Below are 57671 nucleotides of genomic sequence, written 5' to 3' on the forward strand. Positions count from 1 at the left end.
GGCAGCGAGGGCGGCCAGCGCGGCGCGCGCTTCGGCCACGGGCGCCGCCAGCGCAGCGGGCAGGTCTTCAAGGCGACCCGTGGCCAGCGCATCGGCCAGCACAGCATGCAGGGGCGCCACCAGCGCCGGCACGGGCGAGGCAGGATCGGCCCGGTGCAGCAGGCGGTGCAGGGTGTGGAAGGTGGTCAGCGCCGTCATGAAGGCGCCGTTGAAGGCGTGCAACTGGCGGCTGTGGCCGCGCGCATGGCCCGTCTCGAAGAAGGCGGCGACGCGGCCCGATTCCAGCGCGGCGATATCGGCGGCGAAGCGCAGGTGGGTCAACTCGGCCTGCTGCGGCGGCAGGCGCTGCTCCAGCACCTGGCGGCAGAACGCGAGGAAGCTTTCATAGCGGGCCTGCACGGTGCGCCGCACGTTGCGGCTGTGGGGACGGGGGAACAGCACGTCGTGCACGACGGCGGCCACGATGACGCCCAGGCCCACTTCCGTGGCGCGCGTCACGGCGGACGCGAACACGCCGGCCGGATGCTCCAGCGCGGGCACGGCGATCATGCAGGCCGTGTAACCGGCCAGCACGAAACTGTAGGATTGCTGGTTGCGGTGCATCGCCGCGCCGGCCGTGCACAGGCCGACCCACAGGGCCAGCCCCGCCAGCAGCACGGGCGCCTGCTGGGGAAACAGGGCGATCAGCAGCAGCGCGGCGGCGCAGCCGACGGCGGTGCCGAGCAGGCGGTAGAAGGCTTTTTCCAGCACCATCCCGGACGAGGGCAGGGCCAGGATGAAGGTAGTGGTCATCGCCGTGCCGGGCGAATCGAGGCCGAGGCGAAAGGCGATCCACAGGGCCAGGAAGGCGGCGAAGGCGCTGCGGGCAACGAAGACCAGGCGTTCGCCGTCGCTGCGGGCCCACAGGTGGAACTGCTGGCGCAGCCAGGGCGCGCCGGGTGCGTCGGATGATACGGTGCTGTGTGGGGCCATGTCGTTCGGCCCCCAAGGGAGCCGCGTTAAGTGTTGTCCAGGTTTTCCAGCTGCCGCAGGAACAGGTTCTCCAGCAGGCGGATGTCTTCGGCCGAGAAGCCGTCGTAGGCGCGGGTGGTGCGCTGCCACACCTCCGGCATCACCTGTTCGATCAGGGCGCGGCCGGCGTCGGTCAGCGAGATCATCACGCAGCGGCGGTCGCCCGGGCGGTTGCCCCGCACGACCAGGCCCTGCGATTCGAGGTCATTGCAGACCCGCGTCAGGTTGGCCGGTTTTTCCATGCACGCCTCGCCCAGGGTCGATGCCGTCGACGTCTCGTTGTCCGAGCCGTACAGCACGGCCAGCACCATGTAGCTGGCGTCGACCAGGTCGTATTTGCGCAGCGCCGCGTTCGACAGGTCCTTCATCCGTTTCTGCACGTGATACGTCATGCGCATCAGCCGCATCAAATCTTCCGGGAACGCCGGAATGCGGGATCGGATGTTTTTCAGGCGCTTGTTGGTCGCGTCAAAACTGCTCATCTACGCACTCCTGTGCAAGGGAATCGAAAAATCCGATTGTACTAGGGGGTTGCACTAGGGGAAATGAATTTCCATTCCTCCCCCTAGTGCCGTCATCAGGCTGGCATGGTTTTCCAGCCGCTCGCTGACCACCCGCAACAGTTGATCCTGTTCGTTCTGCAACACCAGTTTCGCCTGCAATACCCCGAGATAGTCCGTCATTCCTGCCTTGTAGGCCTGGTCGGCCAGCGTTTCGGCGCGGCGCGCCGTCGCCAAAGCCTGCTCGGCAAGCACTTGCTGCTGTTGCGCAGACTGTATCTTTGCTACCACATTGGCAACATCGGCCAGGGCCTGGACGACGGTGGCGTTGTACTGTTCCACCGCTGCGTCGTAGGCCGCCGTGCGTGCGCCCAGCTGGCCGCGCAGCCGGCCGCCGTCGAAAATGGGCAGGCTCAAGGCCGGCGTCACCCCCATCGTCCGCGCCGAACCCTCGAGCAGGCGGGAAAAGCCGAACGACTGCAGGCCCGCGAAAGCGACGATGTTGATATTCGGGTAGAACGCGGCATGGGCTGCATCGATATCCTTGCCGGCCGCCTCGACGCGCCAGCGCTGGGCGGCGATATCCGGGCGGCGTCCCACCAGCTCGGCGGGCAGCGCGCTCGGCAGGGCGCCCATGGTCCGTAGTGCCGGCGCTGGCCGGGCGATCGCATCGCCGTCGCCCGGTCCCTTGCCGATCAGTGCCGCCAGCTGGTTGCGCAGCAGTGCGATCGATTCGCCGATCTGCTCGTGCTCGCGCCGTCCCGCCGGCAGTGTCGTTTCAATGGCCGCCACGTCGATCTCGTTGACGAGGCCCGCTTGACGCTTCTTGCGGGCGATCGCCAGGATCTGCTGGCGCCGTGCCAGGTTCTCGGCCACGCTGTCCTGCAAGGCGTGGCGGTACCACAGCTGTACGTAATTGCGCACGATGGCCGCCTGCAGCGCCAGCCGGGCCATCTGCGCTTCCGCTGCCGCCACATGGGCTTCGTCGATGGCGGCGGCCAGCACGTCATGCTGGCGGCCCCACAGGTCCAGGTCGTAGGAGCCCGTCATCGTGGCAGAGTTGTACCACTGCCAGCTGCCCGCCAGCGGGGCGGGCGCGCTGCCGTGGGTGGGAAACAGCTCGCGCGTGCCGGACACGGTCCCATTCACCTGGGGCAGGGTGCCGGCACGGGCGACGCCGGCCAGCGCCTCGGCCTGGCGCACCCGCGCCTGGGCCACCTTCAAGGTCGGATTGTCCGCCAGCGCCGCAGCCATCAGGCGGTCCAGCTGGGGGTCGCCAAAGGCCTGCCACCACGTGTCGCGGGGCCATTCGGCGGCGGGGTCGACAGCCGCCGTCACCGCCTTGCCCGCCGCCAGCGTGGACGGCGGCACGGGGTGCGACCGGGGCGCGATATGGCCCATGTCGGCACAGCCGGCCAGCGCCAGCGCGGCGGCCAGCACCGTCAGCGGAAGGCGCAGGCCCGGCATGGTTTAGCGGGCTACCTGGTTGCGGGTACGGGCCACGTCCATGTCCGCTTCCGTTTCGATCATCGTGCCGTTCCTGCGGGCTTCGATGGCCTGGGCGCGCACTTCGGCACGGGTCAGCGGACGGGCGACCTGCACGGCCTTGACAGTCGCGGCAGCAGCGGCCACAGGGGCGGCCGAAGCTGCGGCGGTGGTGCTGCTGTCTTCGGCGCCGAAGGCGGCACCGGCGGTGGCAAGGGCGAGGGCGGCAACGAGGTAGGAAGCGGTTTTCATGGTGAACTCCTTGAGTGGTATGCAAGAAGTATATCCATGAATAGTACATTTATGAAATAGAATTTGCCAATGAAGCCGATAGGCATGCGTGATGAGTTGCCGGAAAAATGGGGTCTGTCCCCATTTTTCAGGCAACACGTGGGGTGCGACGTGTTACGGGGGCTTTTGTTAGAGTAATTGCAATGCCGCAGCCGCGGCGATGCAATCAGGAGGCAATCATGAGCGGTACCAGCACACTCGATCCAGACAATTTCCCCACCGCGCCAGACCGCGTGCTCGGCCGTGGCCACGGCACCGGTGCCCTGGGGCCCAGCGACACGTCCGACTCGGGCAGCGACGTGCAGGGCGGCTCCGGCCTGGCCCAGCAGGTCGAGGATACCAACCTGGACTTGGGCACGAATGAAGATGACGACCTGGGCACGGCCAACGGCACGGCCGGCCCGGACCTGGGGGATGCCGACCTGGACAGCGATTCCGACGCGGGCGGCACGGGCGAACGGGCTGCCGCCGGGCGCGACACGACGGCGCCGGACGGGGCCGACATCAATGTCGACCATATCGAAACCATCCCCTTCACGGGCGAGGATGGCGACCTGCTGGATGACGACGTCGAACGCGGCGTCTGACAGGCCGGCTCGATAAAAAAGCCGCGGCCCTTGACGGGGCCGCGGCTTTTTTCATGCCCGCGCCGGGTATCAGTTGCGCGGTGCGTCGGCGTCGGCGCCGTCGCCCGTGCGGCTGGCGGACTTCGACAGCATCCACGCGGCCATCAGCGCGCCGCCGCCCAGCAGGGCAATGCTGAGCGGTTTATAGCGCAGGCTGGCCTGGGTGTACGGCGAGGTTTCGTGGACGCCGTTCATGCCCTGGCGCTGGCGCAGTTCCTTGCTGGTGTCGGGCGAATACAGCGCATCCTTGCGGTTCGCGCGCTTGGGCTGATCGCTGCGCTGCTGGTTCCACAGCAGGGTCTCGCCCAGCTTGTCGAACAGGCGCGGGAAGTGGAAGCCGCCGACGGCGGAAACCTTCGACGCGGCGCCCACGGCCACGTCGCGCTTCTGGTGCTGGGCCGCGTACAGGATGGCCTCCGCCACCAGTTCGGGCGCGTAGATGGGCGCCGGCAGGCTGGGCTCCACGTCCATGTAATTCTTCGCGTGCTGGGCGAACATCGTGTCGATGCCGGCCGGCTTGATCAGGGTGACGGCAATGGGCAGCCCGTCCTTTTCCAGTTCCATCCGCAGCGAGTCCGTAAAGCCCTTGACGGCGTGCTTCGACGCCGCATACATGCCCTGCAGGGGCACGGAGACGTCGGACAGTTCGCTGCCCAGGTTGATCAGCGCGCCGCCTTGCTCCTTCAGGTGCTTGACCGCTTCCATCGAGCCGTTGACGACGCCCCAGAAATTGGTCTGGAACAGGCGGTGGTTATCCTCGTCGGACACTTCCTGCAGGCGGCCGTAGATCGAGATGCCGGCATTATTGACCCACGTGTCGATGCGACCGAAGCGGGCAATGGCCGCCTTGGCCAGCGCCGCCACGTCGCTCTTGTCGCCCACGTCGGTGGGCACGACCAGCGCTTCCGTGCCGAACGATTGCAGTTCCTTTTCGAGCTGGTGCAGCGCATCCTCGGCGCGTGCCGCCAGCACCAGTTTCGCGCCCTGCGCGGCCGCCATGCGTGCCGTGGTCAGGCCGATGCCGCTGGTGGCGCCGGTAATGACGATGACCTGGTCCGATAGTTTTTTCAAGCGCATGCTGGACTCCTCTATGGTGGCAAATGTGCGCTGTATCGTACAGGCAGGGGCCGCGCGGCGTCGTACGCTTCCACCCGTCAACAGATTGGCGGCGGCTCGCCGGCGCCGGCCTGCGCCATCACTTCGGCCAGCCAGTCGGCCAGCACGCGCACGCGGGGCGACAGCTGCCGCTGGTGCGGGTACAGCACCGTCACGGGCAGCGCCGCCGGCGGCCATGCGGGCAGCACTTCGCGCAAGGTGCCGGCCGCCAGCAGCGCGGCGACCCGGTAACGGGGCATCTGTACCAGCCCTGCGCTGCCCAGGCAGCAGGCCAGGTAGGCCTCGCCCTCGCTGACGCTGACCTTGCCCGGCAGGGGCACGCTGCGCACGGTGCCATCGACGAGGAACTCGAAGGGCAGCATGCGGCCGCTGGCGGCGGCATACCAGTTGACGGCCTGGTGCCCATGCAAGTCCTCCAGCGTGGCCGGCGTACCGTGGCGGTCAAGGTAGGCGGCGCTGGCGCACGTTACTTGGGGCAAGGTGGCGACGCGGCGCCCGACCATGCTGGAGTCGCGCAGCGCGCCCACCCGCATGACGCAGTCGACACCTTCGGCCACCAGGTCGACAAAACGGTCGCCCAGGCCGATTTCCAGTTCGATGTCGGGATAGCGGGCAAAGAACTCGTGCAGCCGGGGCAGCACGAACACCCTGCCGGCCGTGGAGAGATCCACGCGCAGCTTGCCGCGCGGCGCCGCGCCGCCATGCCCGAAGGCGTTTTCCGTTTCGTCCACATCGGCCAGGATGCGCAGGCAGCGCTGGTAGTAGGCCTCGCCGTCCGACGTCGGCGTCACCTTGCGCGTGGTCCGGTGCAGCAAGCGCACGCCCAGCCGGGCTTCGAGCTGGCGGATCGCATGCGTGGCCGTGGCCGCCGGCAGTTTCAGGTCGTCGGCAGCGCGGGTAAACGCGCCCAGCTCGACGATCCGGGTGAACAGGCGCATGGCATCGAGTCGATCCATATTATTGAGATTTATTGAATAGTAAGGCTAACTCTACCCTGTTTATCCCAATCCATGCCGGTGCCATACTGCCTTATCGACAAACCACCGGAGAACACCATGCGCACTAACGAACAACCAGTCGCCATCGTCACGGGCGCTTCGCGCGGCATCGGCGCCGCCATCGCACGGCGCCTGGCCGCCGACGGTCATGCCGTCGTTGTCAATTACGCGGGGCGCGCGGCCGATGCGCAGGCCGTCGTCGCCGCCATCGAAGGGGCGGGCGGCAGCGCCATCGCCGTGCAGGCCGACGTTGCCGACAGCGCTGCCGTCACGCGCCTGTTCGACGCCGCCATCGACCGCTTCGGCCGGATCGACGTTCTGGTCAATAACGCCGGCGTGACGCCGGCCGCCTTGCCTCACGTGGCCGACACGAGCGACGCCGACTTCGAACGGATGGTGGCGATCAATTTGAAGGGCACGTTCCACACCCTGCGCGCCGCCGCCACGCGAATGGCGCCTGGCGGGCGCATCGTCAACCTGTCCACCAGCGTCATCGGAATGGCGCTGCCGGGCTATGCCGTGTACGCGGCCACCAAGGCGGCGGTGGAGACCTTGACCAATATCGTCGCCAAGGAGTTGCGCGGCAAGGACATCCGCGTCAATGCCGTGGCGCCGGGACCGACGGCCACGGAGCTGTTCCTGGATGGAAAAACGCCCGAGCAGGTCGGGCGCCTGGCGCAGATGGCGCCATTGGAGCGGCTGGGCGAGCCGGAAGATATCGCCGCCGCCGTCGCGTTCCTGGCGCAGGCGGACGGCTGGGTCAACGGACAGACCTTGCGGGCCAACGGCGGGATTGTCTGACTGGGCTCAGGCCTTGCTGCCCGACGACCCGGCCCACAGGTTCAAATGCCCCTCCTGCGCCTGGGCGTCGATGGCGCGCAGTTCGTCGGCAGTGAACGCCAGGTTCTTCAGCGCGCCCACGTTCTCGCGGATCTGCGCGCTCGACGAGGCGCCGATCAGGGTGGACGTGATGCGCGGGTCGCGCAGCACCCAGGCCAGCGCCATCTGCGCCAGCGACTGGCCGCGCGCGGCGGCGATGTCGTTCAGCGCCCGCACCCGCGCCAGGTTTTCGTCCGACAGGTGCGAAGCCAGCAGCGAGCCGCCGCCGGGGCGGTTGACGCGGGCATCCTGCGGGATGCCGTTCAGGTACTTGTCCGACAGGATGCCTTGGGCAAGCGCCGTGAAGGTGATGCAGCCGATGCCTTCCTGGCCCAGGGTGTCGAGCAGGCCTTCCGTCTCGATCCACCGGTTCAGCATATTGTAGGAAGGCTGGTGGATCAGCAGCGGCACCTTCCACTCGGCCAGCAAGCGCTTGGCCTCGGCCGCTTTCTCGGCGGAGTAGGACGAGATGCCCACGTACAGGGCCTTGCCCTGCTGGACGGCGTGGGCCAGCGCGCCCATGGTTTCTTCCAGTGGCGTGTCCGGATCGAAGCGGTGCGAGTAGAAGATGTCGACGTACTCCAGGCCCATGCGCTTCAGGCTCTGGTCCAGGCTGGCCAGCACGTACTTGCGCGAGCCGCCGCCCTGGCCGTAGGGGCCGGGCCACATGTCCCAGCCGGCCTTGGTCGAGACGATCAGTTCGTCGCGGTAGGGACGGAAATCGTCCTTGAACAGGCGGCCGAAATTGGTCTCCGCGCTGCCGTAGGGCGGGCCGTAGTTGTTGGCCAGGTCGAAGTGGGTAATGCCGTGGTCGAACGCCGTACGCAGCATGTCGCGCTGGGTGGCCAGCGACGTCGTGTCGCCGAAGTTGTGCCACAGCCCCAATGACATCAGGGGCAGTTTCAGGCCGCTGTGGCCGCAGGCGCGGTAGGGCATGTCGTCGTAGCGGTGGCGTGAGGCGGTATAGGTCATGGCGTCGTACGTGGTGGGGAAGGGCTGATTATCGGACAAATAAAAAAAGCCCGCCGGGGCGAGCTTTTCAGGCGAACGGCAGGCGCTTTACGCGAACTGCTTGTTCACGAATTCCCAGTTGACCAGGTTCCAGAACGTCTCGACGTATTTCGGACGGGCGTTGCGGTAGTCGACGTAGTACGCGTGTTCCCACACGTCGCAGGTCAGCAGCGGGGTGTCGGGGGTGGTCAGCGGCGTCTGGGCGTTCGACGTGTTGACGATGTCGACGGTGCCGTCGGCCTTCTTCACCAGCCAGGTCCAGCCGGAACCGAAGTTGCCGACGCAGGACTTGCTGAACTCTTCCTTGAACTTGTCGAACGAGCCCCACTTGGCGTTGATCGCATCGGCGACGGCGCCGGTGGCCGGGCCGCCGGCGTTCGGTGCCATGCAGTTCCAGTAGAAGGTGTGGTTCCACACCTGGGCCGAGTTGTTGAACACGCCTCCGGAGGATTTCTTGATGATCTCTTCCAGGGACAGGTTCTCGTACTCGGTGCCCTTGATCAGGTTGTTCAGGTTCGTCACATAGGCCTGGTGATGCTTGCCGTAGTGGTATTCCAGGGTTTCCTGGGAGATGTGCGGCTGCAGGGCGTCCATCGCGTACGGCAGTGGCGGCAGGGTATGTTCCATATTTGTTTCCTTTTGGTTTGTACAGAAGATTATTCTTGCGCAATCGTCCACTATTGTAATGCGTCGGCCGGGCGGGTGCTGAAAGCCCCTGCAAAACGTGCGGTCAAGCCGCCGATGGCCTAATCCAGGGCCGGCTGCACGGAAGCGATCTCGACCTGGGCACTGCCTTCGGCAAGCCGCAGCGTCACGGCCTCGCGCGGGTGCAGTTGGCGGGGCGAGCGCAGGATGGCACCCTTGCTGTCCGTGACGATGGCATAGCCCCGCTCCAGCGTGCGCTGCGGATTGAGCAGTTCCAGCTGCGCCGACAGGGCAGCCAGCGCCTCGCGTCGCTGGCGCAGGCCCGCGTCCATGCGCGCCGCGCAGCGGTGTTGCAGTGCCGCCAGGTGGGCCCGCACCGGCCGCGTGTCGGGGCGGCGCGCGCCCAGGCGGCCGGCCAGTTTTTCCAGTGTGTGGCGCGCCAGGTTCAGCGGCGCGCGGTTGGCGTGCATCATCGCCGTCGACAACGCCAGCAGCTTCAGGCGCTGCTGGCGGATCTGGGCGGACGGACTGAGCAAGCGCCGCGACGCGTGGTCCAGGCTTTGCGCGGCGTCGTCCAGGCTGCGGCGCATGGCCCGGCGCAGGTCGTTGGCATCGGCGCGCAGCGAGGCCAGCCAGTCGCCCCGGGGCGTGACGGCCAGTTCGGCCGCGGCCGTCGGCGTGGCTGCACGCAGGTCGGCGGCGAAGTCGGCGATGGTGAAATCCGTCTCGTGGCCGACGCCGGAAATGACGGGCATGCTGCAGTTGGCGATGGCATATGCCACCGCTTCCTCGTTGAAGCTCCACAGGTCCTCGATGCTGCCGCCGCCCCGGCAGACGATCAGCACGTCCACTTCGGCCCGGTTCGATGCCGTGTCGATGGCTTCGGCGATGCGGTCGGCCGCCAGCTGGCCCTGCACCAGGGTCGGATACAGCACCACCCGCACGTGGGGGGCGCGACGGCGCAGGGCCGTCAGCACGTCACGCAGCGCGGCCGCCTGCGGGCTCGTGACGATGCCGACGGTGCGGGCGAACAGGGGGAGTGGGCGCTTGCGTTCCTCGTCGAACAGGCCGGCGGCCGTCAGCTTGTCCTTCAGGCGCAGGAAGGCTTCGAACAGGGCGCCCACGCCGGCGCGGCGGATCGCCTCCACGTTGATCTGGTAGTCGCCGCGGGGACCGTACAGGGTGACGAGGGCGCGCACCTCCACCTTGTCGCCTTCGCGGGGCGTGAAGCCGGCATACTGGGCGCGGCCCCGGAACATCACGGCGCGCACCTGGGCGCCGTCGTCCTTCAACGTGAAATACCAGTGGCCGGAACTGGCACGGGTGAAGTTCGAGATCTCGCCGGCGATCCACGTCAGCGGGAACGAGCGTTCCAGCAGGCGGCCGACGGCCTGGTTCAGCGCGCTGACCGTGATGACGGCGGGTTGTTCGAAAGCGGGGTCGGGTGGGGTCATGGGGGCGTTTTCTTTCAGGCTATCCACACTGTCATGGAGCGGTCATGCTTATGTCATATCTCTCGTTTTGCTGCAAGGTGTTTTTGTAAACATCTGATTTTTAAAGGTAAACCTGTTTGCTGCATTAGCGTGCACTGTAAGAATACTCTTACATATCAAGGACTTTGCCGAGAGCGCCCCCTGTTACGCACAAAGATATCCACAGAATTTGTGAGCAAGTTGGGATAACTTGGGAACAGGTGCCGAAAAATGCCGCAAGGATACTTTAGTGTTGCAAATCAAAGGCTTGGCCTGGTCGTCATGCCTTTCCCCACAATTTTATCCACAGAAGTTGTGCAGAACGCCTGTAAGTACGGCGGGCCGCAGGGGCGTGGGTGCGAGCGAAGGGGCTGCCTAAAAACCGGGCGGTAACAAATTATCCTTATAAATCAAGGTACTTGGACCTTCCCAGTGGGCTTGCGCACAGTATTGTCCACAGTTTGTGTGCAGAAGGGCCCTACCGCCTGTGGACAAGCACCGTTTCGGCCAGTTTCGGCACTGTTTGCCCACAATGCCCAAGTTTTGAGCGGATCGATTTTCATTAATGTAATCAGAGACTTATCGAGAGGCCAGCAGCATTGCCAACAGTCTTATCAACAATTTATGTGCAGAACCGAACACAAGCAGACATGTGCTCATCCGTCCGCTGCGAGTATTTTGTGCATCTCAACAATTTTGAATCAAATCAATCACTTGTATGCTGCATGCTGCCATTGCTCACAATATTGTCCACAGAAAATGTGAAGAAGCGCACAGACGCGGGCTAGGCAGGGCCTGCCGTAAATTTATGCAGTTTTGTAAATATCAATCAAATCAATAGCTTGCGCAGATTCCTTGCGGTTCCTCACAATCTTTTCCACAGAAACTGTGAAGAAGAGGGCGCTTCTGGGCGATCCGAGGCGAGGCGAAGTTTCTTGAAAACAGGGGACTGCTCCTGGTTTGGACGCACTTGCCGAGCGCGGCCCAACAGGCTACATTGCGCGTCTGATCCCGCTTTATCACGCCGTTGCCTCTTCAAGGAGCCTGTCTTGCTGTCCATCTTCCAAGCCGCGGGTTGGCCGATCTGGTTGCTGCTGATCGCATCCATCGTCGCCACCGCCCTGATCGTCGAGCGCCTGCTGTCGCTGCGCCGCGCGCGCATCCTGCCGCCCAGCACCCTGGACGAAGTGGTGCGCATCTACCGCAGCGGCACCGTCACGCCGGACATCATCGACAAGCTGGAAAGCAGCTCGCCGCTGGGTGTCGTGCTGTCGGCCGCGTTGCGCAACATCGACGCGCCGCGCGACGTGATGAAGGAATCGATCGAGGAGGCCGGCAACGGCGTGGCCCACACCCTGGAGCGCTTCCTGACGACCCTGGGCACCATCGCCACCCTGGCGCCGCTGATGGGCCTGTTCGGCACCGTGGTCGGCATGATCGAGATCTTCGGCGCCCAGGACGCCACCGGCACCAACCCGGCCCAGCTGGCCCACGGCATTTCCGTGGCGCTGTACAACACGGGCTTCGGCCTGGCCATCGCCATGCCCACCCTCGTGTTCTACCGCCACTTCCGCGCGCTGGTGGACAGCTTCGTCATCCAGATGGAGCAGCAGGCCGTGCGCTTCGTCGACGTCGTGCACAACTCCCGCAAATGACGACGGACGCGAAAGGCAAGCCATGAACTTCCGCAAAGGACAGCGCCGCGAGGACCCGGAGATCAACCTGATTCCGTTCATCGACGTGCTGCTGGTGATCCTGATCTTCCTGATGGTGACGACGACCTACAGCAAGTTCACGGAACTGCAGATCACGCTGCCAACGGCCGACGCGGAGAAGGCGGTGGAGCAGCCTGACCAGATCGACGTCACCGTCGACGCCAAGGGCAACTACACGGTCAACAAGGTGCCCGTATCGTTCCGCGACGTGAACGGCCTAGCGCAGGCGCTGCGCAGTGCCGCCAAGGCCGGCGCCAATCCGGTCGTGGTGGTCAATGCCGACCAGTTCGCGATGCACCAGATGGTCGTCAACGTGATGGAGGCGGCCCGCATCGCCGGTTTCGATCGCCTGACATTCGCCGCGCAGTCGGGCGTGGCCAAGTAAGGCCGCCCGTACTGCCCCCGTATTGCGCCCGCACTGCGCCCCTACTGCGCCGCGTCATCCACCTGAATCCCATGTCCCTCGAAACCACCATCACCCGCGCCTGGCTGCGGCGCGGCCCGCTGGCCTGCGCGCTGTATCCCGTGTCGCTGCTGTTTCGCGCGCTCACGGCCCTGCGCCGCCTGCTGTACCGGGCGGGCGTGCTCCGTGCGGCGGGCCTGCCCGTGCCTGTTGTCGTCGTCGGTAATATCTTTATCGGCGGGACCGGCAAGACGCCGCTGACGATCTGGCTGGTGCAGCAGTTGCAGGCGGCCGGACTGACGCCGGGTGTCGTCTCGCGCGGGCATGGGGCAAAAAGCGGCGGCAAGGGCAGCGCACCCCGGCCCGTGACGGCCCTGTCCACCCCTGCCGAGGTGGGCGATGAGCCCGTGCTGATCGCCACGCGGGCCGGCTGCCCCGTCGTCGTGGGACGCGACAGGGTCGAGGCGGGCAGGGCGCTGCTGGCGGCCCATCCGCAGGTGGACGTCATCGTCACCGACGACGGCCTGCAGCACTACGCCTTGCGGCGCGATGTCGAGATCGTGCTGTTCGACGGGCGCGGCACGGGCAACGGCTGGACCCTGCCGGCCGGCCCCCTGCGCGAGCCGCCGTCGCGCCGGCGCGATGTCACGGTGGTCAACACGCCCCAGCTGACGGCCCGGCTGGCCGGGCGCACGGCCAACGGCGGCCCCGTATTCCAGATGACCTTGCAGGGCGACGTGGCCGAGCGGCTGGCCAACCGGCACGAGCGCGTGAGCCTGGCGGCGCTGGCGGCCCGGCCCGGCAAGTTCGTCGCGGCGGCCGGCATCGGCAACCCGGCGCGCTTCTTCGGCATGCTGGCCGCGGCCGGCCTGCGCTGCACCGAGCTGGCCCTGCCGGACCACCACGACTTCCTCGACAATCCCTTCGGCGCGCTGGACGCGGACGTGATCTTGATGACGGAGAAGGATGCAGTAAAATGTGCGCAAATTGAAGAACTGAGAAACGATCCCCGGCTGTGGGTCGTTCCGGTCGCGGCGCGCATCGATGGCGCGCTGGCCGAACACATTGTGGAGAAATGCCGTGGACGCACGTTTGCTTGATATCCTGGTCTGCCCTGTCTGCAAGGGCCCGTTGGTGCACGATAAAAAGGCCCAGGAACTGATTTGCCGCGGCGACCGCCTGGCCTTCCCGATCCGTGACGGCATCCCCATCATGTGGGCCGACGAGGCCCGCACCTTGCAGGACACGGTCGAATAAGGCCGGCCGTGTCGTTCACCGTCATCATTCCCGCCCGCCTGGCCTCGACCCGGCTACCGAACAAACCCCTGGCCGACCTTGGCGGCAAGCCGATGATCGTGCGCGTGGCCGAGCGCGCGCGCGCGGCGGGCGCCGAACGCATCATCGTCGCCACCGACCATGAATCGATCCGCGCCGCCTGCGAGGCCCACGGCATCGACGTGGGCATGACGCGCGCCGACCATCCATCCGGCACCGACCGTATCGCCGAAGTGGCGCGCGCGCTGGCGCTGCCGGCCGATGCGGTGGTGGTCAACCTGCAGGGCGACGAACCGCTGATCGACCCGGCCCTGCTGGCCGCCTGCGCGGCGCGCATCGGCGCCGACGTGCCGATGGCCACCTGCGCCCACCCGATCGACACGGCGGCCGACGCCTTCAACCCGAATGTGGTGAAGGTGGTGCTGGACCGCCATGGCCGCGCGCTGTATTTCAGCCGCGCCACCATCCCCTGGGCGCGCGACGCCTTTGCCGTCAGCCGCGACACGCTGCCGGCCGGGTACCGGCCGCTGCGCCATATCGGCCTGTACGCCTACCGCAACGACTTTCTGCAGGCCTACCCCGGGCTGGAACAGTCGCCGCTGGAGGGCATCGAGGCGCTGGAACAGCTGCGCGTGCTGTGGCACGGCCATCCTATTGCCGTGCACGTCACTGACGCAGCTCCGGCCGCCGGCGTCGACACGCCGGAAGACCTGGAACGGGTGCGACGTCACTTCGCCTGAGCTTCGATCATTTTGCGTGGCAAATGCGCTCCCAAGGTGGCGTTGGGGCGGCGTTTTGTGGTAAGTTTCGTCACAACCCTGACACACTTTCCATATTATTAAAAACGTTCTAGGAATTTTCATGCGTCTCATTCTGTTAGGAGCTCCCGGCGCCGGCAAGGGCACCCAGGCCAACTTCATCAAGGAAAAGTACAACATTCCTCAGATTTCGACTGGCGACATGCTGCGTGCCGCCATCGCGGCCGGAAGCGAACTGGGCATCGCCGCCAAGAAGGTCATGGACGCTGGCCAGCTGGTGTCCGACGACATCATCATCGGCCTGGTGAAGGATCGCCTGAAGGAGGCCGACTGCGCCAACGGCTACCTGTTCGACGGCTTCCCCCGCACCATCGCCCAGGCCGACGCCATGAAGGATGCCGGCGTGAAGATCGACTACGTGCTGGAGATCGCCGTGCCGGACGAATCGATCGTCGAGCGCATGGACGGCCGCCGCTGCCACCCAGGCTCGGGCCGCGTCTACCACGTCAAGTTCAACCCGCCGAAAGTGGACGGTGTCGACGACGTGACGGGCGAGCCGCTGGTGCAGCGCGACGACGACCGCGCCGAAACGGTCAAGAAGCGCCTGGACGTGTATCACAACCAGACCGAAGTCCTGCTGGGCTACTACAACGAGTGGGCCCGGTCGGGCGACCCGATGGCACCGCAATACCGCCGCATCGAAGGTGTCGGACCCGTCGAGGAAATCCGCGACCGCGCGTTCACGGCGCTGGCGCAGTAACACCGGGCGGGCCTTGCGGGCCCGCTTTTTTTTCGTGCCCCCCGCGCGGCACGAGGCCCCCGTTGGCCGAATCTCAGGTTTCGCAGTGCGTAGTTTGGTTGGCCGTTCCCGGCGTTGCCGGGGCGGTTTTCTGAAGTTCGTTTTGTTTGCTTGGATTTGACACCAACAGGGGGACATATGGCAGCTGGTCTGTGGTTTGCTGTGGCGTGCGGCGTCATCGCCGTCGTGTACGGGCTGTGGTCGCGCAGCTGGATACTGGGGCAGGATGCGGGCAATGCGCGCATGCAGGAAATCGCCACGGCGATCCAGCAGGGGGCGGGGGCTTACCTGGCCAGGCAATACCGGACCATCGGCATCGTCGGCGTCATCCTGCTCCTTGCCATCTTCTTCCTGCTGGGCGTCCAGACGGCGCTGGGCTTCCTGATCGGCGCCGTGCTGTCCGGGGCCTGCGGCTTCATCGGCATGAACGTGTCGGTGCGGGCCAATGTACGCACGGCGCAGGCCGCGTCGGTCGGCATGAACGAGGCCCTGAACGTCGCCTTCCGGGGCGGCGCCATCACGGGCCTTCTGGTCGTCGGCCTTGGCCTGCTTGGCGTGGCGCTGTTCTACTGGCTCCTCACCAGCTTCGCCGTCGGCGGCTACCCGGCGCCGGCAACCACCCCGCATGACGTCATCAAGCCCCTGATCGGCCTGGCCTTCGGCGCCTCGCTTATTTCCATCTTCGCGCGCCTGGGCGGCGGCATCTTCACGAAGGGCGCCGATGTCGGCGCCGACCTGGTCGGCAAGGTCGAGGCGGGCATTCCCGAGGACGACCCGCGCAACCCGGCCGTCATCGCCGACAACGTGGGCGACAACGTGGGCGACTGCGCCGGCATGGCGGCCGACCTGTTCGAGACCTATGTCGTCACGCTGATCGCGACGATGCTGCTGGGCGCCCTGATGATCTCCGACGCGCCGCAGGAAGCCATCCTGTATCCGATGCTGCTGGGCGCCGTGTCGATCCTGGCCTCCATCGTCGGCTGCCTGTTCGTCAAGGCCAAGCCTGGCAAGAAGATCATGTCGGCCCTGTACACGGGGCTGTGGTGGGCCGCGATACTGTCCCTGATCGGCTTTGCCGTCGTCACGTGGCTGTTGTGGACGGACGACACGATGCGCTGGAAGATGATGGGCGCCACCGTCGTCGGCATCGTGCTGACGGGGCTGATGGTCTACATCACGGAGTTCTACACGGGTACCGACTTCAAGCCCGTGCGCCATATCGCCGACGCCTCCACGACGGGCCACGGCACCAATATCATCGCCGGCCTGGGCGTGTCGATGAAGTCCACCGCCTGGCCCGTGCTGGCCGTGTGCGTGGCCATCCTCGTGTCGTTCAAGCTGGCCGGCCTGTATGGCATCGCCATCGCCGCCACGTCGATGCTGTCGATGGCCGGCATCATCGTCGCGCTGGACGCCTACGGCCCCATCACCGATAACGCCGGCGGTATCGCCGAGATGTCCGGCATGCCCGACTCGGTGCGCGCCATCACCGACCCGCTCGACGCCGTCGGCAACACCACCAAGGCCGTCACGAAGGGCTATGCCATCGGTTCGGCCGGCCTGGCCGCGCTGGTGCTGTTCGCGGACTACACGCACGCGCTGGAATCGGTCGGCAAGAGCATGACCTTCGACCTGTCCAACCCGATGGTGATCGTGGGCCTGTTCATCGGCGGGCTGATTCCCTACCTGTTCGGCGCGATGGCGATGGAGGCCGTCGGGCGCGCGGCCGGCGCCGTCGTCGTCGAGGTGCGGCGCCAGTTCCGCGACATCAAGGGCATCATGGACGGCAGCGGCCGGCCCGAATACGACAAGGCCGTGGACATGCTGACGGCGTCGGCGATCCGCGAGATGATCATTCCGTCGCTGCTGCCGGTGGTCGTGCCGGTTCTGGTCGGGATGCTGCTGGGGCCCGCCGCGCTGGGCGGCATGCTGATGGGGACAATCGTCACGGGCCTGTTCGTCGCCATCTCGATGACCACCGGCGGCGGCGCCTGGGACAACGCCAAGAAGTATATCGAGGACGGCAACCATGGCGGCAAGGGCTCGGACGCGCACAAGGCCGCCGTCACGGGCGATACGGTGGGCGACCCGTACAAGGACACGGCCGGGCCGGCCGTCAACCCCCTGATCAAGATCATCAATATCGTCGCGCTGCTGCTGGTACCGCTCCTGCCCACCACCGGCTGGCTGGCCGTGACGGCCGAACCGCTGCTGGCGCACGGCCCGGCCAAGGCGCAGGTGGAGAAGGTGGCGGCCGTGCCGGGGCAGGTGCCCGCGCCGGCCGCGCAGCGCTGACATACGTCGCGAACGGCGGTCGGCGAACGGCGGTTGGCGAACGGTGGTTGGCGAACGGCGGGCGGCGCGGCCGGCAACGGTGCGGCGCCCGCCGGATGCGGCGGCTATCATCGGCCTACCGAGCCTTTGCTGGAGCCGCCGTGTACCGCCCCACCTGCCATCCCATCCGTCGCGGCTTGGGCGCCGCCATGCTGGCGGCGCTGCTGCCGTGCTTGCCCATCGTCCACGCCGCACCGGCCGGGCCGGAAGCGCTTGACCGCGCTGCCTACGCCCGCCTGCCCGTCTGCAAACTGCGTCCGGACGGGCGTGCGCTGGCCGTCGAACCGTGCCGCACGGCGCCGACGCGCCGGCCCATCCCGCGCCGCCCGGTGCCGCAGGAGGTCACACCCACGCCCCGCATGGCCGCGCCGGCCGTGACACGGGACGAAACCGCGGCCGAAACGATGGCGCAAACGCCCGCGTCCCCGCCCGCACCCCTTTTTCAGCTGGCCCCCAGGCCCGGCCCCGTCGGCACCGTACCGGCCACGCCACCCACACCGCCCGGCACCTATGCCCCGGGCGCCTTCGGCACGCCGCCACCGGGCGCGCCACGCCCCGTCAACTGCGGCGCAACCGGCTGCCGGGACGCGGCCGGCACGCCATACAACGGCTCGAAGGTACTGATCAGCCCCACGGGGCGCCTGTGCAACAGCAGCGGCGGCTTCGTCACCTGCATGTGAGGGTTCGCACGGCTCCCGCCGCGCGCTACAATAGTCGTGAGTTGACGTTTACGTAAACGTCACAACCCACACAGACGAAGGAGACGAACCCTATGCAGATCAGCGATAACGTATTCATCATCACGGGCGGCGCGTCCGGACTGGGCGCGGCGACGGCGCGCATGCTGGCCGGTGCCGGCGGCAAGGTGGTACTGGCCGACGTGCAGGTGGAGGCGGGCGAGGCCCTCGCGCGCGAACTGAACGGCACGTTCGTGCGCTGCGACGTGACGTCCGAGGCCGATGGTCAGGCCGTTGTCGCCGCCGCCGTCGCGCTGGGCACCCTGCGCGGCCTGGTCAACTGCGCCGGCGTCGCACCGGCGGTGAAAACGGTGGGCAAGGACGGCCCGCATCCGCTCGACGTGTTCCAGCGCGCCGTCAACATCAACCTGGTCGGCACCTTCAATATGTGCCGCCTGGCGGCCGATGCAATGGGCCGCACGGCGGCGGCGGAACAGGGCGAGCGGGGCGTCATCATCAACACGGCATCCGTCGCGGCCTTCGACGGCCAGATCGGCCAGGCCGCCTATGCCGCATCCAAGGCGGCCGTGGCGGGCATGACCCTGCCGATGGCGCGCGACCTGTCCCGCAGCGGCATCCGCGTGATGACGATCGCTCCCGGCATTTTTGAAACGCCGATGCTGCTGGGGATGCCGGCCGAGGTGCAGGACGCGCTGGGCAAGATGGTGCCGTTCCCGCCGCGGCTGGGCAAACCGGACGAATACGCCCAGCTGGCGCGGGCCATCATCGAGAACGTCATGCTCAACGGCGAGACCATCCGCCTGGACGGTGCCATCCGCATGCAGCCGAAATAGAGTAGCATTCCGCTGTCGAGGAGCGCGCCCACCGCCTGCGGTCGGCGCGCTCGTTTTTTTCGCGGAGTGAAGATGAAAAGTTCGAAATCGCCGGCCCTGCTGGCAGCCCTGTGGTGCGCCTTGCCGCTCGCCGTCTCCCTTGCCGCCCCGGCGTGGGCCCAGGAGACGCGCCAGGCCGCGCCCGAAATCGCCACCGGCTACGCCGAAAAATCCGGCTGGACGGCCGAAAAATTCATGGTGGCGGCGGCCAATCCCCTGGCCACCGAAGCGGGCTACCGGATGTTGAAGCAGGGCGGCAGCGCCGTGGACGCGGCCGTGGCCACGCAGATGGTATTGACCCTGGTGGAGCCGCAATCGTCCGGCATCGGCGGCGGCGCCTTCCTGATGCTCTTCGACGGCAAGACCGTGCGCTCGTACGACGGGCGCGAGACGGCGCCGATGGCCGCCACCGAGCGGCTGTTCCTGGGCGAGGACGGCAGGCCCGTGTCGCGCGAGACGGGCATCGTCGGCGGGCGCTCCACCGGCGCGCCGGGCGTGCTGCGCATGCTGGAGATGGCGCACCGCCAGCACGGCAAGCTGCCGTGGGCCACCCTGTTCGGCCCCGCCATCGAGCTGGCCGAGGGCGGCTTCAAGGTCAGCCCGCGCCTGAACGCGCTGCTGCGCTACGACCAGAAGCGCCTGACGCGCGACAGCGTGGCGGCAGCCTATTTCTACGACGCGGCGGGCCAGCCACGCCCGGTCGGCTACCTGCTGAAGAACCCCGCGCTGGCCCAGGTGCTGCGCGAGGTGGCGCGCGGCGGGGCGGATGCCTTCTACAAGGGGCGCATCGCGCGCGACATCGCCGCCAAGGTTGCCAATCACCCTACCAACCCGGGCCTGCTGACGGCCCGCGATATCGCCGGCTACCAGGCCAAGGAGCGCGATCCCGTCTGCAGCGACTACCGCAAGTGGAAGGTGTGCGGCGCGCCGCCGCCATCCTCGGGCGGCATCGCCATCGCCGAAATGCTGGGCATCCTGGAGAGCACCGCCATCGGCGCCCACCCGCCCGTGGCCGGCGTGCCCGACGCCCAGGCCGTGCACCTGTTCACGGAAGCGGGCCGGCTGGCCTATGCGGACCGCAACCGCTACGTGGCCGACACGGACTTCGTGCCCCTGCCCGGACGCGGCGTGGCCGCGCTGATCGACAAGCGCTACCTGGCGCAGCGCGCCGCCCTGATCGGCACCCAGTCGATGGGCAGCGCGCGGGCCGGCACGCCGCAGGGCATGCAGGTGGCCTGGGGGCGCGATACGGCGCTGGACAAGCCTTCCACGTCGCACCTGGTGGCGGTCGACCAGTACGGCAACGGCCTGTCGATGACGACCTCCGTCGAGGATGCCTTCGGCTCGCGCCAGATGGTGGACGGCTTCATGCTGAACAACCAGCTGACGGACTTCTCCTTCGATGCGGCCGACGAGAACGGCCCGATCGCCAACCGCGTCCAGCCGGGCAAGCGCCCGCGCAGCGCCATGTCGCCCACGCTGGTATTCGACAAGGCCAGCGGCAAGCTGGTGCTGGCCACGGGCTCGCCGGGCGGCTCGGCCATCATCAACTACGTGGCCAAGGTGCTGGTCGGCACCCTGGACTGGAACCTGGACGTGCAGCAGGCCATCAGCCTGCCCAATTTCGGCAGCCGCAACGGCCCCACGGAACTGGAAGCGGGGCGCTTTCCCGAGGCCGTCGTGCAGCAGCTGAGGGCGCGCGGCCACGAAGTGCGCCAGTTCGACCAGAACTCCGGCCTGCAGGGCATCCAGCGCATCGTCCGCAATGGCCGCGATGCCTGGTTCGGCGGCGCCGACCCGCGCCGCGAAGGCATCGTGCGCGGTGAATGAGGGCGGGCTGACGGCGCGCGCGGCACCGTGTTGCGCCGCCACGCCACCGGGGCGAAAGGGCGGGGCCGGGAGGCTCCCGGCGGCACCGCTCCGTGTTACCCTTGGTAAATGGGAATGAAAAAGAAGACCGGTTTGATCCTGACCGGCGGCGGCGCCCGTGCCGCCTACCAGGCCGGCGTCCTGCAGGCCATCTCCGAGATCCTGTGCGATGCCGGCTGGCCGCCCGCCCGCAATCCGTTCCAGATCATCTGCGGCACGTCCGCCGGCGCCATCAATGCCGCGGCGCTGGCCTGCCGCGCCGACAATTTCGGCGAAAGCGTGCACAAGCTCTTCGACGTATGGTCCCATATCGCCGTCGAGCAGGTCTACCGGGCCGACTCGCTGGGCGTGCTGCGTTCCGGCGCGCGCTGGCTCTCCCTGCTGTCGTTCGGCTGGCTGCTGCGCAAATGGCGCGCCGCGCCGCCCAGCTCCCTGCTGGACAACACGCCGCTGGCCGACCTGCTGCACCGCATGCTGGACCTGCCGCGCCTGGACAGCGTGCTGCAGGAAGGCCTGCTGCACGCGCTGGCCGTCACGGCCTCGTCGTACACGGGCGGCCAGCACCTGACCTTCTACCAGACCGCCGCCGAGATCGCGCCGTGGGTACGCATGCAGCGCGTGGCGCTGCAGGACCAGATCGGCGTCGAGCACCTGCTGGCGTCGTCCGCCATTCCCTTCATCTTCCCGGCCACGCCCCTGTACCTGGGCGGGCGCCGCGAATACTGCGGCGACGGCTCGATGCGCCAGCTCGCGCCCATCTCGCCGGCCATCCACCTGGGCGCGACAAAGGTGCTGGTGGTGGGGGCCGGGCGGCTCACCGAGTCGCCGCGCCAGGTGACGGAATCGGCGCGCTACCCCAGCGTGGCGCAGATCGCCGGCCACGCCATGTCGTCGATCTTCCTGGACAGCCTGGCCGTCGACATCGAGCGGCTGAACCGCATCAACAAGACCTTGTCCGTGCTGCCGCCCGAGCTGTTGGAGAACACCCCCCTCAGGCCCGTGGAACTGCTGGTGATCGCGCCGTCCGAACGGCTCGACGACCTGGCCACGCGCCATATCGGCAGCCTGCCGGCGCCCGTGCGCACGCTGCTCTCGGGGATCGGCGCGACCGAGGCACGGGGCGCCGCGCTGGCCTCCTACCTGCTGTTCGAGGCCAGCTACACCAATGAGCTGATCCGCCTGGGCCAGCACGACACCCATGCGCGCCGCGCCGACGTGCTGGCCTTCTTCGGCTCATGAACATGCTGTCGCGCCGCCTGCTGGTGTGGTTCGTGGCCGCCGCGCTGCTGCTGGCGGCCGCGCTGGCTTCGGCCGCGCCGGCGCGCACCCTGCGCTTCGAGCAGCTCAACGTGGCCGACGGCCTGGCCCAGGAATCGGTGCTCTCCATCGCCCAGGACCGCCAGGGCTTCATGTGGTTCGGCAGCCAGGGCGGCCTGTCGCGCTTCGACGGCTACCGCACCGTGGTTTACCGGCATTCGCTGTCCGATCCCCACAGCCTGGCCGAGAACTGGGTGCGGGTGGTGCATATCGATCCGGTCGGGCGCATGTGGGTCGGCACCGATAATGGCCTGGACCGCTTCGACCCGCTGACGCAGCGCTTCACGCACTACCGGCCGGACGAGCCGGAGCAGCGCGGCAACGGCAATCGCCATGTGCGCGCCATCATCGACGACGGCACCGGCGGCCTGTGGGTCGGCACGGCCGACGGCCTGCAGCGCTTCGATCCCGCCACGGGCACCTTCACCGTCTGGCATAACGAGGTGGCCAATCCGCACAGCCTGCGGCACGACCAGGTCAATGCGCTGGCGCGCGACCGTGCCGGCCGGCTGTGGATCGGCACTCCGGCCGGCGTCAGCCTGCTGGTGCCGGGCGCCCAGGGCTTCCGCCACTACGCGGTGGCGTCGCCGTCGGGCCGGCCCCTGGCAGCGCAGGCATTGCTGGTGGACCGCGACGGCGCCTTGTGGGTCGGCACCCACGAGGGGCTGGAGCGCTGGCAGCCGGGCCCGGGCAATATCGAGCCGCGCCGCCAGCGCCTTGACGAAAGCCACGGCGTGCAGCCGGGCAGCGTGGCGGCCATCTTCCAGGACGGCGACGGCACCGTGTGGGTCGGCATGCGCAACCAGGGCCTGCTGCGCTGGCAGGGCGACACGGCGCGCTTCGTGCAGTACCGGCACCAGGTGTCGGACCCGCACAGCCTGGCCGACGATTTCGTCTCGGCCCTGTTCCGCGACCGGGTCGGCACCTTGTGGGTGGGCACCTGGTACAACGGCGTGAGCCGGGTCGACCTGGCCAGCGGCGGCTTTGCCCGGCTCGTCAAGCAGCCCGACCAGGCCCGCTCGCTCACCGACAACCGCGTGCTGGCCATTGCCGAAGCGGGCGACGGCCGGCTGTGGATCGGCAATAACGAGGGCCTGAGCCTGCACGACCCCGTCAGCGGCGAGAACACGGCCTGGCAGCTGCCCCGCGGCGAAGGCCGTATCGGCTCGCGCCAGGTCACGGCCTTGTGGCGCGGCGCCGGCAGCACGCTGTGGGTCGGCTCGCGCATGGGCGTGCACCGCTTCGATACGGAAACGCGCAGCTTCGGCCCCCTGCAGCTCTCGCGCGGCGACGCCGACACCGATGTCGTGCGCTACCTGCACCAGGACCGTGCCGGCATGCTGTGGGTGGCCAGCAGGGCGGGTCTGGTGCGGCTCGACCCGGCCAGCGGCGGCGTGCTGGTGTTCCGCCACGACCCGGCCGATCCGCACAGCCTGTCGGACAACGTGGTACGCCCGTTGCTGGAGGACCGCGCCGGCAACCTGTGGGTGGGCACCTTCAACGGCCTGGACATGCTGGACCACCGCACTGGCCAGTTCCGCCATTACCGTCACGACCCGGACGAACCGACCAGCCTCAGTCACAATGAAGTGCACTACCTGCACCAGGATGCCAAGGGCGTGCTGTGGGTCGGCACCGCCTCTGGCCTGAACCGGATGGAGCGCCAGGCCGACGGCAGCGTGCGTTTCACGCGCTACCTGCGCAAGGACGGCCTGGCCGACGACGCCATCGCCGCCATCCTGCCCGACCGGAGCGGCAAGCTGTGGCTGTCCACCAATACCGGCGTGTCCAGCCTGGACCCGGCCACGGGGCGCATCAACAACTACTCCGGCGTGGACGGCACCATCGAAGGCGCCTACTTCGACGGCTCGGCGCTGGCTGCGCAGGACGGCACCCTGTACTTCGGCGGCTTCAACGGCATCACGGCCTTCGACCCGGCCGCGATCCGCTCGAACACGATGGCGCCGCCCGTCGTCATCACGGACTTCCAGATCTTCAACCGCTCGCTGCGCCCGGGCCAGGAAGACGACGCCGGGCGGGTCGTGCTGCCACGGGCGATCGAGTACACCCGCTCGCTGGCGCTGGGCCAGGACGATTCCGTGTTTTCGCTCGAATTCGCCGCGCTGCACTATGCAGCGCCGCAGCGCAACCGCTTCGCCTACCAGCTGATCGGCTTCGACCGCGACTGGGTCAGCACGGACGCCGACAAGCGCTTCGCCACCTACACCAACCTCGATCCGGGCCAGTATGTGTTCCGCGTCAAGGCGGCCAACAAGGACGGCGTGTGGAGCGAGCCGGTGACCTTGTCGATCACCATCCTCCCGCCCGTGTGGAAAACCTGGTGGTTCCGCGCCCTGTGCGTGCTGTCGGTACTGGGCGCGGGGCTGGCACTGTACCGCGCGCGCGTGCGCGTGCTGAGCCGCCAGCACACGCGGCTGGAACAGCAGGTCAGCCTGCGCACGGCCGAAGTGGAAATGAAGAACCGCATGCTGCTTGAGCAGAAGCGCGAGCTGGAGCAGCGCGACGAGCGCCTCAGCCACGCGGCCCAGAAGGCCGAGGACGCGACGCGCCAGAAGTCCGAGTTCCTGGCCAATATGAGCCACGAGATGCGTACGCCGCTGGCCGGCGTGATCGGCATGCTGGGCTTCGCGCTGCGCGACGACAAGCTGGCCAGCAGCACGCGCGAGCAGATCGAGCGGGGCCAGGCCAATGCCCAGGCCCTGCTGTCGATCATCAACGACCTGCTGGACTTCTCGAAGATCGAGGCGGGCAAGCTGACGGTGGAACGGATCGATTTCGCGCTGGCGGCGGCGGTGGAAAACGTCGTCAGCCTGTTCGAGGAGCAGGCCGCCGCGCACAGCATCGACTTCCGCGTCGAATTCGGCCACGACCTGCCGCCCTTTGTCGTGGGCGACCCGACCCGGCTGCGCCAGGTGCTGGTCAACCTGGTCGGCAATGCCTTCAAGTTCACCCAGCGCGGCCAGGTCACGCTGCGGGTCGAGCACCTGGGCCTGGACGACGCCGGCTGCAGCAGGATCCGCTTCACCGTCGAGGACACCGGCATCGGCATCCCCGAGGAGGAGCTGCCACGCCTGTTCGAGAAGTTCGAACAGGCCGACGCCACCACCACGCGCCGCTATGGCGGCACGGGCCTGGGCCTGGCCATCTGCCGCCAGCTGGTGGAGCTGATGGGCGGGGTCATCGGCGCGGTCAGCACGCCCGGCGTGGGCAGCGTGTTCAGCTTCACCTTGCCCCTGTGCCGGGGCATCGCGCCGCCGCTGGTGCCGCACGTGCCGCGCGAGCCGCACAGCCACCAGCTGCAGGTGCTGTGCGCCGAGGATTTCCCCACCAACCAGATCATCATCCGCATGATGCTGGAGGAACTGGGCCACAAGGTCGACATCGCCGGCAACGGCGCGCTGGCCGTCGCCGCCTGCGCCCACACGCGCTACGACCTGATTCTGATGGACGGGCGCATGCCGGAAATGGACGGCCCCGCCGCCACGCGCCTGATCCGCGCCGGCGGCCCGCCCGAGGCGCCCGTGCGCGACCAGGGCCTGATGATCGTCGCGCTGACGGCCAATGTCAGCGAGGAGGACCGCAGCCGCTACCTGGCCGCCGGCATGGACGACTTCCTCACCAAGCCGATCGACGAACGGGCGCTGCACTTCCAGCTGGCGCGCGCCATCGAGCGCCAGCTGGCCCGGGGTGTGCCGCTGTCGCCCATGCCGGGGCGGATACAGGCGAATCCGCCGACGGTGGCCGAACTCGATGCGATGTTCGGCGTCGACACGCTGGGCATCAACCCCGCGGCCGACACGCCGCCCGGCCTGGCCGCTGCTTCCGCGCCGGCCGAGGCCCCCGCCGATGCCGGCCGCGCGGCCGCCGAAGCCTTGCGCCTGCGCCTGCGCGACGCCTTCATCGCCGATTTGCCGGGACGCCTGGACGAACTTGATGCGGCCCTGGCGGCGCTCGATGCCGACGCGGCCGGCCGCCTGTTCCACGGCATGAAGGGCAGCGCCGCCTACCTGCAGGACCAGGAGCTGCACAGCCTGTGCTCGGAACTGGAACGGGCCGCCGACCGCGCCCTGTGGCCGGCGATCCGGCACAAGCTGCCGCGCCTGCACCAGGTGCTGGGCCGGATCGTCGTGCCCTAATGTGTGCGCATTTACAGGCAGGCCGGGAGCGGGCATGATGGTGGATCAATTATTAGTGGCGTACGAAAAGTGTTGACGAAAGTTCTGGTGGTAGACGACGACGTCGTGTCGCGCATGATGCTGATGCACCTGATCGACAGCAGTGGCAAATTCGACATCACGGAGGCGGAAGACGGTTTCGATGCGTGGGGCCGCCTGCAGGCGGGCCTGCGCCCGGCCATCTGTTTCTGCGACCTGCGCATGCCGCGCCTGTCCGGCATGGAGCTGCTGCAGCGGGTGCGGGCCGATCCCGCCCTGGCGGGCCTGCCGCTGGTGCTGGTGTCGTCGGCCAGCGACCGCGCCACGGTGCAGCAGGCCACGCTGGCCGGCGCGTCCGGCTATGTCGTCAAGCCCTTCGAAGCCGATCATGTACGGGCCCACCTGGCCAGCCTGCTGGGCGGCGCCGTGCGCGACCTGCCGGCCGAGGCGCCAGCCGCCACCCAGGCCCGCCTGGGCATCGACGCACCGCGCCTGCAGGCCTACCTGGCCGGTTTCGAGCAGCAGCTGGCCATGGCCCCCTCCGATATCGCCGCCCTGATCGAGCGGGGCGACCAGCAGGGCGCCCGCGCCAGGCTGGAACGCATCGGCGCCGGCTGCGCCACGCTCGGCCTGCACGGCGCCCTGGCTGTCGTGCGCGGCCTGGAAGCGGCCCACTTGAGCAGCGCCGCCGTGCGCGCCGCGCTCGACGAGGTGCTCGATGCGCTCCAGCGCCAGGCCGCGCTGGTTCGTTGACCCGGTGCCGGGCCGCGCCGGTTCGTAGACCTTGCGCCAGGCCGCGCCGGTGCGTAGACCTTGCGCCAGGCCGCGTCGGTGCGTAGGCCTTGCGCCGGGCCGCGCCGGTGCGCCAGGCATTCGGCAAACCCCGGTTCGGCGCAGGTTTGCCTTGCAGTCAATATAGTTCAAGTTTAAAGTAAATGCTTCGCAGTCCAACCCATGCCGACCAGGGGGGATTCATGACCGGAGCAGCATCCACCGCCAGCGCACACACCGATCCGTTCGCGCGCGAACATCTGCCGCCGCGCGAGGAGTGGCCCGAGCTGCTGTTCGAACTGCCGGAACTGCAGTACCCCCCACGCCTGAACTGCGCCGTCGAACTGCTCGACCGGGCCGTCGCCGCCGGTCACGGCGCGCGGCCGGCGTTGACCGGCGCCAGGGCGGGTGCCAACGCCGGTGCCGACACCACCTGGACCTACGCCCAGCTGCTGGACCAGGTCGACCGCATCGCCCATGTACTGCGCGGACCCCTGGGCCTGGTGCCCGGCAACCGCGTGCTGCTGCGCGGGGCCAACACGCCGCTGCTGGCGGCCGCCATCCTGGCCGTGTTCAAGGCCGGCCTGGTCGCGGTGCCGACCATGCCGCTGCTGCGCGCGCGCGAGCTGGCCGTCATCGCCGAACGGGCCCGGGTCGACGCCGTGCTGTGCGCGGCCAGCCTGTGCGGAGAACTGGACAACGTGCCCGGCGTGCCCCGCCCGGTGTGCTTCGGCGCGCCCGAGCCGGGGCAGGAATCGCTGGAAGCGCTGATGGCGTGCCACGACGCCCCCTTCGCCGCCTGCGACACGGCCGCCATTGACGTCTGCCTGATCGCCTTCACCTCCGGCACCACTGGCGTGCCGAAAGGAACGATGCACTTCCACCGCGACGTGCTGGCCATCTGCGACTGCTTTCCCCGCCATACCTTGCGCGCAGGACCGGACGACCTGTTCATCGGCACGCCGCCGCTGGCCTTCACCTTCGGCCTGGGCGGGCTGCTGCTGTTCCCGCTGCGGGTCGGCGCGGCCGCCGTGCTGCTGGAAAAGCCCACGCCGGAGTTGCTGCTGGCGGCCATCGAGCGCCACCGGGCCACGGTCTGCTTCACGGCGCCCACCTTCTATCGCCAGATGGCGGCGCTGGCGCCCCGCTTCGACCTTTCCAGCCTGGCCAGGACGGTATCGGCCGGCGAGGCCCTGCCGCTGGCGACGCGCCAGGCCTGGCAGGATGCGACGGGACTGCGCATGATCGACGGCATCGGCGCGACCGAGATGCTGCATATCTTTATCGCCGCGGCCGGCGACGACATCCGCCCCGGCGCCACCGGCAAGCCCGTGCCGGGCTACCGTGCCTGCATCCTCGATGGCGCCGGCAAGCCCGTCGGTCCGGGCGTGGTGGGGCGCCTGGCGGTCAAGGGGCCGACCGGCTGCCGCTACCTGGCCGACGAGCGCCAGCGGGACTACGTGGTGGACGGCTGGAACCTGACGGGCGACGCCTACGAGATGGATGCGGACGGCTACTTCATCTACCGCTCGCGCACGGATGACATGATCATCTCGGCCGGCTACAACATCGCCGGTCCGGAAGTGGAGGACGCGCTGCTGCGCCACCCGGCCGTGGCCGAATGCGGCGTGATCGGCCGGCCCGACGCGGAGCGGGGCCAGGTGGTCGAGGCCCACGTGGTGCTGCAGCCGGGCCACGCGCCGTCGCCCGAACTGGCCTGCCAGCTGCAGGAATTCGTCAAGGCGCAGATCGCGCCGTACAAATACCCCCGTTCGGTCGTGTTCGCGCAGTCGCTGCCGCGCACGCAGACGGGCAAGCTGCAGCGCTTCCGGCTGCGCGAACAGGGAGGGGCGGCATGAATATCGTCTGCATCGGCGGCGGTCCGGCCGGCCTGTATTTCGCGCTGCTGATGAAGCGCCAGCAGCCATCGCACCGCGTCGTCGTCGTCGAGCGCAACCGGCCCTACGACACGTTCGGCTGGGGCGTCGTGTTTTCCGACCAGACCCTGGCCAACCTGGTGGCCGCGGACGAGGTGACGGCGCGGCAGATCCTGCAGGCCTTCAACCACTGGGACGATATCGAGGTGTTCTTCAAGGACGAGGTGGTGCGCTCGGGCGGGCACGGCTTCTGCGGCATCGGCCGCAAGCGCCTGCTGAACATCCTGCAGCAGCGCTGCGAGGAACTGGGCGTGGAACTGGTGTTCGAGACGGACGTGCTGGAGGACGAGCCGCTGGCCCGGCGCTACGAAGCGGACCTGGTGATCGCCGCCGACGGCCTGAACAGCCGCATCCGCACGCGCTACGCCCACACCTACCAGCCCCAGGTCGAGGCGCGCCAGTGCCGCTTCGTGTGGCTGGGCACGACGAAGAAATTCGATGCCTTCACCTTCGACTTCCGCGCCACGAAACATGGCTGGTTCCAGGCCCATATCTACCAGTTCGATGGTGCAACCTCCACCTTCATCATCGAAACGCCGGAAGAAGTGTGGCGCGCATCCGGTCTCGAGGCAATGGGCCAGGACGAAGCCATCGCCTTCTGCGAGCGCCTGTTCGCCGACCGGCTCGACGGCCACCGGTTGCTGTCGAATGCCGCGCACCTGCGCGGCTCGGCCATGTGGATCCGGTTCCCCCGGATCGTCTGCGAGCGCTGGGTGCACTGGCACGGCGGCGTGCCCGTCGTGCTGATGGGCGACGCCGCCCACACGGCGCACTTCTCGATCGGCTCGGGCACCAAGCTGGCGCTGGAGGACGCGATCGAGCTGGCGCGCGCCATCGGCGAGGCCGGCGGCGGCGTGGCGGCCTTGCCGGCGGCGCTGGCGGCCTATGAACAGGCGCGTTCGGTGGAGGTTCTGAAGATCCAGAGCGCGGCGCGCAACTCGATGGAATGGTTCGAGAACGTGCAGCGCTACACGGCGCTGGAGGCGCCGCAGTTCGCCTATTCGATGCTCACGCGCAGCCAGCGCCTGTCGCACGAGAACCTGCGCCTGCGCGACGCGCACTACGTGGCCGGCTACGAACAGTGGTTCGCCGCGCGCGCTTTCGCGCAGGCCGGCCTGCCGGCGCCGGACGACGCCGGCGGTCGCACCATCCCGCCCATGTTCACGCCGCTGCGGGTCAGGGAAGTGGTGCTGAAGAACCGCATCGTCGTCTCGCCGATGGCCCAGTACAGCGCCGTGGACGGCATCGTGGGCGACTGGCACATGGTGCACCTGGGTGCCCGCGCTCTGGGCGGCGCCGCGCTCGTGATGGCCGAGATGACGTGCGTGTCGGCGGACGGGCGCATCACGCCGGCCTGCCCCGGCCTGTACGCGCCGGAACATACGGCGGCGTGGCGGCGCATCGTCGAGTGCGTGCATGCCATCTCGGACGCGAAGATCGGCATCCAGCTGGGCCATGCGGGCGCAAAGGGCTCCACGCGCGCCATGTGGGACGGCATCGACCAGCCGCTCGATGCGGGTAACTGGCCGCTGCTGTCGGCCTCGCCCCAGCAGTACCTGGAAGGCGTGTCGCAAGTGGCGCGCGAGGTCTCCCATGACGACATGGCCCGCATCGAGGCCGATTTCGTGCGCGCCACCCTGGCCGCGCGCGATGCCGGCTTCGACTGGCTGGAACTGCACTGTGCCCACGGCTACCTGCTGTCCTCGTTCATCTCGCCATTGACGAACCAGCGCACGGACGCATTTGGCGGCAGCCTGGAAAACCGCTGCCGCTTCCCGCTGCGGGTGTTTGCCGCCATGCGCGCGGCGTGGCCGGCCCACCTGCCGATGAGCGTGCGCATCTCGGCCCACGACTGGGTCGAAGGAGGCATCACGCCGGACGACGCGGTGGCCATCGCGCGCCTGTTCAAGGCCACCGGCGCGGACATCATCGATTGCTCGTCCGGCCAGGTCAGCAAGCGCGAACGGCCGGCCTACGGGCGCATGTTCCAGGCGCCGTTCGCCGACCGCGTGCGCAACGAGGCGGGCATCGCGACGATGGCGGTCGGTTCGATCTTCGAGGCCGACCATGCCAACGGCATCATCGCGGCCGGTCGCGCCGACCTGTGCGCCGTGGGCCGGCCGCACCTGGCCAACCCGGCCTGGACCCTGGCCGAGGCGGCGCGCATCGGCTACACACCCGTGCCGTGGCCGCGCCAGTACCTGCCCGGCAAGCAGCAGATGGAACGCAACCTGGCGCGGCAGCAGGGGCAATTGAACGAGGGAAGAACGTGAGCGAAGATCAAGCGTGGGGCAAGCCCGACCTGGCCAGCCGGCTGACCGAGGACCATCACCAGTCCTTGCGGCTGTGGTTACGCATGCTGTCGTGCAGCATGAAGATCGAGAACGAAATCCGTTCGCGGCTGCGGGCCCGCTTTGGCATCACGCTGCCCCGCTTCGACCTGATGGCGCAGCTGGAGCGCCATCCGCAGGGGTTGCGCATGGGCGAGCTGTCGAAGCGCATGATGGTCACGGGCGGCAACGTCACCGGCATCGCCAGCCAGTTGGAACGGGAGGGCCTGGTGCGCCGCACGGCCGATCCGCGCGACGGCAGGGCCTTCGGCATCAGCCTGACGCCGGCCGGGCGGCGTGCCTTCGGCGACATGGCGCGGGTGCACGAACAGTGGGTCATTGAGCTGCTGCAGGATGTGCCGGACGAGGACAAGGCCGACCTGATGGCGCTGCTCACGCGCATGAAGGGCCACCTCGACGCGCGCCAGGAGGCGGTGCCGGACGGGGCGGACCAATCGCCGATTTGACAAAAATGAAATACAATGGCTGCCCTATCGCTGAGCTGCAACCGACCCGACATGACACCACTGCAAGCGGACACTTATCGCCAATTCGGCCGCCATGGTACCGGCCTGACACTCAAGGGCGCGCTGACCAGCCGCACGTTTCGTCCCGTTGTGACGATGCGCCTGTGCCAGGCCGTCCATCACCGGGGCGGCGCCGCCCGCGTGCTGCTGCCGGCCTGCAAACTGCTGCACAAATTCGCCACCCACCTGGCCGGCATGGACTTTCCATGGTCGACCCGGATCGGGCCGGGCCTGGCGTTGACGCACGGCTGGTCGCTGGTCGTCAACGGCGGCGCCGACATCGGTGCCAACGTCACACTGTTCCATGGCGTGACATTGGGCCGGCGCGACCGCATCGGCGCCGACGGCGCGCGTCACACGAGCTACCCGGTGATCGAGGATGAGGTGTGGATCGGGCCGCACGCCACCATCGTCGGCGGCGTGCGCATCGGTCGCGGCAGCCGGATCGGCGCCGGCGCGCTCGTCACCGAGGACGTGCCGCCCCATTCGGTGGTGACGGGCAATCCGGCGCAGGTGGTCAAAAGCGGCTGCACGCCGGACGTGTTCAACCGGGTGCCGCTGGGCGCAAACGAGGAATAGAACGCCGGTGCCGTGCCGGTAACGAGGGGGAAGCATGAACTACCTGCAGGGACAAGCACATGCGCTGCCCGGCCACGGGGCGCAACTGGCCGCCTACGCCGCGCGGCACTTCCTGTTCACCGTGGACGCCGGCGTGGCCACCTTGACCTTGAACCGGCCGGAGCGCAAGAATCCGCTGACCTTCGATTCGTATGCGGAGCTGCGCGACCTGTTCCGCGCGCTGGCCACGGCCGCCGACGTCAAGGCCGTCGTGATCGCCGGCGCCGGCGAGAACTTCTGTTCCGGTGGCGACGTGCACGAGATCATCGGCCCCCTGACGAAGCTGGACATGCCGGGCCTGCTGGCCTTCACGCGCCTGACGGGCGACGTCGTCAAGGCCATGCGGGCCTGTCCGCAGCCGGTGGTTGCCGCCATCGACGGCATCTGCGCCGGCGCGGGCGCGATGCTGGCGCTGGCTTCGGACATTCGCTTCGGCACGGAGCGCAGCAAGACGGCCTTCCTGTTTACCCGCGTCGGCCTGGCCGGCTGCGACATGGGCGCCTGCGCGCTGCTGCCGCGCGTGATCGGGCAGGGCAGGGCGTCCGAGCTGCTGTACACGGGGCGCGCCATGTCCGGCACCGAAGGCGAACGGTGGGGCTTCTTCAACAGCCTGCACCCGCCCGAGGGACTGCTGGCGGCAGCGCGAGGCCTGGCCCTGGAGCTGGCGCGGGGACCCACCTTCGCCCATGGCATGACGAAGAACATGCTGCAGCAGGAATGGAACATGGGCATGGACGAAGCCATCGAGGCCGAAGCGCAGGCGCAGGCCATCTGCATGGCCACCAACGACTTTCACCGGGCCTACCACGCGTTCGTGGCGAAACAGAAGCCCGTCTTCGAAGGGGACTGACATGGCGGACAAGGACTACCTGGATTGGCCCTTCTTCGAGCCGCGCCATGCCGCGCTGGCGCGCGAGCTCGACGCCTGGGCCGCAAGCGACGTGGCGCACGTGCATGAACGGCATGGCAAGGATGTCGATGGCGCCTGCCGCGATCTGGTGCGCCGCCTGGGTGAGGGCGGCTGGCTGCGCCACGCCGTCGGCGGCAGCGACGTGGGCGGGGCCGGCGATGCCATCGATACCCGCGCCATCTGCCTGATCCGCGAAACGCTGGCGCGCCATGAGGGCCTGGCCGATTTCGCCTTCGCCATGCAGGGACTGGGTTCGGGGGCCATCAGCCTGTTCGGCACGCCGGAGCAGCGCGAAAGCTACCTGCCCCGGGTGGCACGCGGTGAAGCCATTGCCGCCTTTGCGCTGTCCGAACCGGACGCCGGTTCCGACGTGGCCGCGCTGGCCTGCGCGGCCGTGGCGGACGGCGAGCATTACGTGCTCGATGGCGAGAAGACGTGGATTTCGAACGGCGGCATCGCCGACTTCTACGTGGTGTTCGCGCGCACTGGCGAGGCGCTGGGGTCGCGCGGCATCAGCGCCTTTGTCGTCGACGGCAATACACCCGGGCTGACCATCGCCGAGCGCATCGCCGTCATCGCGCCGCACCCGCTGGCGCGGCTGCGCTTCGAGAACTGCCGCATTCCCGCCACACGGCGCATCGGCGCGGCCGGGCAGGGCTTCAAGGTGGCGATGGCCACGCTGGACGTGTTCCGCACCTCCGTGGCGGCGGCTGCGCTGGGATTCGCGCGACGCGCGCTGGACGAGGCGCTGGGCCGGGCCAGGTCGCGTGCCATGTTCGGCCACAAGCTGGCCGACTTCCAGATCACCCAGGCCAGGCTGGCGCAGATGGCCACGGGCATCGACGCGGCGGCCTTGCTGACCTACCGCGCCGCGTGGCAGCGCGACCAGGGCCGCAACGTGACGAAGGAAGCGGCGATGGCGAAGATGACGGCAACCGAGACGGCGCAGCAGGTGATCGACGCGGCGGTGCAGTTGTTCGGCGGGCAGGGCGTCGTCAGCGGCGAAACCGTGGAGCGGCTGTACCGCGAGATCCGCGCCCTGCGCATCTACGAGGGCGCCACCGAAGTGCAGCAGTTGATCATCGCGCGGGAACTGTTGCGCGCGCCGGTGTAAGGAGATGGCGATGGAGTTCCTGCAACCGCCCGGCTGGGCACCCCCGAAGGGCTATGCCAACGGCGTTGCCGCCAGCGGCCGCATGGTTTTCGTCAGCGGCATGGTGGGCTGGGACGCGGCAGGCGTCTTCCACAGCGACGAGCTGGCCGCGCAGACGCGCCAGGCGCTGGAAAACGTCGTGACGGTGCTGGCGCAGGCCGGCGCCTTGCCGGAACATATCGTGCGCATGACGTGGTATGTCGTCGACCGGGCCGAATATCTGGCCGCACAGAAGGCCATCGGCCTGGCCTACCGGGACGTGATCGGCCGCCACTATCCCGCCATGTCGGCGGTGGCGGTGGTTGCGCTGATGGAGCCGCGCGCCCGGGTCGAGATCGAAGTGACAGCCGTGGTGCCCCGGTAGCGCGCGGGCCGGCGCCGGCGGGCGATGCTGCGCTGCAGCGGCGCTTTCCGCTACAATAGGCGTTGTAAGAATGTCCACCCCGGCCGTCCGTCCCACCACCAACGAAAATCAGCTTGCAATGAACGCTTTCACTTCCGCCGGGCAGGTAGAGATCACTGTCCTCGTCAAGGCCCTCAACGAAGAGCGCCATATCGAAGCCTGCCTGCGCTCGGCGCAGCAGGCGCTGGCCGCCATGCCCGGCATTCGTGGCGAGGTACTGCTGGCCGATTCCGTGTCCACCGACCGTACGGTGGCAATCGCGGCCGAAATGGGCGTGCGCATCGTGCAGTTCGACAATGCCGCCGACCGCAGCTGCGGCGCTACCTTGCAGCTGGGGTATCAGTATGCGCTGGGCCGCTATCTCTATGTGCTGGACGGCGACATGCAGCTGGTGCCGGAATTCCTGGGGCGGGCCCATGCCTACCTGCAGGCCAATCCCGGTGTGGCCGGTGTCGGCGGCCGCCTGATGGATACCCATATCCGTACCGAGGCGGACCGCAAGCGCAACGAATACTATGCCTCGCTGCGCACCGAGCAGGTGGTGTCGGCGCTGGGCGGTGGCGGCCTGTACCGGCGTGAAGCCATCGAGCAGGTCGGCTACCTGTCGAACCGGTGGCTGCCGGCCTACGAGGAAGCGGAGCTGGCGGTGCGGCTGCAGGCAGCCGGTTACCGGCTGGTGCGCCTGAGCGACCCGGCCATTCTCCATTCCGGCCACGCCGAAACGTCGCTGCAGATGCTGAGCCGGCTGTGGCGCAGCCGCCGTATCGATGCCAGCGGCATGTTCCTGCGCAGTGCGCTGGGCCGGCCATGGTTCGGGCGGGCAGCCCGGACGGTGTGGTTCGTGTTTGCCGCGCCGGTCGTGTATGCTTTCGCCTTCGCCCTGATGGCTGTTGCCGCCATCGCCGGCGCGCCATGGCCGGCACTGGTGGCGATACCGCTGGTGGCGTGGTGCGGCGTCATCGGCTTGCTGACCTGGAAGAAGCGCAACCTGGAGGGAGCACTGATCAGTGTGCTTTCCTGGCACATGAACACGGTAGGTGCCCTGCGCGGCTTCCTGCGCGGGGCGCGCGATCCGATGCAGGCGATTTCGTCGCGGGAACTGAGCGAGCAGGTGCGGGGATAGGCCTTCCGATGCCTTGCCGACAGTAACGCTCGTCATCCCGCTGCGCCACCGCCAACGCCTGGTGGCGCAGCGGGTCACTCGCAGCAAGTGACGCTGACGCAGCGTAGGCCATTGCCGCGCTCGCGGCGGGAGGCACGAACGCCGCACTGCTATCGACAAACGCGCATCCAGGGCGCGCCACCGCCAGCGCATACACCCATTGGACCGCACATTTGCGGTCCTTCGATACCGGACTGACACATCGGTGCCATCGCCGATGCGTTCGCATCAACAAAGCCCCAGCAACCACATCCTGCGAGCGGCGTCCCGGACGGCAGTCGTTGCGGCTGGCCCGCCACGGGAAGATTTGCATTGTGGAAGACATTACTGTTGCCCCGACCTGCAAGTATCGACTCGGCTTCTTCACCCCTGGCATAGGCAGGTGCTTCGACGGGGCCGGCGTCGGAGGAATGATTTACCCAGGTTTGCGCAAATCTCGGCACGCCCCAATCGCGATATTGCTGGACGTGGACCATTTCGTGCGCCCACAGCGCAGCATCGTTTGCCGCCCGGGCATCCCGGAAGACAACCGTATTGATTAATGCAATCGCTTGCGTCCGGCCGTTAAATCGCATCTGGGCAGTCTGGAGCGTGTTTTGCACGAGGCTCCAATTCGAGGTCCATCGAACGGAATCGATTAGTTCCCTGCTATGCCAGCGCAGCAGAAATCGTTTTATGTCATCCGGAATAGGCCGCGGGTCGTTCGCCAGGACGGCATTTCTTCCGGAGATTATCGATGCAATCACCGGAGTGTATAAAACCTGGCCGGGATTCTGGACCAGGCTGATGACCTGGTCCGGATTCTTGACTGCGAACTCCATGATGTCGCCTGGCTGGGGTATGCCTGTCGGGTTATACGAGCCGAGGGGATTGACGATTGCCCCGATCGGGTCATGCTTCAATTTTTCCGTATATATGCCGGGATCGGGCGGGCGGACCGGTGCGGGAAGTTGTTGCAGGATGCATCCGCTTTTTGGCAGGCATGCACACCGGCCGAGGACGCAGGCTTCGTATTCACAGTCGCCGCACGCGTAGCCAGGCAAGGAAAAAATCAACGCTAGAAAGAAAAAAAGCAACCGGACGGCTGCAGAAGTGATCGACATTTTATATCCCCTGGAAGGTTTATCCCTAGAAAAAAATGCGTCTACTCTGCGGCGTGGTTATCGCTGGCGCGTTGTATTTTTTATGTCCTGCTTGGATAACATAGCATATCGGTAGGGGGAAGCAAGATACTTGTCTGGCCGTGTTGTTATCCGTGGACGTGGATGGCAATACCGTGGAGGGCACTGCAGTGTTATCTCTAAAGTTATGTTGGCGCCGGCGCCGCCGCCGAATTCTTATGGCCCAGTTCGCCTATCGCCGGTTCCGTGAATCGCCGGCCAGCGACCCGCCGCCCCGAAGCGCCATTCGCGAGACAGGAGAGCAGGTGCGTTGCGGACAAGGCTGTCCGCCACCCATGCTGTCGCCTGGTGCTTTTACGATGCCGGTGAGGCAGAAAGCTACCAACAAACGGTGGCAACGAATTGCCGAGATGGACTGATGCAGGAAGGAGTGCGAAGGTGGTGCGGCAGCCGTGTCGTAACGGGCTTGGAAGGCAGTCTTGCGAAGATCGAGGCGACCTGCGATGCACTGGTGGTCCCCCCGACTGGAATCGAACCAGTATCCCACGCTTAGGAGGCATGTGCACTATCCATTGTGCTACGGGGAGGTCGCCAAGCGAGCGCAATTATAGCCGAGGGGCGGCAAAAAGTTATGTCGATCTGCACCGGCCCGGTACAATGGCGGTTTCACGCATCGAATCGCAGTCATCCCTCATGGCAGTCATCTCCCTCTCTTCCGCGCAACTGGCCTTCGGTCATCATGCACTCCTCGATCACGCTGAATTTTCCCTGGAAACGGGGGAGCGCGTGGGCCTGATCGGCCGTAACGGCACCGGCAAGTCGTCGCTGCTGAAGATCATTTCCGGCCGCCAGAAGCTGGACGATGGCCTGCTCGTCATGCAGCAGGGACTGAAGATTGCCTATGTGGAGCAGGAACCCCAGTTCGACCCGGACATGTCGGTGTTCGATGCGGTGGCGTCGGGCCTGGGCGAACTGCCGGCCCTGGTCAAGGAATACGACGCGCTGACGGGCCAGTTCGGCCAGGGCGACGATGATGCGCTGATGGAACGCATGCACGATATCCAGGTCAAGCTCGATGCGGCCGATGCGTGGAGCATCAACAACAAGGTCGAGCAGACCCTGGACCGCCTGAACCTGGGGCCGGGCGCGCTGATGAAGACGCTCTCGGGCGGCATGCAGAAGCGCGTGGCCCTGGCCCGCGCCCTGGTGGCGGCGCCGGACGTGCTGCTGCTGGACGAACCCACCAACCACCTCGACTTCACGTCGATCCAGTGGCTGGAAGGCTTGCTGCGCGACTTCAAGGGCAGCGTGCTGTTCATTACGCACGATCGTTCCTTCCTCGACAACGTGGCAACCCGCATCGTCGAACTCGACCGCGGCCGCCTGCTGTCGTATCCAGGCAATTTCTCTACCTACCAGACCCGCAAGGCCGAGCAACTGGCCGTGGAAGAAATCGAGAACGCCAAGTTCGACAAGTTCCTGGCCCAGGAGGAAGTGTGGATCCGCAAGGGCGTGCAGGCCCGCCGTACCCGTGACGAAGGGCGCGTGCGCCGCCTCGAGCGCTTGCGCGAACAGCGTTCCGTGCGGCGCGAGCAGCAGGGCCAGGTCAAGCTGGAAGTGACGTCGGGCGAGCGCTCGGGCAAGATCGTGGCCGAGCTGGAGAATGTCGACAAGCGCTATGGCGACAAGCAGATCGTGCTGAACTTCAGTGCCACCATCCTGCGCGGCGACAAGATCGGCCTGATCGGCGCGAACGGCGCCGGCAAAACCACGCTGCTCAAACTGATCCTGGGCGAGGAACAACCCGACAGCGGCACGGTCAAACAAGGCACGAAGCTGCAGGTGGCGTATTTCGACCAGATGCGGGCCCAGCTGAACGAGGAGGCCAGCCTGGCCGAAACGATCTCGCCGGGCAGCGACTGGGTCGAGGTCAACGGCCAGAAAAAACATGTGATGAGCTACCTGGGCGACTTCCTGTTCGCCCCGGAACGCGCCCGGTCGCCGGTACGCACGCTCTCCGGTGGCGAACGTAACCGCCTGCTGCTGGCACGCCTGTTCGCCAAGCCGGCCAATGTGCTGGTGCTGGACGAACCGACCAACGACCTCGATATCGAGACCCTGGAATTGCTGGAAGAATTGCTGGAGGACTACCCGGGCACCGTATTCCTGGTCAGCCACGACCGCACTTTCCTCGACAACGTCGTCACCCAGGTCATCGCCGCGGACGGTGGCGGCACGTGGCGCGAGTATATCGGTGGCTATTCGGACTGGGAGCGCGTGCGGGTCATGCCATCGGCCACGGCGGCCGAGCCGAAGAAGGGCGATGCGAAGGCGGCCAAGGCAGCGCCGGCGCCGGCCAAGGCGCGCAAGCTGAGTTTCAAGGAGCAGCGCGAGCTCGATGAGTTGCCTGGTGTTATTGCCAAGCTGGAGGACGAGCAGGCGTCGTTGAACATCCTCCTGGCCGACCCGAATTTTTACAAGGAAACGCCGGCCGAGGCCAAGCGCATCCATGGCCGCATCGCCGTCATCGAGGAGGAGCTGCTGGCTGCCCTGGAACGGTGGGAAGCCATCGAGGGCGGTAATGCCTGATTTACAATTGTTAAAATTTCCGTTGCGCACGATTTGTGCGGTACATCACGCCTAAGTTGTTGTAATATCTGCAAACTTAGGGCGCCGCGGGTGCCCTGTCGGAAAAAGATCGAGGCAGTTTGCGATGACAGCTCAGCAACCTAAACCACCCGGCGCCCACGAGGCGATCGGGGTTCCACCGCAGGCAGGGCAACGTGGCCAGTCGATGGCGCGCATCGCGCCGTTCGCAGCCTATATGGCGTTCATCGCCATCGCCGACCTGCTGGACCGGCTCGGCTGGTCCGCCCAGCAGATGCTGTGGCTCTATCCACTCAAGATCGCCGCCGTGGTGGCCCTGCTGGTTTTCTACCGGCGCCAGTATGTGGAACTGTTTACGGCGCGGCCGAGCCTGCGCGACGTGGCGGTGGCCAGCGTGGTGGGGGCCATCGTCTTCGTTCTCTGGATTAACCTGAACGCGGGCTGGATGCAGATTGGCGCATCGGCCGGCTACAACCCGGCCGGCACCGATGGCCGCATCGACTGGGTCCTGGTGGCATGCCGCGTTGCCGGCGCCGCCCTGGTGGTGCCCGTGATGGAGGAGCTGTTCTGGCGCTCTTTCCTGCAGCGCTGGCTGGCCAAGGCCCAGTTCCTCGACTGCCGTCCGGCGGAGGTGGGAGTGAAGGCCCTGGCCATCACCTCCGTCCTGTTTGGCTTCGAACATAACCTGTGGTTCGCCGGCATTGTCGCCGGCCTGGCCTACGGTCTGCTGTACATGCGCGCCGGAAATCTGTGGTCGCCGATCGTGGCCCATGCGGTCACGAACGGCATGCTGGCCGGTTGGGTTCTCGCCACCGGCAGCTGGACTTACTGGTAAAATTGCAACTTAGCTAACTCACCATTTATAACAATGTTCCGTTCCCATCTATCGGTTGGCCCGCGCCTGTCGCTCCTTGCTTGCGCTGCCATGCTGACCAGCGGCGGCGCAATGGCAGCGCTCAGCGATACCATCCACCCATTCGTTGCCATCGGCTATACCTACGACGACAACCTGTTGCGTCTGGGCGACGACACGCCTGCCGGCTTCCAGCGGTCGGATCGCGCCACGCAGGCCCAGGCCGGTGTCATGGTGGAGCGGCCATTCGGACGCCAGTTGCTCACGGGCACGGCGAAGGTGTCGCGCGTTACCTTCGACCATTTCAACCAGCTGGACTATAACGGCAAGGATTTCGACGGCGACCTGGCGTGGCAGATCGGCAACCGCTGGTCCGGCCACCTGGGCGGCAGCTATGTCGAGACCCTGACACCGTTCAGCGACACGTCGACCAGCCAGCGCAACCTGCGCACTACCCGGCGCGTCAATGCCACGGCGGCGTGGCGCTTCCATCCCAGCTGGCGCCTGCGCGGCGGCTTTACCCGCAATGCCTATGAATACGAGCTGCTGGCGCAACAGGTCAACGACCGCGACCAGGACCTGATCGAGTTCGGCGGCGATTACCTGGCCCGCAGCGGCAGTACCGTCGGCCTGGTGGCGCGCCAGATCAAGGGCAACTACAAGAATCCCCGCGTCGTCAACGGCGTGCTGCTGGTGAATGACTTCAAGCAGAACGAGTTGAAAGCCAGCATCAACTGGCTCTACAGCGGCGTTACCCAGGTGCAGGTGCTGGCCGGCTACGCGCGCCGCGAATACGACGTGTATTCGGTGCGCAATTCGAGCGGCTTCAACGGGCGCGCCTCGGCCAAGTGGGCACCGCTGGGCAAGGTCAGCTTCAATGCCGAGGCGTGGCGCGAGTTCTCCGCCGTGGAAAGCCTGATCGTCAACAGCAGCCTGAATCGAGGTGCCAGCGTGGGCGCCACCTGGGCCGCCACCGCCAAGATCCAGGCAACGGCAAGCCTGCGGCGCGAAAAGCGCCGCTTCGAACTGCTCGACGACCGCTTCTCCGATGTGGACGATGCCGACGACACCAAGTCGGCGCAGCTGGGCATGACCTACGCGCCCACCCGGGCGACGCAGCTGAGCGTCAGCCTGTTCCGCGAGCAACGCGAAGGCAGCCCGCTGGCCGGCTCCCGGGACTACCGCGCCAAGGGCGTTTCGCTGAACGCCACCGTACAGTTTTAATGAAATGAAATAATGACGATCAACGATATTCCCCTGATCTCCTTCTTCCAGCGCGTGCTGGATCCGCTCATCATCATGGGCACCCTGTATGCCTCGTCGATGCTGTTCGGTGAACCGTTTACCGGCTATTCGCTGGTGCTGATGATCCTGGCTTTCTTCATCTCCTCCGCCGTCTACCAGCACATCGATCCGTACCGCACCTGGCGCAGCGGCCGCACGCTGGCCTACTCGCGTGACGTGTTCGCCGGCTGGATCATCACGGCGCTGATCCTGGTGGTGTTGGGCAACGTCAGCGGCCTGGCCTTCCATTATGAAGAGCGCGTCGTGCTGGCATGGTTCTGCGCCACGCCGCTGATCCTGCTGGTGAGCCACCTGGCCGCGCGCAAGGTCGGCTCCGATCCGTCCGAGGCGAGCGAAGTGCGCTCCGTGCTGATCGTTGGCGCCAACGATGTCGGCATCAAGTTTGCCCGCACCATCGAGCGTTTCCCGAACCTGTTCATGCGCGTGCAGGGCTTCTTCGACGACCGCACGAGCGAACGCCACCCGGCTGAACTGAACCACCCCGTGCTGGGCAAGATGTCGGACGTGGCTGCCTATGTCCGTGAAAACAACATCAAGATGATTTTCATCAGCCAGCCCGTGTCGGCCCAGCCGCGTATCCGCAAGCTGCTCGACGAGCTGCAGGACACGACGGCGTCGGTATATTTCCTGCCGGATATTTACGTGTTCGACCTGATGCAGGCCCGCTTCGACAACGTGGGCGGCATGCCCGTCATCGCCATTTGCGAAACACCGTTTACAGGCTTTAACAGCCTCGTCAAACGTGCCAGCGATATTGCGCTGGCAACGGTGATCCAGCTGATGCTGTTGCCGGTCATGGTGGCGATCGCGCTGGCGGTGAAGTTGAGTTCGCCCGGACCCGTGATCTTCCGCCAGCGCCGCTACGGCCTGTACGGCGAGCAGATCTATGTCTACAAGTTCCGTTCGATGACGGTGACGGAAGACGGCAGCAAGGTTGTGCAGGCCACCAAGAACGACCAGCGCATCACCAAGGTGGGTGCCTTCCTGCGCAAGACTTCGCTCGACGAACTGCCGCAGTTCATCAACGTGCTGCAGGGACGGATGAGTATCGTGGGTCCGCGTCCCCATGCGGTCGCCCACAACGAGCAATACCGCAAGTTGATCAAGGGCTATATGTTGCGTCATAAAGCCAAGCCAGGCATCACCGGTTGGGCGCAGGTCAATGGTCTGCGTGGCGAGACTGAGACACTGGACAAGATGGAGGCACGCATCCGCTACGATCTGGACTACCTGCGCAACTGGTCGCTGTGGCTCGACCTGTGGATTATCGTGAAGACCGTGAAGGTCGTGCTGGCACGCGAAAACGCGCATTAAGTGAACCTTAAAGCCGCGCGCCGCGACAAATAAGCCTGCTGTAACAAGGCCTTGCTTGCATTACAATGCGAGCTGGAATTGTAAATTTGTACACCCCGCACGGGGCAGCGACGGCGCGCAAACAGTTGCTGTTTTGACTTTAGTCTGATATTTTTTGTAATATGCGTCCCGTTGCGTCGGCATTCCGCTACGGCGCAGACCTGGCACCGGAGGATTCTTTGAAAAACGTAAAAACTGTAGCACCAGGACAAACTCGTCGTTCCCGCATGATGGGTGTCGGCATGCTCGTGATGACTGCCGCCATTCTCACCGCCTGCGGCGACAAAGCGGAAAAAAAACCGGGCCAGGCCCTGGCCAGCGTGAATGGTGAAGAAATCACCGTGATGCAGCTCAATGACGAGCTCGGTCGCGTCAACCCGCAGGCCGCGCAGCAGGAAACCACGCGCAAGCAACTGCTGGACGCCCTGATCGACCGGCAATTGCTGCAGAGCGAGGCGGCCAAGGAAAAGCTGGACCGCGATCCGAAGGTGCTGCAGGCGATCGAACGGGCCAAGTCCACCATCGTGGCCCAGGCCTACCTGCAAAAGCGCATCGGCACCGTGGCGCGCCCGAGCAAGACGGAAGTCGAGGCATACTATACGCAGAACCCGAACCTGTTTGCCAACCGCAAGCAGTTCGACATGCGCCAGCTGGTGCTGGCCACCTCCGACGTCAACGACGATGTGAAGAAGGCAATCGATTCGTCCAAGTCGCTCGACGAAGTGGCTGCCTGGCTGGAAGCCCACCAGGTCAAGTTCGGCCGTGCCCAGCTGGCACGTGCCAGCACCGACCTGCCGCCTGAGCTGAACAGCCGCCTGCTGGCGATGCCGAAAGGGCAGATGTTCATCATTCGTGAAGGCGCCCGCAGCATGCTGATCGCCATCAACGAAATCAAGGACGCACCGCTGACGCTGGAACAGGCCGCACCGCAGATCGAACAGTTCCTGTTCAACAAGAAGAACAAGGAAGCCGCGGATGCTGCCATCAAGCAGCTGCGTTCGACCGCCAAGATCGAATACATGAACCAGCCGGCCGGTACCACGCCCGCGGCCCCTGCAGCGGCTACGGCCGCAGCGCCGGCAGCGGCCACGGCGGCACCTGCGGCCGACGCGGCTGCCGCTCGCGGCGTCGCCGGCCTGAAGTAACCTGCTGTCAATCATTATCGGTATAAGAGGAATTACAAAATGAAAAAAATGCTTTTGTGGGTTGCGGCGGGGATGCTGAGCCTGTTCATGGGGTCGGCCATGGCCGCCAACGGTACGCTGGGCCCCGGCGACGTGGTCCGGGTCGGCGTGTACGGCATGCCGGACATGACCGTCGAAACGCGCGTCACGCCGGCCGGCACCATCACCTTCCCGCTGATCGGCCAGGTCCAGCTGAATGGCCTGGAAATCCCGGTGGCCGAACGCAAGATCGCCGACATGCTGGAAAAGGGCGGCTTCGTCAAGAAGCCCCAGGTGTCGATCCTCGTGACCGGCCTGTCCAGCCAGCAGGTTTCCGTGCTGGGCGCCGTGCTGCGTCCTGGCCGCTACCCGATCGAAGGCCGCCGTACCGTGCTCGACATGCTGGCGCTGGCCGGCGGCATGAACACCGATGGCGCCGACTCCATCACGCTGATCCGCAAGCGCGGCACCAGCGTGACGAAGGAAACGCTGGACATCGTCGCGATGATGCGCAGCGGCGAGCTGCAGCGTGACGTCGAAATGACGGCCGACGACATCATCTATGTCGAACGCGCACCACGCTTCTACATCTACGGTGAAGTACAGCGTCCTGGCGCCTTCCGCCTGGAACGCCAGATGACGGTATTGCAGGCCCTGGCGGTCGGCGGTGGCCTGTCGCAGCGTGGCACGGAGCGTGGCATGCGTATCAAGCGTCGCGATGCGGACGGCAAGCTGCAGGTACTCGATGCCAAGCACGACGACCTGCTGCAAATCGACGATATCGTGTACGTCAAGGAAAGCCTGTTCTGACAGGTACCGATTTTTTTATCTCTGCGTCCTAAGGCGGTTCCATGAGTTTCTCGCAATTTCTACTAATCCTGCGCGCGCGCAAGAAGATCGTCCTGTGGACCCTTCTCGCCGCCGTGCTGCTGACTCTTGTGGCCAGCCTGCTGATGCCCAAGACTTACAAGGCTACCAACTCGCTGGTCATGAATTTTAAAGGCGTCGACCCGGTGACGGGACTGGCGCTGCCGGGCCAGCTGCTGCCTGGATTCATGGCTACCCAGATCGATATCATTGGCAGCAAGAACGTCGCGCTGCGCGTCGTCGACGACCTCGGCCTGGCCAACAATCCTGCCGTCATCGCCCAGTTCAACGAAGCGACCGGCGGCAACGGCACGGTGCGCGACTGGCTGGCCGACCTGCTGCTCAAGAAGCTGGAAGTCGAACCGTCGCGCGAAAGCTCGGTCGTCGGCGTCAGCTTCTCGGGCTCGGACCCGCAGTTCGTTGCCGCCGTGGCCAACGCGTTTGCCGACGCTTACCAGAAGGTCAGCGTGCAACTGCGCGTCGAACCGATGCAGCGTGCGTCGACTTACTTCAATGGCCAGGTGCGCGTGTTGCGCGACAACCTGGAAGCGGCGCAGAGCCGCCTGTCGAAGTACCAGCAGGAACATGGCATTGTCAGCGTCGACAACCGCCTCGACGTGGAATCGCAGCGCCTGAACGAACTGTCGTCGCAGCTGGTGGCAGCACAGGCCCAGCTGGCCGACGCGCAGTCGCGCCGCTCGATGGCCCGCAACTCGTCGGCCCAGTCGCCCGACGTGACGTCCAACCCGCTGATCCAGAACCTGAAGGTGAGCCTGGGCGCGGCCGAGGCACGGCTGGCACAGCTGAGCCAGAAGCTGGCACGCAACCATCCGGATTACCTGGCTGCCCGTGCCGAGGCTGACCGCCTGACCAAGGACCTGCGCGAGCAGATGAGCATTGCGTCGAGCAGCGTGAGCAACAACGCCACCATCTTGGGCGAGCGTGAAGCGACCCTGCGCGCCGCGCTGGCCGAACAGAAGGCCAAGCTGCTGGACCTGAACCGCCTGCGCGACGAAATGAATGTACTGCAGAAGGATGTCGAGAGCGCCCAGCGCGCCTTCGAAGCCACGTCGCAGCGCTCGTCCCAGACGCGCCTGGAAGGCCAGGTCAACCAGTCCGACGTCGCCGTGCTGAATCCGGCCGTCGCACCGACCAAGCCGGCCGGTCCGCGCGTGCTGTTCAATGTCATGCTGTCGATCATCTTCGGCAGCATCCTGGGCGTCGGCCTGGGCCTGCTGGTGGAAATGCTGGACCGCCGCGTGCGCTCCAAGAACGACCTGTCCGACGTACTGCAGCTGCCCGTGCTGGGTGCGCTGGACTGGAAAACGCGTCCGGCCCGCCGCTTCGCGTTGAGCAAACTGCGCCGCAACCGTGCGCTGGCCGCCTCTTGATATGGAGCACATCATGAATTTCCCCGCACCCGCTTCCGCAGCGGCGTCCCAGCCGCGCAGCGGCGACAGCATCGGCGCGCTGCTGCTTGCCTCGCGCAAGATCACGCCGGAAAATGCCGAACAGGTCCTGCGCCTGCAGAAGGAAACCGGCATGCGCTTCGGCGAAGCGGCCCAGCGTCTCGGCCTGGTAACGGAAGCCGACATCGCCCAGGTGCTGGCACGCCAGTTCGACTATCCCTACCTGCAGCCAGGCACCGGGCCTTACCCGGAACAACTGGTGGCAGCCTACCAGCCGTTCTCGCCGCAAGTCGAGACCCTGCGCGCGGTACGCAGCCAGCTGATGCTGAAATGGTTCGGCGGCAACCGCAAGTCGCTGGTCGTCATGGGCGTCAGCGGCGGCGACGGCGCCAGCCTGTTCACGGCCAACCTTGCCGTCGTGTTTTCGCAGCTGGGCCAGCGCACCTTGCTGGTCGATGCCAACCTGCGCCGTCCGCGCCAGCATGAGATCTTCGTGCTGAAGGCCCGCCAGGGCCTGTCCGACGTGTTGGCCGGCCGTGCCGGGCTGGAAGCCGTTACCGTGATCGAGTCGTTCGTCGACCTGTCCGTGCTGGGTGCCGGCACGCTGCCGCCGAACCCGCAGGAGCTGCTCAGCCGCGGCACCTTCGGCGCCCTCAATGCACAGCTGGAAAACCTGTACGACGTGGTGCTGTACGATGTGCCGACGGTGGCGATGGGATCGGACCCGCTGGTGGCCGCTGCCCGTTCCGGCGGCGTGCTGCTGGTGGTGCGCCGCAATCATTCCGCGCTGGCCGACGTCGCCGCGCTGCGCGAGCAGGTCGAACGCAGCGGTGCCGAAGTGGTGGGCGCCGTGATGGTGGACTTCTGATATGTCCGCAGCGATGCCACAGCCCCGTAGCGAGACCGTGCCGGCGGTACACTGGAAAAGCTTCCTGAGCGACTGGTGGCCGGCCGCCGTCGGCCTGCTCGCCATGTTCGTGCCAACCTTCCTCAGCCTGGCGAACGGCATGTGGTCGACGGAAAGCTACGCCCATGGCCCGATCATCCTGGCCCTGGCCTTGTGGTTGCTGTGGCGTCAGTGGCCGGACATGATGGCGGCGATCGGCGAGCCGCGCCCGAGCGCGGCCGGCTGGCCCTTGCTGGCCGCCGCGCTGTTCTGCTACGTCATCGGACGCTCGCAGGGCATCCAGGCCGGCGAACTGCTGGCCTTCGTGCTGGCGCTCGTGTCGCTGCTGCTGCTTGGCTGGGGCGGTCGCGCACTGCGCTTCCAGTGGTTCCCGATCTTCTTCATGCTGTTCATGATTCCGCTGCCCGGCCCCCTGGTGGCGGCGCTGACGATGCCGATGAAGATGGCGGTGTCCTATATGACGGAGCTGATCCTGTTCACGGCCGGCTACCCGATTGCCCGCAGCGGCGTGATCCTGCAGATCGGCCAGTACCAGCTGCTGGTGGCCGATGCCTGCGCGGGCCTGCAGACCTTGCTGACCCTTGAGGCACTCGGCCTGTTCTACCTGAACGTGGTGCGCCATACGGCGGTGCTGCGCAATGTCGTGCTCGCCGTGCTGATCATTCCGATCTCGTTCACGGCCAACGTCATCCGCGTGATCGCGCTGACGCTGATTACCTATTACTTCGGCGACGCGGCCGGCCAGGGATTCCTGCATGGTTTCGCAGGCATGGTGCTGTTCATCAGCGCGCTGATCCTGATCCTGTCCGTCGATACCCTGTTGCAAACCCTCGTCGCGCGTCGTGCGCGCCGGGCCGTCGGGAGTCCTGCATGAACCGCACAATGATGAAGGCCCTGGTGGCGGGTGGCCTGATGGTAATGTCCGCCGCCGGCGCGAAATACCTGACGCCCACGCAGCATATGTCGCAGATGCGGCCGGAGCGTACGCTCGAGCAGATGATCCCGACCCGCTTTGCGGGCTGGGCCGAGGAAAAGATGCTGGCCAACTCCGTCGTCGATCCGCAAATCGAGGAAGAGCTCAAGCGCATCTATACGCAGACGGTCAACCGTACCTATGTCAACGAGCAGGGTGAACGCATCATGCTGTCCGTAGCCTATGGCACGGACCAGAGCGACAGCAGCCAGGTGCACTATCCGGAAGTGTGCTATCCGGCCCAGGGCTTCCGCGTCACGTCGAACCAGCAAAGCAGCATCACGCTGGGCGGGGCGCGGTTGCCCGTGAAGCGGCTGGAAACGAATTTCCAGCAGCAGCGCTTCGAACCCGTCACCTACTGGACCACCGTGGGTGACAAGGCGGTGACGAATGGCATCGACAAGAAATTGGCGGAAATGCGATACGGCTTCAGCGGAACCATTCCCGATGGACTGCTGTTCCGCGTCTCGTCGATCGACCGCGAGTCGGCCAGCGCCTTCGCCGTCCAGGAGCAGTTCGTTCGCGCCCTCGCCAGTGCGCTCGACCCGGCAGCGCGGCAACGCCTGATGGGCATGACGCAGTAAAAGTCGCCGTGGTCTCTTGACCACGGCCGCACAGCATCAAAGGAATCATGTCGCTTGCAGCAAAGACTCTGACCGCGGTCACGAGCAATTACATCGGCACGCTGGTACGCGTGGTCGCGCAGTTCGGCGCACAGCTTGTCATCATGCGCCAATTGGGCCCGGAGCCGGTCGGCATGTTCGGTTACGTGACCCTGGCATTCGGCGTGCTGGCGCTGTTTGTCGACCAGGGCTTCGGCTGGTCGCTGATCCAGAGCGACTGGGACGAGGAAGAAATCAAGATCGTCCTGTCGCGCCTGCTGCTGGGCTCCTCGCTGGCCGCCGTTCTCGTGTACTGCCTTTCCTGGCCGGCCGAGTATTACCTGGGCGGCCTGGCGGGCAGCCTGTTCCGGTGGGCTGCGCCTTCTTGCGTGCTGATCGCCGTGTGGGGCATCGCGCAGGCCCGCCTGCGCAAGGATCTGCAGTTCGGTAAAATCCAGATCGCCAACACGGGCGCGTATATTTTCGCCACCCCGGTGGTGGGCGTTACGCTGGCCCTGCTCGGCTTTGGCGTTTGGTCGCTGCTGGCGGCCTGGTATGTGCAGTCGATCCTGATGGTCGCCATCAGCTACTATTACGCCCCACACTCGCTGAAGCTGGGCAATCCGTTCAAGTCGACGCGTGCCGGCGCCCTGGGCCGCCAGGTGGCGGGCATTAATATCGTCAACTGGTCGGTCGACAACGTCAGCGGCCTGACGGTCGGCGCCCTGGGCCCATCGGCGCTGGGCACCTTCAACGCGGCGCTGATGCTGTCGCGCACCCCGGCGGTGCAACTGGCCCAGACCTTGCAAAGCGTGCTGTTTTCCGCCGCGTCGGCGCTGGGGCAGGATGCCATCCGCCAGCGGCGCCTCTACTTGGGGGCACTGTCCGTGATCGCCCTGATTGCCACGCCGGCGTACGGCTATGGCATGACCCACAGCGACTTCATTATCCGCATGGTATTCGGTGCCAAGTGGATCGACGCCAGCGGCGCCTTCGCCGCGATGACGGTGGGCATGGTGGCGGTCGCAATGAATGCGCTGTCCGGGGCCATGCTGACGGCCAACGGCGGGCAGGGCGCCGTGCTGCGTTCCCAGGTGCTGTGCCTGGTACTGATGACGGTTGCCCTGCTGGTGGCAAATCACTTCGGCCTGGTCGGTGTCGGCCTGGCCATTTCGCTGGCATACGTCATTCGCCTGGTCTACCAGATGCGCGCCATGGCCGAACGGATCGATATCCATGCGGGCGCCTTTGTCGAAGTGATGCGCGGCCCGCTTCTGGCGGCCTGCGTGATGGCGATTCCGCTCGGCGCGCTGGCGCCTCGCAGCATTCCCGAAGCGGCCGCCGAGGGCCTGGCACTGCTGGGCCAGACGGGTGCCGTGCTGTGCCTGGTGGCGCTGTTCCCCCGCTGGTTCCTGTCGGACCCGCTGCGCGATGTCATGCAACGTTTCGGTCCGGGCGTCCGACTGCTCCGGCTGGTTGATCGATAAGCCGAATTTTTGAAGAGGGCCGCGGCTCATGGATAACTTATTTACATTTTTCATCTTCCCCCTGGTGGCCCTGCTGCTGGGCGTCGGGGCCGTCATCGGCATTGCCGTCGGCAGCGGCGTGGTGGTGCGCTTGCGGCGCTGGGCTCTGCCGACCTTGCTGACCCTCGTTTCCGTCGCCAGTATCGGTGCCGTCGTGGCAATGGGCCGGCGCCTTCGCCTCAGCACGGAAGGCCTGGAGAATGTCGGCCAAGCCGATGTGGCCGGTGGCATGGTCGGCAAGTTGCTGCTTGTTTCCGTGATTGCCTGTGCCGTCGCACTGTGCGCAGCCCGCCTGTTCGATCTGAACGGCAGGTTGGCCGCGGCAGGCCGCTTCCACAAGCGCGGCATGGCCAATCCCAGCGATATCGCCAAGGCCTTCATGTGTTTTTACGTGGCGTCGAGTATCCTGCCGATCTTTTTCGGCGTGCAGGATTATTTCCACGTCCGCCTGGTGTACCCGTTTTTTGTTTACCTGGCCATCTTCCTGTGGCTGCCGTTGCACGAGCGGGATCCGGTGAACGTCTGCAAGGTCATGACAGGCCTGATCGTCTTTACAAGCCTCCTGTTTGCTGTCGTACAGCCGGAAGCGGCAATCCAGCCCGGTTACGGCGGCCTGATTCCAGGATTTAACGTGCGGCTGCTGGGAACGACTACCCACGCCAATTCGCTGGGAGCGGTGACGTGCGGATACATTCTGCTTGAAATGGCCGAGCCCGTGCGCAAGCGCTGGATGCACCTGCTGCTGCTCGGCGGCGCGATCCTCTGCATCATCCTGTCGCAGTCGAAGACGTCGATCATCGGCGTGTTCGCCGGCGCTTCCATCATTTATGGCACGCGCATCTGGCACTTCTTCAACCGCAAGGGGCGCGACTACAACGGCGCCGGCGGGCAATTGCTTGCCCTCGCACTCGGCGTGGCATGTCTGATCATCGTTATCGTTGCCGCCGTGATGATGTTCGGCGACGGCAGCATGCTCAGGAGCCTGGAGCGCAAGCTCAATCCGCGCGCCGTGGGCGACCTCAGTTCCGGAACCGGCCGCCTGTGGATCTGGGCAGCCGCCATCGATGCCGGCATGCAGAATCCCCTGTTCGGGCAGGGTGCCGACTACTGGAACCTGGCAACACGCCTGCGCCTCGGCCTCAGCGGTGCCGCAACGGCGCACAACCAGTACCTGCAGGTGTTCAGCCTTTCCGGTCTCGTCGGGCTCGTGACACTGCTGATCTTCATGGGCTACCTGATCCGGTACGCCATCCGGGGAGCGAAGGCCAGCGGCAATGCCACCATTGCCATGCTGGTCGTGCTGCTGCTGAGAACCATCAGCGAGACACCGATCGCGCCAACAGTCATCCTGGCTGCCGAATTCTTCGCGACAACGGCTTATTTCATTTACATTATCGATCGCGGCGCCCGTCCGCGACGGCTGGCCACGGCCGGCATGGCGCAGCTGGCCGGAACGATGCCGCAGACCGCATTGCACTATCGTTAGAGTTTGCAGGCATGCCGGCCACGCAGGCGGCATGCCAAGCGAATGCAGTTCGTCCCGCAGCATGTGCCCAGAGGCATGATCGACAGGACACCCTATCCCTGCCTAAGACAGGGCAGTCAACCATGCCGAGGCATTCCGACATGATGTGTCCGATATTCGGCGTGGAATGAATTCAATTTTCTTAACACAGACCGATGGCAATATGCCAGCACCTACTGTGAAAACGACAAAAATTGCCATTTAAACTGTTTGAAATGCGCCACAGCGCATTGGAAAATTGCCTTGAGTAAATTGTGGCCAATGGTTTTCGTAGGGAAACCCAGTATAATGGCAGTAACAGAAATGTGCTGGGCACCAAGAAGAGTCATGCTCACGCCCTTAAAAACGGCCCGCGCAAGTCTCATCGCACGAAATCGTGCCCGCTCAATGCTCTTCGATGGAGATAGATAGATGAAGTTTTCCCGCACCTCGACGTTGCAGCTCCTATTCACAGCATGCACCGCAACGATTGGGAGTAATGCCAGCGCCGACTGGGCCGTGCATCCGGATCCGATGGTGATTACTGCCGCGCCCAAGGCTTGGACGACCCAGGTTGCGAATCCGCCCGTTTTTTCCTGGCCGCGCCACAGTAGCAATCCGCCATCTTATGTTCTTGAGGTCAAGAATGGTAGCACAGTATACAAGACTTATACTGCTACGCGCAACTGGCTTCTACCGTCCGAGCCCCTGGCGGACGGCACCTACACATGGCGTGTACGCCCGTCGAACAATGCCACCGCATGGTCCGATCCCCGTTATTTTTACGTCAATTCGCTGACGGCACGCTTTGTTGTGCCCGATGATGCCGTCCTGCGCTCGCAAATTGCCGCCAAGCCACATCCTCGTGCGATTTCCACCCCGCCTTACAGTGCGTGGCCGGCCGCGTTGAAACTGGAACGCGGTGCTGCCCTGACGCGCCTAAAGACGGAGATCGACTGGGCCACGCCCCGCCTCGCAGTCCCGAAGGACAGCGACTGGGCGCTGACCTCCACGACGACCGTGACGGCCCAGACGGCAGCGCAGATCGCCGCCGTACGCCAGGCAATCTTCGCCAACGGCCGCCAGCTGGAAGCTGCGTCGCTGCTGTACCGCCTGACGGGCGAGCAGAAGTACCTGACCGAGACGCTGGTGCGGGGCGACGCGTTGGCCGCGCTCGATGTCAATGGCGCGACCAGCTACGTCAGCCAGGACCAGGGCACCCGCGTGATCGCGCTGTCGCTCGCCAAGGCCTACGATGCGCTGAACGGCGCCCTGGACAGCACCCGCAAGGCCAAATGGTTGAGCATCATCGACCAGCGTACGACCGTCATCTATAACGACCTGTCGAACAACGCAGGTCGGATGGACCAGTACCCCTTCGACTCGCACGGCGGTACCAACCTGGCATATGTGGCACTGATCGCCACCTTGACCATGGGCGATATCGCCAATGCAACCAGGTGGTTCGATTTCTCGTTCCGCGCATCGGTGGCATCGACCAGCGTATGGAGCGGCCCGGAAGGTGGTTATGCCAACGGTACATCGTATGCCCAGTACAGCGCAGAGATCTTCCAGCAAGTTTGGCAGCCCCTGCTGATCGCCACCGGCGTCGACATGTTCTCCAAGCCCTGGTCGGTCGGCTTCATGCGCTTCTTGGCCCACTTTGTTCCGCCTGGCCAGAAACGTCACCTGTTTGGCGACGAGCAGGAACTCGTCCCGACCGGCTATGTGTTCAAGGGCTTTGCCGCCAATTTCTCGACGAACCAGGCCAACTGGTACTACAAGGCCATTCCTGGCGAAATGGAAGCGCTGAAGATGCTGCAGGCACCATATCCACTGCCCGTCACGAAAGCCGCGGGCACGGGAGTCATGCCCAACGCCGGCGTGTATCCGAGCATCGGCTGGGTCGCCATGCACAGCAGCATGGCCGATCTGAAACGTACTTCGCTGTACTTCAAGTCCAGTCCGTACGGTTCGTATAACCACAGCCATGCGGACCAGAATTCGTTCGTGCTGATGAAGTCGGGCAACGCCCTGCTGGCCCAATCCGGTTATTCGGATTACTTCGGTTCGCCGAATGCCGCCAACTGGTACCGCCAGACCAAGGCCCACAATGCCATTACGTTCGACGGCGGCAAGGGCCAGATCACGGACGGCTACACGCAGGAAGGGTACAACCGCCAGAAGATGTTCGGTGGCAAGATCACGGCGTTCTCGACGACCAGCACCCTCGACTATGCGGAAGGCGATGCGACGCCCACCTACGGCGGCGCGCTGAACTCGGCGATCCGCAAGGTGTGGTACCTGCGTTCCAGTAACGCGGCAGTCATCATGGACAAGCTGGTCGCACCGACGGCCGTGAAGTACGAATGGAACTTCCACTCGTTCTCGCCCATGGTCTATGACGCAGCCTCGAAAAAGGTCACGGTGGCCAGTGCCGATGCGACCGAGCGTGTCTGCGTGCGGCCGATCACACCGGCTTCCGTGAACTTCGAAAAACGGACGGCCGTGGTGGCGCCCAAGGCCGGCACGGTGGAAGATCACGGTGCCTTCGTCAGCCTGGCACCGGTTACGTCACAGGAATTCCTCATCCTGCTCGACGTCGGTTGCAAGAACCCTGCCGTACAGCTGACGGCAACGGCAAGCGGCCGTACGCTGAAAGTGGGCACCCAGACCTTGGCGCTGCCGAATTAAGCCTTGCGGCACGGCCGGATCGAGTGGCCGTGCCCGTATCGCCTCAAGAACCCCGTCATGCGCAGCATGGCGGGTTTTTTTTTGTCACGGATCCCTGTAAAGTTTCCTAGGCGCCATTCGTGCTCGGAAAGAAATTTATTTGTGTTAAGATTTTGACAGTACAAATGTTGTCCACTTGTATACACGTGCTTGGGAGCATGTTGCCGCGCCGGTTCCTACAGTGCGGGAACGGCGGATTTTGACAGCGCCGGCCTCCGCCGCAAAAAACAGTGCTGCACTGCGTCAAAATTTTTGTCATAATATTACGAGTTTGACCGGCTGGGGTGGTTTTGTCTGCCTCAGGGAACTATTCATCGGGGCATGTGCCCCGGCTGCCGCAAAGGCGGACGGGCCCCGATTCACCGCTTTCAATGGAATTCTTGGATGAGTTATCTAGATTGGCTTGAGAAACAGTATTACACGTACCGCAAGTACATTCCGGCACGCGTGCTGTATCACCCCGCGTATTTCGATGTGATGGGACTGCTCGACGCCAGCCCGGAAGTCAAGCGTGCCCAGGCCGATAACCGTCTGCGGCACATCCTGACCTCGGCCTGCACCCACGTGCCTTTCTACCGCAGCACCATCAAGCTCACCGCGGCGGAACTGGCCAACGAGGCGCCGCGCGACCTGCTGCAGCGCTTCCCCTTCCTGACGAAGGCGGAAATCATGAGTCGCCAGCGCGATTTCCTGGACGAGCGGCTCAATCCGAAATACCTGAACTATGTCACCAGCGGCGGCTCGTCGGGGCAGGGCATCGGCATGTGGCGCAACAAGCGCCTGGCCGATATCGAAAAGGCCTTCCTGACCCACGAATGGGGCAAGACCGGATTTACGTTCGACAAGAGCATGTACCTGCGCATCGGTGCCGATGCGCGCCGCCTCGCGCACGAGGACCCCACCCGCGTCATCGGCAACCGGCTGTTGCTGTCGCCGTACCATATCGAGCCGAAGCACCGCGACCACATCCTGCGCGCGTTGAACGAAGTCAAGCCGGCCTATGTGCACGCCTATCCCAGCTCGGCGTCCGCTTTGGCCGAAGTAATCCGGGACAGTGACCTGGACTTCAAGGTCAGGGCCGTCTTCCTTGTCTCCGAGCCTGTCACGCGACAGCAACTGGTGGCCATCGACAGCCTGTTCCACGCTCCCACTTCGATGAGCTACGGCCAGTCCGAGCGCACCAACCTGGCGTTCGCGGGCTTTCACGCCGGCCAGTACCAGCCGTACCGGTTCGAGCCCCTGTATGCCGTGACGGAAAACCGCATCGAGGGCAGTTCCGCCGAAATCGTCGGCACGTCGCTGTGGAACGATGTCATGCCGCTGATCCGTTACCGCACCAACGATTTCGGCCGCGTCGATGCCGACGGGCTGTGCGAAGTCATCGACGGGCGCGACCAGGAATTCCTCATCGACCGCACGGGCAACCGCATTCCCGGCCTGTCCATCGTCATCGACGAAGTGACCTGGGATTTCGTGCGGCTGTACCAGATCCGGCAAAAGACGCCCGGCGCGATCCGCCTGGCGGTGGTGGGCAAGCACGGCCCCCTGAGCGCGGAGCAGCGCGAGTTCGTGCTGGGCGCGCAGCTCAAGCGTTGGGGCACCTTCTTCGATATCGACCTGGAAGAAGTCCAGGATATTCCCCTGGCGCCGAACGGCAAGCGCAAGCTGGTCGAAACGCGCGAACGCGCCGCGGCCTGAACGGGCCCGCAGGTTTCAGGAGGCGCCTTGCCCCGTCGGGGCGCCCGGGATGGCCCGAGTGTCGAAGCCCAGGCCACGGTGCCGTGTGCGAGTTCAATGCTGTGATGAATGGATTATGAAGAAGGTCAAGAAGATTGTAATGCTGGGAACGAGCCTGGCGACAAAAGGGGGCATTGCCTCCGTCGTCCAGGTCTACCAGGACTGCGGGCTGTTCAGCCGGTTCCCCCTCCACTATATCGCCACGCACTGCGACGGCGGCGGCAAGGCCAAGCTGCAGATCATGCTGCGTGCCTATGTGGAATTGCTGGGCATGCTCATTGCAGGCAAGGTCGGGCTGGTGCATATCCATGTCGCCTCGCGGGCCAGTTTCTGGCGCAAGTACGGCCTGTTCCAGCTGGCCCACCTGTTCGGCGTGCCGTCCATCCTGCACCTGCATGGCGGCGGCTTCGCCACCTTCTATGAAAAAGAATGCGGTCCCGTCAAGCGCTGGCTGATCCGCCGGCTGTACGATAATGTCAGCCAGGTGCTGGTGATGTCGCAGCAATGGCAGGCCTGGGTGCGTGGTATCAGCAGCAATCCCCGCATCAGCGCACTGTACAACCCCGTCATCGCGGGACCGGCTCCGGCCGATTGGGCCGGCCGCGACGCGGCCTCCGTGCTGACCCTGGGACGCATGAACAAGGGCAAGGGCAGCTACGATTTGCTGGCCGCTGCGGCCGCCATGCCGCAGCCGGTGCGCCTGCTGCTGGGCGGCGATGGCGAACTGGAGCAGGTACGCCAGCGGGCCAACGAGCTGGGCATCGGCGACCGTCTGGAATTGCTGGGCTGGGTCGGCCCGGAGCAGAAACCCGGCTACCTGGCCCGCGCCACGCTGTTTGCGCTGCCTTCGTACGCCGAAGGCCTGCCGATGAGCGTGCTCGAGGCCATGGCGGCCGGATTGCCGGTCATCACCACGCCCGTTGGCGGCATCCCGGATGCCGTCACCGATGG

48 protein-coding genes and 1 tRNA gene (1 of these 49 running past the window's edge) are annotated in these 57671 nt (G+C 66.0%); 38 read left to right on the forward strand and 11 right to left on the reverse strand.

The window, feature by feature from the left end:
- From GM672_RS07690 to GM672_RS07705, 4 genes are all read right to left on the reverse strand, one after another.
- On the reverse strand, positions 1–972 hold a 972-nt coding region (locus GM672_RS07690; protein WP_170299973.1), incomplete at its 3' end, for an FUSC family protein.
- 26 nt (positions 973–998) lie between these two features.
- Positions 999–1493 carry a MarR family winged helix-turn-helix transcriptional regulator gene (locus GM672_RS07695; protein ID WP_155469946.1) on the reverse strand — a complete coding sequence of 165 codons (495 nt, stop codon included), beginning with the start codon at positions 1491–1493 and terminating at the stop codon, positions 999–1001.
- Between the two features lie 54 nt (positions 1494–1547).
- Complete coding sequence (locus tag GM672_RS07700) at positions 1548–2978, reverse strand: efflux transporter outer membrane subunit (RefSeq protein WP_155469947.1); 1431 nt, start codon at positions 2976–2978, stop codon at positions 1548–1550.
- A gap of 3 nt (positions 2979–2981) precedes the next feature.
- Positions 2982–3248, reverse strand: a complete 267-nt coding sequence (locus GM672_RS07705; RefSeq protein WP_155469948.1) for a DUF4148 domain-containing protein — start codon at positions 3246–3248, stop codon at positions 2982–2984.
- Between the two features lie 218 nt (positions 3249–3466).
- Here GM672_RS07705 and GM672_RS07710 point away from each other — a divergent pair, with 218 nt between their 5' ends.
- Positions 3467–3874, forward strand: a complete 408-nt coding sequence (locus GM672_RS07710; RefSeq protein ID WP_155469949.1) for a hypothetical protein — start codon at positions 3467–3469, stop codon at positions 3872–3874.
- Between the two features lie 69 nt (positions 3875–3943).
- Here GM672_RS07710 and GM672_RS07715 read toward each other — a convergent pair whose 3' ends face one another.
- Positions 3944–4990 (reverse strand): SDR family oxidoreductase, encoded by a 1047-nt coding sequence (locus GM672_RS07715; RefSeq protein ID WP_155469950.1) that lies wholly within the window; start codon positions 4988–4990, stop codon positions 3944–3946.
- A 77-nt stretch (positions 4991–5067) separates the two neighbouring features.
- Positions 5068–5985 carry a LysR family transcriptional regulator gene (locus GM672_RS07720; RefSeq protein ID WP_155469951.1) on the reverse strand — a complete coding sequence of 306 codons (918 nt, stop codon included), beginning with the start codon at positions 5983–5985 and terminating at the stop codon, positions 5068–5070.
- Positions 5986–6084: 99 nt separating this feature from the next.
- Between GM672_RS07720 and GM672_RS07725 the strand changes: the two genes are divergently transcribed.
- The gene (locus tag GM672_RS07725; protein WP_188915979.1) at positions 6085–6828 is read left to right on the forward strand and encodes an SDR family oxidoreductase; all 744 of its coding nucleotides are present in this window, start codon (positions 6085–6087) and stop codon (positions 6826–6828) included.
- Between the two features lie 6 nt (positions 6829–6834).
- Here GM672_RS07725 and mgrA read toward each other — a convergent pair whose 3' ends face one another.
- From mgrA to xseA, 3 genes are all read right to left on the reverse strand, one after another.
- Positions 6835–7878 (reverse strand): L-glyceraldehyde 3-phosphate reductase, encoded by a 1044-nt coding sequence (gene mgrA, locus GM672_RS07730; protein ID WP_155469953.1) that lies wholly within the window; start codon positions 7876–7878, stop codon positions 6835–6837.
- An 87-nt stretch (positions 7879–7965) separates the two neighbouring features.
- Positions 7966–8544, reverse strand: coding sequence for a superoxide dismutase [Fe] (gene sodB, locus GM672_RS07735; protein WP_155469954.1), 579 nt, complete (start codon positions 8542–8544; stop codon positions 7966–7968).
- A gap of 119 nt (positions 8545–8663) precedes the next feature.
- Positions 8664–10016 carry an exodeoxyribonuclease VII large subunit gene (xseA, locus tag GM672_RS07740; protein WP_155469955.1) on the reverse strand — a complete coding sequence of 451 codons (1353 nt, stop codon included), beginning with the start codon at positions 10014–10016 and terminating at the stop codon, positions 8664–8666.
- 1067 nt (positions 10017–11083) lie between these two features.
- Between xseA and GM672_RS07745 the strand changes: the two genes are divergently transcribed.
- The 21 genes from GM672_RS07745 (at position 11084) to GM672_RS07845 (ending at position 36021) form a co-directional block, all read left to right on the forward strand.
- Positions 11084–11689 (forward strand): MotA/TolQ/ExbB proton channel family protein, encoded by a 606-nt coding sequence (locus GM672_RS07745; RefSeq protein ID WP_155469956.1) that lies wholly within the window; start codon positions 11084–11086, stop codon positions 11687–11689.
- Between the two features lie 22 nt (positions 11690–11711).
- Positions 11712–12134, forward strand: a complete 423-nt coding sequence (locus GM672_RS07750) for an ExbD/TolR family protein (protein WP_155469957.1) — start codon at positions 11712–11714, stop codon at positions 12132–12134.
- 71 nt (positions 12135–12205) lie between these two features.
- Entirely contained in the window at positions 12206–13252 is a 1047-nt protein-coding gene (gene lpxK / locus GM672_RS07755; protein WP_155469958.1) for a tetraacyldisaccharide 4'-kinase, read from the forward strand.
- Positions 13233–13409, forward strand: coding sequence for a Trm112 family protein (locus GM672_RS07760; RefSeq protein ID WP_107141303.1), 177 nt, complete (start codon positions 13233–13235; stop codon positions 13407–13409). The genes lpxK and GM672_RS07760 overlap by 20 nt, the downstream gene beginning before the upstream one ends.
- Positions 13410–13417: 8 nt before the next feature.
- Complete coding sequence (gene kdsB, locus GM672_RS07765; protein WP_170299974.1) at positions 13418–14167, forward strand: 3-deoxy-manno-octulosonate cytidylyltransferase; 750 nt, start codon at positions 13418–13420, stop codon at positions 14165–14167.
- Positions 14168–14288: 121 nt separating this feature from the next.
- A complete protein-coding gene (adk, locus tag GM672_RS07770) occupies positions 14289–14945 on the forward strand; it encodes an adenylate kinase (protein WP_155469960.1) in 657 nt (218 codons plus the stop codon).
- 177 nt (positions 14946–15122) lie between these two features.
- Complete coding sequence (locus tag GM672_RS07775) at positions 15123–17279, forward strand: sodium-translocating pyrophosphatase (protein WP_155469961.1); 2157 nt, start codon at positions 15123–15125, stop codon at positions 17277–17279.
- Between the two features lie 140 nt (positions 17280–17419).
- Positions 17420–17998 carry a hypothetical protein gene (locus GM672_RS29720; RefSeq protein WP_155469962.1) on the forward strand — a complete coding sequence of 193 codons (579 nt, stop codon included), beginning with the start codon at positions 17420–17422 and terminating at the stop codon, positions 17996–17998.
- A 92-nt stretch (positions 17999–18090) separates the two neighbouring features.
- Positions 18091–18849, forward strand: a complete 759-nt coding sequence (locus GM672_RS07785; protein ID WP_155469963.1) for an SDR family NAD(P)-dependent oxidoreductase — start codon at positions 18091–18093, stop codon at positions 18847–18849.
- 72 nt (positions 18850–18921) lie between these two features.
- The gene (gene ggt, locus GM672_RS07790) at positions 18922–20718 is read left to right on the forward strand and encodes a gamma-glutamyltransferase (protein WP_155469964.1); all 1797 of its coding nucleotides are present in this window, start codon (positions 18922–18924) and stop codon (positions 20716–20718) included.
- 108 nt (positions 20719–20826) lie between these two features.
- On the forward strand, positions 20827–21996 hold the full coding sequence (locus GM672_RS07795) for a patatin-like phospholipase family protein (RefSeq protein ID WP_155469965.1): 1170 nt from the start codon (positions 20827–20829) through the stop codon (positions 21994–21996).
- A complete protein-coding gene (locus tag GM672_RS07800) occupies positions 21993–26231 on the forward strand; it encodes a two-component regulator propeller domain-containing protein (RefSeq protein WP_155469966.1) in 4239 nt (1412 codons plus the stop codon). The genes GM672_RS07795 and GM672_RS07800 overlap by 4 nt, the downstream gene beginning before the upstream one ends.
- A gap of 72 nt (positions 26232–26303) precedes the next feature.
- On the forward strand, positions 26304–27002 hold the full coding sequence (locus GM672_RS07805; protein WP_229417611.1) for a response regulator: 699 nt from the start codon (positions 26304–26306) through the stop codon (positions 27000–27002).
- 221 nt (positions 27003–27223) lie between these two features.
- The gene (locus GM672_RS07810) at positions 27224–28879 is read left to right on the forward strand and encodes an AMP-binding protein (RefSeq protein WP_155469967.1); all 1656 of its coding nucleotides are present in this window, start codon (positions 27224–27226) and stop codon (positions 28877–28879) included.
- Entirely contained in the window at positions 28876–31230 is a 2355-nt protein-coding gene (locus tag GM672_RS07815; RefSeq protein ID WP_155469968.1) for a bifunctional salicylyl-CoA 5-hydroxylase/oxidoreductase, read from the forward strand. The genes GM672_RS07810 and GM672_RS07815 overlap by 4 nt, the downstream gene beginning before the upstream one ends.
- Entirely contained in the window at positions 31227–31754 is a 528-nt protein-coding gene (locus GM672_RS07820; RefSeq protein WP_229427717.1) for a MarR family winged helix-turn-helix transcriptional regulator, read from the forward strand. Before GM672_RS07815 ends, GM672_RS07820 begins: the two co-directional genes overlap by 4 nt.
- 51 nt (positions 31755–31805) lie before the next feature.
- Positions 31806–32393: a serine O-acetyltransferase gene (locus GM672_RS07825; protein ID WP_155469969.1), complete on the forward strand. Its 588-nt coding sequence runs from the start codon at positions 31806–31808 to the stop codon at positions 32391–32393.
- A gap of 34 nt (positions 32394–32427) precedes the next feature.
- Positions 32428–33282, forward strand: coding sequence for an enoyl-CoA hydratase family protein (locus GM672_RS07830; protein ID WP_155469970.1), 855 nt, complete (start codon positions 32428–32430; stop codon positions 33280–33282).
- A 1-nt stretch (position 33283) separates the two neighbouring features.
- Positions 33284–34456: an acyl-CoA dehydrogenase family protein gene (locus tag GM672_RS07835; protein ID WP_155469971.1), complete on the forward strand. Its 1173-nt coding sequence runs from the start codon at positions 33284–33286 to the stop codon at positions 34454–34456.
- A gap of 10 nt (positions 34457–34466) precedes the next feature.
- A complete protein-coding gene (locus GM672_RS07840) occupies positions 34467–34859 on the forward strand; it encodes a RidA family protein (RefSeq protein WP_155469972.1) in 393 nt (130 codons plus the stop codon).
- A gap of 118 nt (positions 34860–34977) precedes the next feature.
- Positions 34978–36021 (forward strand): glycosyltransferase family 2 protein, encoded by a 1044-nt coding sequence (locus GM672_RS07845; RefSeq protein ID WP_155469973.1) that lies wholly within the window; start codon positions 34978–34980, stop codon positions 36019–36021.
- Positions 36022–36170: 149 nt separating this feature from the next.
- Here GM672_RS07845 and GM672_RS07850 read toward each other — a convergent pair whose 3' ends face one another.
- Together GM672_RS07850 and GM672_RS07855 are read right to left on the reverse strand one after the other, a co-directional pair.
- Positions 36171–37163: an eCIS core domain-containing protein gene (locus GM672_RS07850; protein ID WP_155469974.1), complete on the reverse strand. Its 993-nt coding sequence runs from the start codon at positions 37161–37163 to the stop codon at positions 36171–36173.
- A 530-nt stretch (positions 37164–37693) separates the two neighbouring features.
- A tRNA-Arg gene (locus GM672_RS07855) sits at positions 37694–37768 on the reverse strand.
- Between the two features lie 106 nt (positions 37769–37874).
- On the opposite strand from GM672_RS07855, the gene GM672_RS07860 reads away from it, so the two are divergent.
- From GM672_RS07860 to GM672_RS07930, 15 genes are all read left to right on the forward strand, one after another.
- Positions 37875–39770 (forward strand): ATP-binding cassette domain-containing protein, encoded by a 1896-nt coding sequence (locus GM672_RS07860; RefSeq protein ID WP_155469975.1) that lies wholly within the window; start codon positions 37875–37877, stop codon positions 39768–39770.
- A gap of 124 nt (positions 39771–39894) precedes the next feature.
- Entirely contained in the window at positions 39895–40623 is a 729-nt protein-coding gene (locus GM672_RS07865; RefSeq protein WP_211517338.1) for a CAAX prenyl protease-related protein, read from the forward strand.
- 90 nt (positions 40624–40713) lie between these two features.
- Positions 40714–41865 (forward strand): XrtB/PEP-CTERM-associated polysaccharide biosynthesis outer membrane protein EpsL, encoded by a 1152-nt coding sequence (epsL, locus tag GM672_RS07870; protein ID WP_155469976.1) that lies wholly within the window; start codon positions 40714–40716, stop codon positions 41863–41865.
- A 12-nt stretch (positions 41866–41877) separates the two neighbouring features.
- On the forward strand, positions 41878–43260 hold the full coding sequence (locus tag GM672_RS07875; RefSeq protein ID WP_155469977.1) for an undecaprenyl-phosphate glucose phosphotransferase: 1383 nt from the start codon (positions 41878–41880) through the stop codon (positions 43258–43260).
- A 281-nt stretch (positions 43261–43541) separates the two neighbouring features.
- The gene (locus tag GM672_RS07880; protein WP_229417613.1) at positions 43542–44444 is read left to right on the forward strand and encodes an EpsD family peptidyl-prolyl cis-trans isomerase; all 903 of its coding nucleotides are present in this window, start codon (positions 43542–43544) and stop codon (positions 44442–44444) included.
- 39 nt (positions 44445–44483) lie between these two features.
- Positions 44484–45272, forward strand: a complete 789-nt coding sequence (epsE, locus tag GM672_RS07885) for a polysaccharide export protein EpsE (RefSeq protein ID WP_155469979.1) — start codon at positions 44484–44486, stop codon at positions 45270–45272.
- 41 nt (positions 45273–45313) lie between these two features.
- On the forward strand, positions 45314–46720 hold the full coding sequence (gene epsF, locus GM672_RS07890) for a chain length determinant protein EpsF (RefSeq protein ID WP_155469980.1): 1407 nt from the start codon (positions 45314–45316) through the stop codon (positions 46718–46720).
- A 13-nt stretch (positions 46721–46733) separates the two neighbouring features.
- A complete protein-coding gene (epsG, locus tag GM672_RS07895) occupies positions 46734–47606 on the forward strand; it encodes a chain length determinant protein tyrosine kinase EpsG (protein WP_229417614.1) in 873 nt (290 codons plus the stop codon).
- 1 nt (position 47607) lies between these two features.
- Positions 47608–48519: an exosortase B gene (xrtB, locus tag GM672_RS07900; protein WP_229417615.1), complete on the forward strand. Its 912-nt coding sequence runs from the start codon at positions 47608–47610 to the stop codon at positions 48517–48519.
- The gene (gene epsI / locus GM672_RS07905; protein WP_155469982.1) at positions 48516–49202 is read left to right on the forward strand and encodes an exosortase-associated protein EpsI, B-type; all 687 of its coding nucleotides are present in this window, start codon (positions 48516–48518) and stop codon (positions 49200–49202) included. The genes xrtB and epsI overlap by 4 nt, the downstream gene beginning before the upstream one ends.
- A 47-nt stretch (positions 49203–49249) precedes the next feature.
- The gene (locus tag GM672_RS07910) at positions 49250–50707 is read left to right on the forward strand and encodes an oligosaccharide flippase family protein (protein WP_155469983.1); all 1458 of its coding nucleotides are present in this window, start codon (positions 49250–49252) and stop codon (positions 50705–50707) included.
- A gap of 64 nt (positions 50708–50771) precedes the next feature.
- Entirely contained in the window at positions 50772–52232 is a 1461-nt protein-coding gene (locus tag GM672_RS07915) for an O-antigen ligase family protein (protein ID WP_170299975.1), read from the forward strand.
- 924 nt (positions 52233–53156) lie between these two features.
- Positions 53157–54944 carry a heparinase II/III domain-containing protein gene (locus GM672_RS07920; RefSeq protein ID WP_503826358.1) on the forward strand — a complete coding sequence of 596 codons (1788 nt, stop codon included), beginning with the start codon at positions 53157–53159 and terminating at the stop codon, positions 54942–54944.
- 423 nt (positions 54945–55367) lie between these two features.
- Positions 55368–56681, forward strand: a complete 1314-nt coding sequence (locus tag GM672_RS07925) for a phenylacetate--CoA ligase family protein (RefSeq protein ID WP_155469986.1) — start codon at positions 55368–55370, stop codon at positions 56679–56681.
- Between the two features lie 139 nt (positions 56682–56820).
- A protein-coding gene (locus GM672_RS07930) for a glycosyltransferase family 4 protein (protein WP_170299976.1) crosses the window boundary here: on the forward strand, positions 56821–57671 show its 5' portion. It continues 196 nt past the right edge of the window; 851 of the gene's 1047 nt are visible here — the first part of the coding sequence; it begins with the start codon at positions 56821–56823; its stop codon lies beyond the right edge, outside the window.

Origin of the sequence: Pseudoduganella buxea, assembly GCF_009720835.1 — a bacterium.
Lineage (GTDB): Bacteria > Pseudomonadota > Gammaproteobacteria > Burkholderiales > Burkholderiaceae_D > Rugamonas > Rugamonas buxea.

Coding starts and splice junctions, on each gene's coding strand:
- GM672_RS07695 (WP_155469946.1), bottom strand. CDS start 1,493: ATGAGCAGTTTTGACGCGACCAACAAGCGCCTGAAAAACATCCGATCC.
- GM672_RS07700 (WP_155469947.1), bottom strand. CDS start 2,978: ATGCCGGGCCTGCGCCTTCCGCTGACGGTGCTGGCCGCCGCGCTGGCG.
- GM672_RS07705 (WP_155469948.1), bottom strand. CDS start 3,248: ATGAAAACCGCTTCCTACCTCGTTGCCGCCCTCGCCCTTGCCACCGCC.
- GM672_RS07710 (WP_155469949.1), top strand. CDS start 3,467: ATGAGCGGTACCAGCACACTCGATCCAGACAATTTCCCCACCGCGCCA.
- GM672_RS07715 (WP_155469950.1), bottom strand. CDS start 4,990: ATGCGCTTGAAAAAACTATCGGACCAGGTCATCGTCATTACCGGCGCC.
- GM672_RS07720 (WP_155469951.1), bottom strand. CDS start 5,985: ATGGATCGACTCGATGCCATGCGCCTGTTCACCCGGATCGTCGAGCTG.
- GM672_RS07725 (WP_188915979.1), top strand. CDS start 6,085: ATGCGCACTAACGAACAACCAGTCGCCATCGTCACGGGCGCTTCGCGC.
- mgrA (WP_155469953.1), bottom strand. CDS start 7,878: ATGACCTATACCGCCTCACGCCACCGCTACGACGACATGCCCTACCGC.
- sodB (WP_155469954.1), bottom strand. CDS start 8,544: ATGGAACATACCCTGCCGCCACTGCCGTACGCGATGGACGCCCTGCAG.
- xseA (WP_155469955.1), bottom strand. CDS start 10,016: ATGACCCCACCCGACCCCGCTTTCGAACAACCCGCCGTCATCACGGTC.
- GM672_RS07750 (WP_155469957.1), top strand. CDS start 11,712: ATGAACTTCCGCAAAGGACAGCGCCGCGAGGACCCGGAGATCAACCTG.
- lpxK (WP_155469958.1), top strand. CDS start 12,206: ATGTCCCTCGAAACCACCATCACCCGCGCCTGGCTGCGGCGCGGCCCG.
- adk (WP_155469960.1), top strand. CDS start 14,289: ATGCGTCTCATTCTGTTAGGAGCTCCCGGCGCCGGCAAGGGCACCCAG.
- GM672_RS07775 (WP_155469961.1), top strand. CDS start 15,123: ATGGCAGCTGGTCTGTGGTTTGCTGTGGCGTGCGGCGTCATCGCCGTC.
- GM672_RS07785 (WP_155469963.1), top strand. CDS start 18,091: ATGCAGATCAGCGATAACGTATTCATCATCACGGGCGGCGCGTCCGGA.
- ggt (WP_155469964.1), top strand. CDS start 18,922: ATGAAAAGTTCGAAATCGCCGGCCCTGCTGGCAGCCCTGTGGTGCGCC.
- GM672_RS07795 (WP_155469965.1), top strand. CDS start 20,827: ATGGGAATGAAAAAGAAGACCGGTTTGATCCTGACCGGCGGCGGCGCC.
- GM672_RS07800 (WP_155469966.1), top strand. CDS start 21,993: ATGAACATGCTGTCGCGCCGCCTGCTGGTGTGGTTCGTGGCCGCCGCG.
- GM672_RS07810 (WP_155469967.1), top strand. CDS start 27,224: ATGACCGGAGCAGCATCCACCGCCAGCGCACACACCGATCCGTTCGCG.
- GM672_RS07815 (WP_155469968.1), top strand. CDS start 28,876: ATGAATATCGTCTGCATCGGCGGCGGTCCGGCCGGCCTGTATTTCGCG.
- GM672_RS07825 (WP_155469969.1), top strand. CDS start 31,806: ATGACACCACTGCAAGCGGACACTTATCGCCAATTCGGCCGCCATGGT.
- GM672_RS07830 (WP_155469970.1), top strand. CDS start 32,428: ATGAACTACCTGCAGGGACAAGCACATGCGCTGCCCGGCCACGGGGCG.
- GM672_RS07835 (WP_155469971.1), top strand. CDS start 33,284: ATGGCGGACAAGGACTACCTGGATTGGCCCTTCTTCGAGCCGCGCCAT.
- GM672_RS07840 (WP_155469972.1), top strand. CDS start 34,467: ATGGAGTTCCTGCAACCGCCCGGCTGGGCACCCCCGAAGGGCTATGCC.
- GM672_RS07845 (WP_155469973.1), top strand. CDS start 34,978: ATGAACGCTTTCACTTCCGCCGGGCAGGTAGAGATCACTGTCCTCGTC.
- GM672_RS07850 (WP_155469974.1), bottom strand. CDS start 37,163: ATGTCGATCACTTCTGCAGCCGTCCGGTTGCTTTTTTTCTTTCTAGCG.
- GM672_RS07860 (WP_155469975.1), top strand. CDS start 37,875: ATGGCAGTCATCTCCCTCTCTTCCGCGCAACTGGCCTTCGGTCATCAT.
- GM672_RS07865 (WP_211517338.1), top strand. CDS start 39,895: ATGACAGCTCAGCAACCTAAACCACCCGGCGCCCACGAGGCGATCGGG.
- epsL (WP_155469976.1), top strand. CDS start 40,714: ATGCTGACCAGCGGCGGCGCAATGGCAGCGCTCAGCGATACCATCCAC.
- GM672_RS07875 (WP_155469977.1), top strand. CDS start 41,878: ATGACGATCAACGATATTCCCCTGATCTCCTTCTTCCAGCGCGTGCTG.
- GM672_RS07880 (WP_229417613.1), top strand. CDS start 43,542: ATGCTCGTGATGACTGCCGCCATTCTCACCGCCTGCGGCGACAAAGCG.
- epsE (WP_155469979.1), top strand. CDS start 44,484: ATGAAAAAAATGCTTTTGTGGGTTGCGGCGGGGATGCTGAGCCTGTTC.
- epsF (WP_155469980.1), top strand. CDS start 45,314: ATGAGTTTCTCGCAATTTCTACTAATCCTGCGCGCGCGCAAGAAGATC.
- epsG (WP_229417614.1), top strand. CDS start 46,734: ATGAATTTCCCCGCACCCGCTTCCGCAGCGGCGTCCCAGCCGCGCAGC.
- xrtB (WP_229417615.1), top strand. CDS start 47,608: ATGTCCGCAGCGATGCCACAGCCCCGTAGCGAGACCGTGCCGGCGGTA.
- epsI (WP_155469982.1), top strand. CDS start 48,516: ATGAACCGCACAATGATGAAGGCCCTGGTGGCGGGTGGCCTGATGGTA.
- GM672_RS07910 (WP_155469983.1), top strand. CDS start 49,250: ATGTCGCTTGCAGCAAAGACTCTGACCGCGGTCACGAGCAATTACATC.
- GM672_RS07925 (WP_155469986.1), top strand. CDS start 55,368: ATGAGTTATCTAGATTGGCTTGAGAAACAGTATTACACGTACCGCAAG.